Below are 53,450 nucleotides of genomic sequence, written 5' to 3'. Positions count from 1 at the left end.
GAATTCGTAAAAAAATTAGTCAATTCAAGTGTCTTCGGGATGCCATAGAAGATGTGCTTCGCACAGTGTCCTAACCGCCTTGGCGGTTGCTATATGTCTTCTCCCACAAGGAAACCTGCTGCCTCTTCCGGGCTACCTGAAGCAATACTGGTTACAGAACCGATATTATCTACCTGAACGGATATGATGGCGGCCTGGGTAGCATCATTAAACCCTATCCCGGCGGATAATGTTAAGGCTGCCACTAAATATTGGACGAAGCTAAGTCTTGTTTTCACGTTTTTACTCTTTTTAACTGAATAATGGCAAAATCAGGGTATAAATAAGATAATCAACCCATATTAACCGTTATTTATCTTTTAATGAAGATAAACGCCCATATTATACCCCCGCCCGCCTATTTTGTCAAGTAAATAATGATTTTTGATGTAATATAATTAGTTTTGTTCTCTATTGTAGGGATGAACACCCGTTGACCCCTACGTAAATTTATACATAGTAGGGTAGGCAAAAATTTCAAATTGTTGAATCTTTTGCCCACCTTAAAGTTTATTTTTATTCAGGAAATTAATTTTTAACTTCTACCATTTCAATAATTCTTTCATCGATATCTTTAACCAAAAAATTGAGTGGTTTTCTGCGACGAACTTTGTATTTTAAACGTCTAGACTCAATTCTTAATAAAATATCTTCTAAACATTCATTATCAAAACAAACATGACGCTGACGTTTTTTCTCCCCGTAACTTGCACCCCCAATAATATGAAGTTGAGTATTTTTTTTCAGTTGATACCAAAGACCATCTCTATTACCATAGTTACTGGTAGCCGTTGCTGTAGCATCTGAAGTCATATAAAAAGGATCAATTCCTGAGGTTCCTAAACTTTGTTCATAATTGTAATAATAGTGAAGAGGAACATCAGCTACATTTAACTGTAGTAAACCCTCATAGAATTGCCTTGCAACCTCTAGATCGGATACCATAATTGTGTAAACTTTCGGTGCGCTAGTGAGAAACATCCACATAGCTAAGCCGTAAGCCGCTAATAACATCACCATGATGCCTTGGGTGGATAAAACGCTGTCAATGGGGAGAAATGCTCCTAAATAATTGAATGTTAGGGGAAGTTGTGTCACTATAGTCATAGATTATAATTTAAGGATTAAAAACGATCCTATTTTGTTTTACTTTACTACAAATTTTGCTTTTTTCAAGGTAGGATAACCGAGCAAAAGTGAGATGTCAAGCTTTATCTCTCAATTTTATCTAATTTTTATCCCAAAAGACAACTAGAAACTATCTTAAAAGTTTAACAATTATTATGGCATCAGATCCTAACCGAATTTTACGATTAATTCCTCTTTTTGCCGGTGCTTTAGGAGGTATACTCTTATTACTAAATCGCTTAACCACAGTACAATTAACTGAGTCTCAAGCAAGATCCGATGTTGTGGGTGTAATTTTAAGTGGTGTCTTAATTTTAGTGGGATTAATTTGGCAACAAATTCAACCGCGATCGCCTGATGCTGTTACTTTGATAGGAGAGGAAGGTATAGAGTTTAATCCTAACTTATCTGATTCTATCAAAACTGAATTGGCTTGGGCTTCTGTGATGCTTTTAAAGAATACTGTAACTCAATCTTTGGTTGTTTATTATCAGGATCAAGTTTTATTGCGTCGAGGTATTTTAGGAGAAAATTCTCAAGTAACTCCTGGTAAAATCTTAAAAAGAGTTTTAGAAACCCAAAAACCTGTTTATTTAGTTAATTTAACTTTGTATCCAGGGAAAATTGAGTTTGATTATTTACCTCTCAACACACAAGGGGTAATTTGTCAACCTTTAGGGAGTAATGGAGCGATAATTTTAGGTGCAAATATTCCTCGTAGTTATACAAAACAAGATGAAAATTGGCTCGAAGGAATTGCCGATAAATTAACTTTAACATTAGAAAGTGAATTAAACCCAACTAAATTACAATAGAAATATCTATCAAAAAAATAGTAAATACAGACAAAAAACAAAGATTTTTAAGAGAAATTATAAAAAATTCAGAAGATAATATATACTTTTTTTTGATAAAAATATCTAACAGTTTAGAAAAAATATACTCAAGGATTGATTATAATCATTCTCAGCAACAAGATATATTATATTATTATATAAAGAAAATAGATGACTTTTTAAGAATTAAAAAAGACACAGATTATTATGTTTCTTGTTTTACTCATAATTGTGACCAACTGAGTCAATGGAGAGGATATGGGAGTTATGCTGTTGTTGGTTTTGATACTCAAAAACTAATTGAAAGTCTTGTTCCTTACCAATGACAATTAAAGAGATAAAAAAATACCGCCCATTAAGAATAATAGGCGGTTATTGAGAAATCATGCTGAAATTTGATAATTTACTTCTACATAGAAGAACCTAAACCAGCATAAGCACCGTAGAAGAAAAGGCCGAGAACGGAAATAGCTCCCATTCCAGCGATTAAACCTACTAACCAAAGGGGAATTTTACCATCTGCAAACATGATTTTACCTCCTAGATATTGCCAAATAAAAATGAATTAGTTAAAGAAATAGCTGGAAAAAAGAATGCCGAGAACTGCGATTAAAAGTAATCCTAAATAAAGGGATGTACGGTTTAATTCGACGGGTTGACGGTTAGGGTTTTGATTTCTATCCATGAATAAACTCCTAGCGTTGAATAAACTGCATAGCTGCGATCGCACCGACAAAGAAAACAGAAGGAACGGCTAAAGTATGAACCGCTAACCATCTAACGGTGAAAATAGGATAAGTAATGGGTTGATTTGGACTGCTGTTTGCCATTGTTTTAAACCTCTTGTAAAATCGAACTACTTATTAAATTCTGTGATCTGGTCTTTTGCTTCAAAACGGTCTTGAATAATGGGTAATTCTTGACGTTCTTGAGTAAAATATTGATCAGGACGGGGCGTCCCAAAAGCATCATAAGCTAACCCAGTGCTAACAAACAACCAACCGGCGATGAATAACATGGGGATGGTGATGCTATGAATAACCCAGTAACGAATACTGGTAACAATATCTGAAAACGGACGTTCTCCGGTAACACCTGACATTTTAACTTTCTCCTCTGAAAATTAATTACGAATGGTAAAGTCTAGTCTACTACGATTTGTGAAACAGTACGATACACTTCTTTAAAAAAAGAAGGTTCTAAGCTGTTTCTGATGTGGGTTCATATTTGAGTAAGACACCATCTTGTCCCAAAATAAAACCTTTTTCGGCATTAACAAAAACGATTTTATAAAGGTTAGAAGGTACGCTTTCGATCGCCCGATCTTTCTCCCAGGTTTCCCCATTATCAAAGCTTACCAATAAGTTACCGCTACCGCCAGCCACCCAAAGCTCTTCGGGGGTACGATAGGCTAAGTCTAGTAAACCCCAACTGGTGGAAGGTTCGGGATAAACCACGTCTTGCCAGTCTTCTAAGTCTTCTGGGGAAGTAAATTGAAGTTGTCCACCTCTGGCAAGTAACCAGAGACCCCCCTCTTCACTGTAACCCATCGATTGCAATCTTCGGGATGAGTTGCGGTTATGGGGAGTCCATTCGCTTTGTCCGGGTTCCCAGGTTGAATAAAAGTTACCCCGCGCAGAAACAGCGACGTAACGACCATCAGGCGATCGCTCAATATTACGGGCAACACCTACAGCACCTTCAACTAGGGCGTTCCAGGTTTTCCCTCCGTTGTCGGTTTTGTAAATAGCACCTAAGTTGGTGACCATTTCGGCGGTTTCGGGAGCGAGAGCAATAACGCCATCTGGTGCGCCGGGAAGTTTCTCACTCAGGGGAATGCGTGACCAGTTTTCGCCACCATCTTCTGTATGTAGCAGGATAGCAGGTTTTCCTGTGATCCAGCCTTCTTCGTCGTTGAAACTAACTCCGGTGAAGCTTACTCTTTCGTCACCAAGTTCTAGTTTCCGTTCTTCCCAGGAGTCTCCTCCATCCTTGGTTTCAAACAAAGCTGCTTTGGTTCCGACTAACCAACCGTGATCGGGATCATCGGTGAAAGCAATGTCTGCAAATGTGACATCGGTTTCCAAGGAAAGGCTTTTCCAAGGGTTATTGAGGGTGGATGGGACTTGACTGCAACTAATGCAAAATAAGGAAATGGCTATTAATATTACAAATTGTTTCAGTTTTCTCATAAATACAAGGTAAATGGACTGATAAAAGTTCGATCTTGTTGGTCAACTCTGTTTCATGCAGTATCCAGGCCAAGGGGTTAACCCAACCCGTATAAACTGAGGAAAAACAGGAAACCTAATGCCAGTCCCCCAAAAATTAGGAGATTTTTTTGATTTGGGGTCAGGTTATTGACACCAAAGCCATAGCTTAGGTTTTCTTGGAAACCGGAGGGGGCGTTGGTTGCGCCAATACTGACGAACTGGTTGGTTTTTGCTCCACAGACTGGGCATTTCCAGTCACTAGGGAGTTCAGAAAAAACTGTTCCAGGGGGAACGTTTCCTTTAGCATCGCCTTTGTTTGGCTCATAAACATAGCCACAGAGACGACATTCGTGGTTAGCTGGTGCGAGTTCAGCTAGGGTCTTTTCTTGGGGTTTTTCAGTCATTGCTCTACTTTAAGCAAATCTTAATATCTATGTTACAAATTATCCCATAAACTTAACAATCTGCACAAATATTGCTATGGCAGGTTATGGTGTGAGCTTGAAAAATTTATGAAATAGCGCGTGTGAGGAGTGTGGGAGGTGTGGGGAGTGTGGGGAGAATTTAGTATATAAATGGCTTGAATTGAATTTAAGATAGTTATTAAATAAACTAACTATTAAAACTGAACTTTTCTCCCTACACTTCTATTTCTTAAGTTTGCAAAGTCTTTATCTATAAACTCAATCTCTTCCTTTTCCATCTGTTCACGGAATCGAAGAGTCATATCCTAAAAAGTATCATTATCATTTATCATTTGTTGCTTATTTTCTGTGTGTACATCTGATAACTTTAAGCTTAGTATTTTAAATAAAGTAGTCATATCTTCCTGAGATAAATAATCAAGGGAGTTAATCATGTCTTGTAATGTCATAGATATATTTCCTTCAAATATAAAATTAGTGAACAGATAAATAATTTTTCATGATTGATGACGTTGTTGTTTATATTCATAATCATCTTAATATTCAAGAGATTATTGTAACACACTTACCAGCGCATATTAAATATGCTCTTATTACTCGCTCTGCTGAAATTAATTATCCTGTTGAAGCATTTATTGAAATGGCGATCGCTAATTTTCTAGACACGGAATAATTGAGTTTTATGGATTGTAAACTAGGGCGAAATTATTAAGTAAAACAAAAGATTTATAGATTGAGTTTCAATTAAATCAATTTCTTCTAAAATGAGAACTAGAATTAATTTTCAGTGGTAGAAAATCTAAATTTTGTTTTTAATGATCTATGAGTGAATTATTAAAGGAAAGATATCGGAAAATTAAACTTATTGGACAAGGGGGTTTTGGTAAAACATTTTTAGCGGTTGATTGCGATAAACCCTCTAAACCACCTTGTGTAATTAAACAGTTTTCTCCGTCTTCTCAAGGGACAAATAGTCTTGAAAAAGCAGAAGAATTATTTAATAAAGAAGCAGCGAGATTAGAAAATTTAGGAAAACATCCTCAAATTCCTGAATTGTTGGCGCATTTTGAACAGGAGCAACAATTATATTTAATTCAAGAATATATTGATGGGCAAAATTTAGCGGAAGACTTAGCAGAGAATGGGGTATGGGATGAAACAGCTATTAAAGAGTTATTAATTGGATTATTACCTGTTTTACAATTTGTTCATGATAATAATCTCATTCATCGGGATATTAAACCAGAAAATATTATTCAAAAATCCGAGGATAAAACTTTTGTTTTAGTTGATTTTGGGGCAGCGAGATATGTAACAGGAACAGCTTTATTAAAAACAGGTACAATTATTGGTGATCCTCGTTATATGTCCGATGAACAATTAAGAGGAAAGACCGTTTTTAGCAGTGATTTATATAGTCTAGGTTTAACCTGTCTGCATTTATTAACTAATATTTATCCTTGGGATTTATATGATGGTCATGAAGGAGAATTTATCTGGAGAAATTATTTAAGAGAACCCATTGATGAGGCGTTAGGTGAAATTTTAGATAAGATGATTGAAAAACCTATTAAAAACCGCTTTCAAAATGCACAAGAAATTTTATCTATTTTACAACCATCTCAGACACAAATTAACCCTTCATTAGATTTATCTAAACCTGCTGAAAGTGTTTCTTTAGAGGAAGAAAATAAAGAAACTGAAACAGATATTACAGTAGATGAAATGCCTATTACTAAAACTGATCCAGTTATTGATATTGATCTAACACCGATTAAATTAGGCGATCTTTGGGGTTATATTGATGCAAAAGGCAAGGTAGTTATTGAACCTCGATTTGAAGAAGCAGAAACTTTTATTGATGGGTTGGCAAAGGTAAGAATTGATAGAAAATATGGCTATATAGATAAGTATGGAAAGATAATTATTCAGCCTAAATTTGATGAAATAGGACATTTTATTGATGGGTTAGCAAAGGTAAGAATTGATAGAAAATATGGCTATATGGATCAATCAAAAACCATAGTTATCCAGCCTAATTATGATGAAACAGGACATTTTATTGATGGATTGGCTAAAGTCAAGATAAATGGAAAGTATGGGTATATTGATAAAAAAGGTAATATAGTTATTAAGCCTAGATTTGATGAAATTGAACGTTTTATTGATGGATTAGCTAAAGTTAAGATAAATAGAAAATATGGATATATTGACAAAAAAGATAATGTAATTATTGAAGCTTGGTTTGATAGTATAGAAACATTTTTAGATGATTTAGCTATAATTTGTATTGATGGAGAATATGGGTATATTGATAAAAAAAGTAATATAGTTATTCAACCTAAGTTTGATGAGATCGGCAATTTTTCTAAAGGTTTAGCTAAGATAAAACTATACGGAAAGTATGGTTATATTGATAAAAAAGGAACAATAGTTATTGAACCTAAGTTTGATGAAATAGGCACATTTTCTGAAGGTTTAGCTAAGATCAGAATAGGTAGGTCTCATGATGGAAAGTATGGGTATGTTGATAAAAAAGGAACAATAGTTATTGACCCTAAGTTTGATGAAATAGGCACATTTTCTGAAGGTTTAGCTAAGATCAGAATAGGTAGTTTGCATGAAGGAAAGTATGGCTATATTGATAAAAAAGGAACAATAGTTATTGAACCTAAGTTTGACCAAATAGGCACATTTTCTAATAATTTAGCTATTATTCGTGTTGGCGAACAATATGGATTGATTAATAAAAAAGGAACAATAGTTATTGAACGTAAGTTTAATAAAATTAGAAATTTTTCAGGTGATTTAGCTATTGTTTATGTTCATAACAAGTGTGGATTAATTGATCAAAAAGGAACAATAATTATTGAACCTAAGTTTCATGAAATAGGCAATTTTTCTGAAGGATTAGCTAGGATCGAAATACGTGAATATCTTGACTTTCCTTCATACAGAAGCAAGTATGGTTTTATTGATCAAAAAGGGAAGATAGTAATTAAACCCAAATTTAATAAAGCCGAAGACTTTAAAAATGGACAAGCTTATGTTGAGAAAGAAGGATTTTTCGGATTACGCAAAGGTTATATTGATAAAAAAGGAAAATGGATTAAATTGACTGAAGAAGAATTGAAGATTGAAATTGCAATTATGCTTTATCAAAAAGAAGAAATAACATTAGGAAAAGCGAGTGAATTAGCAAAAGTTAATCAATTACAATTTCAACATTTATTAGCAAGTAGAGAAATCCCTATTAATTATGATATTGATGACTTAGAAACCGATCTTAAAAATTTAGCTTCTTTAGAAGAATGATCATTCTTAGTAACACATCACCACTAAATAATTTAGCAGCTATTGACCAACTTCACCTATTAAAAGAACTATATTCTAGTATAATTATTCCCTCAGAAGTTTATCAAGAATTAATGGCAGTTGAAACACCAATTCATGTGTCTAACCAAATCAAAAAAGCTCAATGGATTAAAGTTGAGCAGGTGATATCATTAACAACAATTAAACTCCTAGAACAACAATTAGATCGAGGAGAAGCAGAAGCTATTGCTTTAGCACTTCAACTCAAAGCGGATCTTTTAGTTATTGATGAAAAAAAGGGAAGAACAGTAACAAATGGATTTAATATTCCTTTTACGGGAATTTTAGGTATTTTGATACAAGCTAAACAAAAAGGTTTAATTTCAGAAGTAAAACCCTTACTTGATAACTTAAAAACTAAAGCTGGATTTTGGATTAAACCTAATCTATATCAAAATATTTTGCAAAGAGTGAGAGAATAGAAAAACATTATCTCGTATTAGCATCTTCTCGATTAAACTTAAATCCTTTTGTATTTAAAGAGATAGCTTTCAACATCTTTTTTTCTGACTCATCTCCTGATTCTGATAAAGAGTCTGACTCATCCAAAACAATGACACGAATCTTTTTTCCTTCCCATTGAGATGAATATTCTACAGGAAGATTAACTATCCCATCATGTATTACTGTTTCAAATTCAATTGCTTCCATATTCACATAAACCTATTTTAATAGTGTTCAAATTATCAATCAGTATAACGCACTTTTACTTAAAATTCAGAAATTTCTTCTATAAATTCTGCTTCAATAATGAGAGGACTTTTAGTCAGTCCTTGATTAACAAACTTTTCTAGTATTTCAGATGTTAAATTGGATAAAGATTTACTATGAGTAATTTCTGTATATCCTTCGCTTTGTAATTCATAAAAAGTGATTTTATTATTTTTCCAAAACCAAACTTCTTTAACTCCTATAGCTTTATATTTGTTAAGATCATCAATGCTACCACTAGAAAATATAACCTCAATAACTAAATCAGGAATATCTTTATCAGTATTAAAAGCAAAACTAACATCAGGTTCTTTTCCTGCTAATGGTTTATTTTCCAAGCGAGTAGAACCCATAGGAAAATAAAGTAAATTAAACTTTCTACAATAAGCGCATATTAAAATAGCAATAGTTTGGGCGATTCGTTCATGATTTTTACTAGGGGACACTAAAGTAATGACTCTATTAAAATAAGAAATTCTGTAACCTGAATATTCTTCTGAATTGAATTTTTCATAGTCTGTCCAAGTCATTCCTGATAAACTAAAGGTTTGATCTTGTTTTTGAAGATAGTCAATATTTAGGGGAAGTTTTGTATTAATTAACATAATCTAAATCTAGACACTTTACATCTTTTCAAGTAACTAAAAAATATTTTTGAGATACAATAATTATATCATTCCGTCCCAATCATAGATGAAGCAAAAATGAGCTATCAATATACAGCAAAATATACTAAAATACCCTCCGGATATATGGGACAAATTATTGAATGGGAAGAAGTCATTACAGAAGGAAAAGACTTAGAAAACTGTCGCTTAATGTTAGAAGATGCGCTTAAAGAGATGATTCTTGCTTATCAAAAACAAAATAAACCCATTCCAAATTTTAACTATTCTGTATAAACGATCGCATTTTGAGGATGATTACTTAAGATTGTATTTAAAAAACCGAGGTCATATAGAAACAGGGTCTAAACTTATCAGTGGTGTTCCCTAGACACTTCAACAGTCAAACAAGATCAAAGTCCTCTTGATCGTACAACCCGTAGAGTTGGTAGGAATTATATGACAAAGCGAACCTTTGGTGTCATCGGCTTGGCGGTGATGGGAGAAAATCTCGCCCTCAATGTAGAAAGTCGCGGCTTTCCCATTGCTGTATATAACCGTACAGCAAGTAAAACAGAAGAATTCATGAAAACACGGGCCCAAGGCAAAGATGTCAAAGCGGCCTATTCCTTAGAAGAATTTGTACAAACCTTAGAACGTCCCCGTAAAATCTTAGTCATGGTTAAAGCAGGTGCGCCTGTTGACTATGTTATCGAAGATTTGAAACCGCTTCTAGAAGAAGGGGATATGATTATCGATGGCGGTAACTCCTTATACGAAGATACCGAAAGACGTACCAGAGACCTCGAATCAACCGGTCTAGGTTTCGTCGGAATGGGTGTCAGTGGTGGTGAAGAAGGTGCCTTAAACGGTCCTAGCTTAATGCCTGGCGGTACCAAAGCAGCCTACGAAGAATTAGAACCTATTTTAACCAAAATTGCTGCACAGGTAGATGATGGTCCCTGTGTTACCTTTGTTGGCCCCGGTGGTGCCGGACACTATGTAAAAATGGTCCACAATGGTATTGAGTACGGCGATATGCAGTTAATTGCAGAAGCCTACGATATCATGAAAAATGCTCTTGGCCTGAGCAACGAAGAATTACACGAAGTATTCAAAGATTGGAATACCACCGATGAACTTAATTCTTTCTTAATTGAAATTACGGCCGATATCTTCAAGTATGTTGACCCCGATAGCAAAAAGCATCTGGTTGACCTCATTTTAGACTCTGCTGGACAAAAAGGAACCGGTCGCTGGACTGTAGTAAGTTCCTTAGAGTTAGGGGTTCCCATTCCCACCATGTACGCTGCTGTGAATGCACGGGTGATGTCTTCCTACAAAGAAGAAAGAAAGTCCGCTTCTCAACAGTTAACTGGCCCTGCCATTAGCTTTGATGGAGACAAAAAAGCCTTTATTAGTAAAGTAAGAGACGCTCTCTACTGTTCTAAAATGTGTTCCTATGCTCAAGGAATGGCTTTAATTGCTAAAGCTTCTGCTGAGTATTATGGTAATCAAGTTAGCTTACCCGAATCTGCCCGTATTTGGAAAGGCGGTTGTATTATTCGTGCCGGTTTCTTAGACAAGATTAAGAAGGCATTTGTAGACAATCCTGATCTACCTAACTTACTCTTAGCTCCTGAGTTTAAACAAAGTATCTTAGATCGTCAAGAAGCTTGGCGCGAAGTGTTAGTATTAGCCAATCAAGTGGGTATTCCTGTTCCTGCTTTTAGTGCTTCTTTAGACTACTTCGATAGCTATCGTCGTGCTGACCTACCTCAGAACTTAACCCAGGCACAAAGAGACTACTTTGGTGCGCACACTTATGAGCGTGTTGATAAACCCAAAGGTGAAGCTTTCCACACCGAATGGGCTGCTTAATTTCTCAGATTAATCATAACAGAATTGTTGACCCTTCCCGTTATCGGGAGGGGTTTTATTGCGATCTTGAAAGTAGTATTGAACACCCCCTAGACTTACTCGTATCTCGAGACTTATGATCAGAAAATAGGTCTTTCTTGAAGAAAGAATCAAACCATTAAGGAAAAAGATTATGAGTGAGTCAGGATTCGATTATGATTTAATCATTATCGGTGCAGGGGTTGGAGGACACGGTGCAGCCCTACACGCCGTCAAATGTGGGTTAAAAACAGCCATTATCGAAGCAAAAGACATGGGAGGAACCTGTGTTAACCGTGGTTGTATCCCATCAAAAGCCCTCTTAGCAGCATCCGGGAAAGTTCGGGAACTCCAAGATACTAAGCATCTCCACAACTTAGGTATTGAGATCGATGGAGTAGACTTTCAAAGACAAGCGATCGCCGATCATGCGACAAATTTAGTTAATAAAATACGTGGCGATCTCACCAACAGTTTAAAACGCCTCAAAGTCGATACTATCCACGGTTGGGGAAAAATAGTCGATACCCAAAAAGTCAGCGTTTTAAGCGATGATGGGGAAAAAATTATCACCGCCAAAGACATTATGTTATGTCCGGGATCCGTTCCCTTTGTTCCCCGTGGCATCGAAGTTGACCATAAAACCGTCTTTACCAGCGACGAAGCCGTAAAATTAGAAGTTTTACCCCAATGGATCGCTATCATTGGTAGTGGTTATATCGGTCTAGAATTTTCCGATATTTACACCGCATTAGGGTGCGAAGTGACCATGATCGAAGCCTTAGACACCTTAATGCCAGGGTTTGACCCCGAAATTTCCAAACTAGCCGAAAGAAGCCTAATTAAAGCCCGTGACATCGAAACCTACTCCGGTGTATTTGCCACAAAAATAACCCCAGGCGCACCGGTTACTATCGAATTAACGGATGCTCAAAGCAAAGAAGTGATCGATGTTTTAGAAGTAGACGCTTGTTTAGTCGCTACCGGACGAGTGCCGGCTACCAAAAACCTTGGCTTAGAAAACATCGGCGTTGAAACCAACCGAGGTTTTATCCCCGTCAACGATAAAATGGAAGTTCTACGGGACGGTGAGCCAGTTCCCCATCTCTGGGCAGTGGGAGACGCAAACGGCAAAATGATGTTAGCCCACGCAGCTTCCGGACAAGGGGAGATCGCAGTTGAAAATATGTGTGGACGGCAGAAAACCATCGACTATCGCAGTATTCCAGCCGCAGCCTTTACCCATCCCGAAATTAGTTACGTTGGCTTAAACGAACCTCAAGCCCGTGAATTAGGGGAAAAAGAAGGGTTTGAGGTTTCAAGCGTCAAAACTTACTTTAAAGGCAATTCTAAAGCCCTTGCTGAAGGGGAAACCGATGGTATTGCTAAGGTGGTGTACCGTAAAGATAACGGGGAATTATTAGGGGTGCATATCATGGGTATTCACGCCTCCGACTTGATCCAAGAGGCCGCTAATGCGATCGCTCAACGTCAAAGCGTCAAAAATCTCTCGTTTAATATCCATACTCATCCCACTTTATCAGAAGTCTTGGATGAAGCCTTTAAACGCGCCGAGGCGACGGTTTAGAAGAGAGATGGGAGACTGGGAGACTGGGAGACTGGGAGATGGGGGGGCAGCATATTAATATTTTTTCTAGTCTTCCCACCCTTCCCACACTTCCCACACTTCCCACACAATCTCTCTCTCAAAATTAATTGACGCAATAGGCAAAAAACCCCGTAAAATAAGTAACGTTAGGTATCAAATTGAAAAAAAGGGTAACAAATATATGACACCATCTTTAGCTAATTTCTTATGGAGCCTCGTTTTGGGAACCGTTATCGTAGTTGTTCCCGCTACCATTGGACTGATCGTCATCAGTCAAAGCGATAAAATCAAGCGCAACTTCTAAGCTTGTTCAAATTGACCCCATTCTTAAGGAGGTGGGGTCGATTTAATAGTTTAGTTATATTCGTGATGGGATAATGGTCTACGTAATTGGGTATGCTTAGAATGGAAAATAAAGAAAATTCGCTACCATAGGAAAGGAAAACGGAGAGGGATAATGGTTAATTTTGGGCTGAACTCAGCCAGTGTCTTAGGAATTTTTTTAGCTGTTGCCGGTGCTGGTTTATACTTCCTACGAAGCGTACGACCAGAACTATCGAGAGATCATGACATCTTTTTTGCAGCAGTCGGTTTGTTGTGCGGATTAATTTTACTCTTTCAAGGATGGCGACTCGATCCAATTTTACAATTTGGACAGTTTTTGTTAACGGGATCGGCAGTATTTTTTGCAGTAGAAAGTATTCGCTTGAGGGGAGCAACCACAGAACAAGCTAAACGTAGCTCCTCTTACGTCGATGATGATCGTCGCGTCAGTAAAACCCGTGTTTATACAGAAGCAGAACTTGATCGCTTAGAACCCTACGAAGATGAAGAACCCACCTATCGCAATAACCCTCGTTTAGAAGGATACGCCGATCCTCGCAGTAATCGTAGTTATAATCAGGAAGAATCTCGGACTAGGAAACCCCGTCGTCGGCCTTCCTCTAGTAACGATCCTTACGGCGATCGCCCTTCTCCAAGACGCAAAACCCCTCCAAATCGTCCCACAAACGATAACTATGATGCTTGGGATACTCGGGATGATATGTGGGAAGATCGCCCCAAAAAAGGTCGCCCCAGTCGTCCTCGTCCAGAAACTTCCTCCCCAGAAACGTCATCTAGTTCCCCTCGGAAACGTCGTCCTCGTCCCAGCAACCCAGAAAGACGTTATTCCTCTTCTCCCGAAGAAACTGCGACCCCTACGGACTATGTTGATTATCAACCCATTGATCCACCTGAAAGTCCTAGAAAACGCGGATCTCGACCTTCAAAACCGGAAAATGATTATGACAGCGATCGCTAATCAAATACCTCCAATTTTGATTATCGAAAAATAATGGGTCTAAAACCCCGCCCTAACAGGCGTAATTGTGTTAGGATGAAGTCGTAGCGTTAACGGCTACCTACTGGGGGTCCCCCAGGAAGTGACGACTAACCCTGAATCGGCAGGGTGTCTGGAAACAGATGGATGTATGACCTAGCAAGGTAAGTACCAGTCAGCCTAGTAAACCTCGAAAGAGAGTAGGTTTCAGTAAGTAATTACTGAATCAGAATCCACTCGCCTTTAGGCAGTGAAGTATGTCAATAAGGGAACTTGGGGAGTTTGACCAGAGGTAGCAAAAGGGGAACAATATTAATATATCTTCCCACACTTCTCACACTCCCCACACCCACATCATGACAGCGTTCCAATTGTTAAAAGCAGTCTTCGGGGTTAGTTTAATTAGCTTATTAGCAGCTTGTGATACCTTCAAACGTCCGGAACCCCCTGCTACTCTTAATAGTCGTTACAATGACCAACAACCGGCTCTCAGTGGAGATGGTCGCTGGTTAGCCTTAGTTTCTAACCGTAATAATAGTAATGAGATTTTACTGTATGATTTACGGGGTCAAAAATTTCTTGAATTGCCAGGGTTAAATCAAGGTAATATTATTCTAGAAAGCCCTAGTTTAAGCCGTACGGGAAGGTATTTAGTTTATATTTCCAGTGTCCAAGGACGGCCAGATGTTGCTATTTACGATCGCGCTACTCGACGAGCAGAAATCTTAACTCAAAATTATCGTAATTGGGTGAGAAATCCTCAAATTAGTGCTGATGGACGTTACATTGTTTTTGAAACAGCACGACGGGGACAATGGGATATTGAAGTTTTAGATCGCGGTCCCTTAATTGAGTTAGATATTCCTGATGGTACACCAGTTGCAAACCCCTAAATGAAGTCAGAAATCAGAAGTCAGAAGTCAGAAGTGGAATTTGAGGACTTGATCTTTGAAATATTGTCTTATTACTTGGATAGTTGTTATTAGTAGTATTGCGACGGGGTGTACTGGTTATCCTCGTTACCTCAATTTTCCTTTTGATGGAGGAGGAAGGGCGTTAAATAGTCGTTCTTCGGACTTAGAACCCCAAGTTACTTCTACTTATATTGTTTTTATTTCTGATAGAAATGGTTCTCAAGATGTTTATCTTTTTGATGCTCAACAACGACAATTAATTTCTTTACCAGGGTTAAATGCGTTGGATGAAGTAGCGTCCCATCCTTCTATTTCTGAAGATGGTCGTTATCTGGTTTTTGCCAGTAGTCGTCAAGGGAAATCTAATATTTATGTTTATGATCGAGAAACGGAGCAAAAACGCAATTTAACTGCTAATTTGGAAGCAGAAGTCCGTAATCCTATGATTAATGCGGATGGAACTCAAATTGCTTTTGAAGTTGCTAAAGATGGACAATGGGATATTATGATTTATGATTTATTTGGTAATCCTTTAGAGTTTTAAGATTAATTCTCAAAATTTTGACTATAGATATGGAAATAAGTGGAAATAAATGGAGTAATTTTACTCTTTCCCTCTATCTAGAGAGATTTTTTTCCCTTAAGTTTGGGACTGACATATCAAGTTTTGTGAACTTATACTAATACCAGCTTATTCCGTTATTACAAACGGAATCAAGATTGACCCTGTAAAGTCCCTTGATACCCCTCTTTGTCTCTTTTTTGTTCATTTACTTGTAATGCACCCTCCTCAAATTATGTCCTTAACTACCCTTACAAGGCCGAATATCACGCTTCAATCCTTACCTAATCACAAAAAAGCCAAAAAACTCAGAATTGCCTTTTATTCCCACGATACAATGGGTTTAGGTCATAAGCGTCGAAACCTCTTAATTGCCCAAAGTTTGGCCCATTCCCCTCTCAATACAGATATATTAGTTATTAGTGGCATGAGTGATATGACCAAGGTAGGGACTCATCCAAACATTGAATATTTAACCTTACCTGCCTTATATAAGACCAAAGAAGGGCAATATCAAGCCCGTCGCTTGGATATGTCCTTAGATGCTATCATTAAACTGCGATCGCAAGTCATTCAGGTAGCTATCAAGAATTTTCAGCCGGATGTCTTTATTGTGGATAATGTTCCCAGAGGGGCCCAAGGAGAATTAGATCGTACCCTCAAATATTTACGCAACCAGGGTAAAACTCTGTGTATCCTTGGGTTACGAGATATTTTGGATCAACCAGAAGTAATTATCCCAAGTTGGAAAAAGACCAAAAATGAAGAGACGATCTCTCGTTTCTATGATAAAGTTTGGATTTATGGTGATGCTACGGTTTACGATGCCATTAAAAAGTATCAATTTTCGGCTGGGGTTGCAGCGAAAACTCGCTACACAGGGTATTTAGACCAAAGATATCGCTTAAATTATACAAAATCTCCAGAAAAACAGCCCATAAACCACAAATATGAACGCTTAGCCCTTTGTTTGGTGGGTGGGGGACAGGACGGTTATCAATTAGCAAAAGGGTTTGCTCAAGCACAGTTACCCGATAATACCAAAGGAATCATCATAACAGGTCCTTTGATGCCGAGTCAACTGCGTCAACAGTTACACCATGAAGCAAAAAATAGACCTAATTTACAGGTATTAGATTATGTTTCTGAACCCACTTTATGGCTACAAAAGGCAGATTTTGTGGTGGGGATGGGGGGCTATAATACCACTTGTGAAATTTTATCTTTTGAGAAACGGGCGTTAATTGTTCCCCGTATTCAACCCAGAGAAGAACAGTTAATTAGAGCGAAACGTTTACAAGCATTAGGATTAGTTGATATGTTACACCCTAATGATATTACACCCACAGCTTTAAGTCAGTGGTTATGTCAAGATTTTGTTAAGTCTAACGCGCATGAAAATATTGACTTTAAAGGATTACAACGTATCCCTCAATATTTAGGAGAAATTTTAGCAGTATCTGACCCTAGACTTGTCAAAGTAAGCTAAAAACTAGAACACTTTTAAAATAGTAAACTTAGTGAGTGAGGACCTTAATTTATGCGTGTTGGTTATGTTGTTAAACGGTATCCCCGTTATTCAGAAACCTTTATAGTTAATGAAATTTTAGCCCATGAAAAAGCGGGATTAAACATTGATATTTTTGCCCTGCGTCCCCCTTGTGACACCCATTTTCAAAACTGTATTTCTCAGGTTAGAGCTAGTGTGACTTATATTCGTAAACCTATCCAGGGACGGGTTAGTGAGTCTCTTAATAGTTTATCTCCAACGGCTGCTAGTTATTTTTGGGCAGAATTACAAGAATTAAGTAAATTAATTCCTGATTTCTGGAGTAAACTATCTATAGCACAAGGAGAAACAGCGAGTACAGTGTATCAAGCTGCTTGGTTGGCCAGGGAAGTTAAGTTAAGAGGAATTACCCATTTACACGCCCATTTTGGATCAGTTTCTACCAGTGTAACTCGCTTAGCGTCTTACTTTGCAAATGTTTCTTATACGTTTACAACTCATGCTAAAGATATTTTTCATGAAAGTGTAGATATTGATGATATGAAACGAAAACTTAGGGATGCTTCGACTGTTATTACTGTGAGTGATTATAATCAAAAATACTTACAACAAAGTTACGGGAAAGTAGCTGATAATGTGCAAAGAATTTATAATGGATTGAATTTATCTCAACTTCATTATCAGTCTCCCAGAAAACGTCCTACTCGGATAATTTCAGTAGGTCGTTTGGTAGAAAAAAAAGGAACTTCGATTTTAATTGATGCTTGTTTTTGATTAAAACAGTGGGGTTGTGAGTTTCATTGTCACATTGTCGGGACAGGTGACTTAGAAAGCAAGTTAAAGCAGCAAATTGAAGTATTAAAGTTAGATGACTGCGTTGAAATTATTGGCCCACGTCCTCAGAATGAAGTTTTTAAATTGATTCAAGAGAGTGCAGTTTTTGCAGCCCCTTATATTATTGGAAAAGATGGAAATAGGGACGGTTTACCAACTGTATTATTAGAAGCGATGGCTTTAGGAACGCCTTGTATTGGAACGGATGTTACGGGTATTCCTGAAATGATTAAACATGAAGAAACAGGGTTAATTATTCCTCAAAATAATCCCGAGGTTTTGGCTATAGCATTGCGGACCTTATTGACAAGTGAAAATATGAGAGTTCAGTTAGCAGAAAATGCTAGAAAGTTAATGGAAACTGAATTCAATATTGAGCAAAATGCAGCTAGTTTAAGACAGTTATTTTATTATCATTCATCAGTTAACAATTAGTTTATTTTAAGAGGTGATTAATGATGCGTATTGCTTATATTTGTGCTGATTCAGGTATTCCTATCTTTGGAGAAAAAGGATGTTCAATTCATGTGCAAGAAATTCTGAGAGGGTTGTTAAAACGAAATCATCAAGTCCATTTATTTAGTCCTCGGTTAGGTGAGAATAAACCAGATGATTTACAAACCATAAAATTACATAAATTATTACCCATTCCGAAAGTTGCCCAAGGTTTAAGAGAAAAAATTGCTTTATCTATGAACTCAGAAATAGACGCGGTGTTAGAGGTGTTAGACTTTAAAAAACCCTTTGATCTCGTGTATGAAAGGTATTCTTTATGGAGTTATGGTGCAATGGAATACGCTAGAAAAAAAAGCATTCCTGGTATTTTAGAAGTTAATGCACCTTTAATTTTAGAACAGCAAAAATACCGAGGTTTAGTCAATTTACAAGAAGCTGAAACCGTTTCCATAAAAGTATTTAACGCAGCTACAACTATTATTGCTGTGTCTGATGAAGTAAAAAATTATGTCAGCCAATATGTTAAAAATCCTAACAAAATAAAAGTCATTCCCAATGGGGTCAATGCTGATCGATTTAATCCCAAAAAGATAACCTCTAATGGTTATTTTACCCTTGGTTTTGTGGGATCATTAAAACCTTGGCACGGCTTACCTATTTTATTAGATGCTTTTGAAAAATTTCATCATCATTATCCCCAAAGTAGACTATTAATTATTGGAAAAGGACCCGAAAGCGATCGCTTGCAAACCGAAATTAATCAGAAAAATCTCAACTCAGCAGTAAAGTTAACTGGGTCAGTTCCTCCCGATGCCATTCCTTTTTTATTAGAACAAATGGACGTGGCAGTTGCCCCTTATCCACCTCTGGATAAGTTCTATTTTTCCCCTCTAAAAGTCTATGAATACATGGCCGCAGGGTTGCCGGTTGTGGCCAGCCATATTGGGCAAATAAAAGACGTTATTAAACATGGAAACAACGGTTTATTGTGTCTCCCTGGAGATAGTAACGCCTTATCAGAAGCTTTTATCAGGTTAATGCGATCGCCCCAACTGCGTCACCAGTTAGGTACATCTGCCCGTCAAACCATTCTCGGTCATTATACCTGGGATCACGTGGTAAAGAAGATTTTACGGTTAGCAAAAGAAGCGGAACAAACTTATTTAAAAGTGGCGTGATGAGAGGTTAAAACAAATCATGACAACAACAAAATCATTAAAAAGTACAATTCCCAGTTTAGGACGGATATTAGCCCGTTTTTGGCCTTATTTGCGCCAAGAAAAGTCATGTTTAGGGTTTGCCATGTTAGCGGTGATGGGGGATGTAATATTACGCATTCTCGAACCCTGGCCCCTGAAATTTATTTTTGATCATGTTCTCATCCAAAATCAGTCCTCATTGCCAGTTTTTGAGGCAATAAGCCCCCTTGGAGTCTTAACCCTTTGCGCACTAGGAATTATCGCTATTACCTGTTTAAGGGCATTTTCAGCATACTGGAGTACGGTTTCTTTAGCTACTGTGGGCAGTCGGGTGATGGTTCAAGTGAGAGAACAGGTGTATCGTCATTTGCAGAGATTGTCTCTGACTTATCATAACCAAGCTAAAAGTGGGGATCTCATTGTTCGGGTGAGTAGTGATGCGAGTCGTTTGCAAGAAATTTTGATCACGGCAACGCTTCCCCTAGTTATCAGTATTATGACGTTATTGGGGACAGTGGGGGTTATGTTTTGGTTAGATGCCCATTTAACCCTATTATCGCTGTTAACCTTTCCTTTATTTATTTTTGCGTCTGCCCGCCTTAGTCAACGCATTCGGGCCGCGTCTGTCAGACAACGACAACAGGAGGGAGAAGTTGCTGCTACTGCTTCGGAGTCGTTAGCTGCTATTAAACTCATTCAAGCGTTATCCTTAGAAAGTGCCTTTGCTGATAACTTTGCTAGCCAAAATCAACGAAGTTTAAGCCAAAGTGTACAAACAAAACAATTATCTGCTTATTTAGAACGGGTAGTAGATGGAATTATTGCGTTAGGAATGGCGATCATCATATGGTATGGCTCATGGTTAGTGTTACGAGATGCGTTGACACCAGGGGATGTGATCGTCTTTTTAACCTATCTTAAAAATAGTTTCAAACCTATTCAAAATTTCGCCAAATATACGGGACGTTTAGCCAAAGCTGCGGCCTCTGGAGAACGTATTTTAAACATATTAGATGAAACCCCAGAGATTCAAGATTCACCTAACGCAATGATCGCCCCTTCTTTTCAAGGAAATATTACGTTTCAGGATGTTAGTTTTGCTTATAATAATTCCCATTGTATCCTTAATAAGATCAATTTAGATGTAAAAGCAGGTCAATTTATTGCCATTGTAGGACAGTCTGGTAGTGGAAAATCAACCTTAATGAGTTTATTACTGAGATTGTATGATCCCTTATCAGGAAATATTCTAATTGATGGGCAAGATATTTGTAATTATACTTTAAACTCTTTACGTTCTCAGATGAGTGTGGTTTTACAAGAAAGCCTTTTATTTGCAGCTACCATTAAGGAAAATATTGCTTATGGAATGAACAATATTAGTGATGAAGAAATTATCCAAGCTGCTAAGTTAGCAAATGCCCATGATTTTATCAAAAAACTACCCCAAAAATACAATACTTTTGTGGGAGAAAGAGGAGCAACTTTATCAGGAGGACAACGGCAAAGAATTTCTATTGCTAGGGCTGCTATTCGTAAAACTCCTATCTTAATTTTAGATGAACCGACAACAGGATTGGATAAAAAAAGTGAAAAAGCTGTTATCGAAGCTTTACAAAGATTAGCTAAGAATAGAACCACATTTTTAATTACTCATGACCTTTCTTTAGCTACGCAAGCAGACATGATTTTATACATCGAAAAAGGAGAAGTTTTAGAACAAGGAACCCATTGGGAATTATTGCAGCAGAAAGGTTTATATTCTCAATTATATAAAATTCAATGTAATAAAAGTAACCAGTATTTTGAACCATTACCTATTGCTAAATAACCTCAAGGTGGGTGATAATTACCTAAAAATAAGGAAAATTAAACTATGAACATTCAAGTAAAAGACTCATTTAATCTACTTTCTAATCCTAATTTATTATTTCTAAAAGATGCTTTATTACCTAATAAAGTTGAACAAACTTTTAAACACTATTTTCCAAGCATCATCAAAAAAAATTGCTTATCTGGAATTAAGGTCGTTCGTTATAAAGCACAAAAACGCTGTCTAATTGAATACCAATTTACAGGTAAAGAAAAATTTAGTTTACTGGGAAAAGTAAGATTTAAAGAAACCGATACCAAAAGTTATTATTTACAAAAATATCTCTGGGAAAATGGCTTTGATGATCAGAGTTTAGATCAGGTTTCTGTCCCTGAACCTATTGGGGTTATTCCTCAGTGGAAAATGTGGTTACAGCGAAAAGTTCCAGGATATACCACCACTCTTTTATTAGGGAAACCAGATGGAGTTAATATTGCTGAAAAAATTGCTTACGCTGCTTATAAATTACATCAATTTCCTGCCAAAACAGATCGCTATCATACCATTGATGATGAACTGCATATATTACATAAAAAATTACCATTAGTTATTAAATTATATCCCCATTGGAAGAGTCGAATTAGGGAGATTTTAAAACAATGTAATAAGTTAGGTAACCGTTTATCTTATATTCCGTGTGTCGGTATTCATAGAGACTTTTATGCAGACCAAATTATAATTAATAGTTCTCGTCTTTATTTACTGGATTTAGATTTATATTGCTATGGTGATCCAAGTCTTGATATTGGTAATTTTATCGCCCACATTACAGAATATAGTTTAAGAGTTTTGGGTGATTTTCAAGCCTTAAAATATCAAGAAATAGCCCTGGAACAAGCCTTTATTAAACTAATAGGAGAAGAAAGCAGAAAAAGGATTATAATTTATAAGTTTCTCACTTTAGTCAGACATATTTATATTAGTACGCAAATAAAAGAACGTAATGCTTATACAGAAGATTTAATCAGGTTATGCGAAAGTTATTTAGAAAAAGAAATAATTTAATTGTTATGTTTATATTTATTGTACAGTGTAAAGGAGAAAGAGAATGGTAGCACTAAGATAAATAATGTTGATAAAAATTAATCAAACTTGTTAAACTTATAGAGATAAAAAATTAAATTTAGATACTAAAAGTATGCCTACTTGGTCACAAGCGATCGCAAAACCAGCAGAAGAATTTCCTCTAAAACCCTTACCTATCTTATCAGGAGAAATTCCTGATGGACTGAGGGGAAGTTTATACCGTAATGGTCCAGGAAGACTGGAAAGAGGTTCCCAAAAAGTCGGCCATTGGTTTGATGGAGATGGAGCTATTTTAGCTATTCATTTAAGAGAAGAAGGTGCAGAAGCAACCTATCGTTATGTACAAACTGAAGGATATAAAAAAGAAGCAGAAGCTAATGAATTTTTATACCCTAATTATGGCATGACTGTCCCTGGACCTTTTTGGAAAACTTGGGGAAAGGAGGTTAAAAATGCTGCTAATACATCGGTTTTGGCACTACCTGATAAATTATTAGCTTTATGGGAAGGTGGCAACCCTCATGCCTTAGACTTAGATAATTTAGCAACCAAAGGATTAGATTATCTTGATAATTTAAGCGAAAAACAACCTTTTTCTGCACACCCAAAAATTGATCATAACACTGGTAATATCTATAATTTTGGTATTAGTTTAGGAGCAAAAGTAACGTTAAATCTTTATCAAAGTGATGCTACAGGAAAAGTAATCCAAAAATCAGATTATCCTTTAGAAGGTTTACGCATAGTTCATGATTTTGTTTTAGCTGGATCATACATAATATTTTTTGTTCCTCCTATTCGTGTGAAATTATTACCAACAGCATTAGGGTTAGCTAGTTTAAGTGAGGCAATGGAATGGAAACCAGAACTAGGGACAGAAATTTTAATTTTTGATCGAGATAGTTTATCCTTTATTAGTAAAGCAAAAGCTGACCCTTGGTTTCAATGGCATTATAGTAATGGTTGTGTTAATGAAGATGGTAATATTATTGTTGAATTTGTCCGTTATTCTGACTTTTCAACCAATCAAAACTTAAAAGAAGTAGCTACTGGAAAGACAAAAACTCCAGCAAAAGGAACCCTTTGGGAAGTAGAAATAGATCCCAAGAAAGCTACAGTTATACATCAGGAACAGTTATTAGATAAAGGTTCAGATTTTCCTATTGTTCCCAGTCATCAAACGGGACAAAATTGGCGTTATACTTATCTATCAGTTCATCGAGATAATGTCGATTTATCCCAAGAAATTTTTGGAGCGATCGCACGTTATGATCGACAATTAAAGCAGCTAACTGTAGCAGATATGGGAGAGAATAGATATCCCTCAGAACCGATTTTTGTTCCTCATACTCTTAACTCAGAAAAAGGATGGGTTTTAACAGTTGTTTATGATGGAAATCCCCATAGTTCTGAATTAAGAATTTATGATAGTGAGGAGTTAGAAAATAGTCCTTTATGTCGTTTAGGACTACCCAATGTTATTCCTATGGGATTTCATGGTACTTGGAAACAAGGTTGAAATTGATAATGGATAATGGATAATGAGTAATTATCTATTATCCATCCACAGTTAATCATTAAACTGTTGTGCATTTAAACCGCATATGATGAAGTTAAGCAACAAATTTGCAAACTCTCTCCCCGTCTCCCTTTCCCCCCGTTTCTCCCTAAGTCTAGTATAGTAATTTAGATGCTTAACAGCTTAATATGGTAGTAAACTTTCTCCTGTTTTTCCTGTGAGTAACCAAAGAAAAGATCGCCCTCCATCCCTAATAATTTTTTCCATGGGTTCGGGGGAATCTTTAGAAGGAACTGACATAGGTTTAAGGATAATTCCTTGCGTACCAAAGACAATTTCTCCAATAATTCTAGCGCGATTCATGTGATTATCAGAAGTGATCAAATAAACACTATCGATCCCTTGCTCTTTCAATTCCTTGACTAAACTGGTAAAATTGGTCACAGTATCCTTTGCTCGATAATCAAGGTGAAGACGATCGTTGTTGATACCTGCATTGGTGAATATTTGGGTAACATAGTGTTTGGGACTCCCCGAAGAAACCCAAATTGGTAAGTTAGGGTGTTTTAGGGCCAGTTGAGCAGCAAACCTTTCTCTATCTTCGTGTCCCCCTAAGACAAAGATTGCTTCGGGTTGCACAAAATAACTTTGTAACTGTTTATAACCGAACCATAACCCCAGAGTAGCTAGACAAAGAACTGGAAACAGGTGTTTCTTACGTTTTCGATGGGTAACACCTTTAACTTCTGATTTAGGAGAACGAATTTTGAGGAACATAGATTATAATACTTATACCAACTTCTTGATCAATCTGTGCTAAAGTTCCATCACAGGGTTAAATCGATCATTTTAAGTATCTATAGCAGTAAGAAAATTAGTTAAGACATTTTTGCTATTACTGACTCTTATTTCGAGGCAGCAGAGAATGTACTCCATGTCTTAATGATAATGGGTGGTGCTATAAATCTTAGACATCAAAAATTAGGTTTAGCTTACCTGACAATGATATTAAGGATAGAGTTAATTGCTCAAGGTTTAGCACATATCCTTTATAAAGGACGCATCTAAGATAATTATGCTCCCAGATCAAAGCAAAGATTATGATCTTTTGTTAATATTATCTTGACATATTGACTTACTGATCATCTTCTAGGGTTGGTTGGGGCGATCGTTACATTAACCGAGGATATTCTTTCACTTCATAACCATAATGTCTATTAATGTAGCATTAAAATTGAAAAAAGCTCATTTTTGATAGATACTTTTTTAGTTTAATATCTAGGTTTAGGTTAATTATCACTATCTTCTAATTCTCGATCAAATTCTTCTCTGAAAGCTTTAACATCATCAGGATATTTGTCAATATTATCTATCCTATCAAGAAAATTATACGCTATATTTTTAATTTTCAAAGCTTTTAAAACTTTTTTATAATCATTGAAATATAAAGATTTAGTATGAATAATTACTGAAGACCCATAATTTTCATAAATTTCATTTAATTTTCCATTGTTATAATACTCTCCGTATATATAGCAGTCGCCAAAGCTATTAGGACATTTTTCTGTTCCCTGTTCCCTGTTCCCTGTTCCCTTAAAATATAATTTATGTGTCCTAACTAGCCTGTCTATTGCTATATGACAAATATCGAAACCTCTTTGAACCAATTTATCTAATTCATCCCATGTCAAAGATTGAATACCTTCTTCTGACTGAAAAAATTGACGTTTATTTTTATGAGCAATTATATTATCTCTAATTTCGTTTAGTTTCTCAACTAAATCATCTGTTTTAGTGTAAATCTGCTTTTTATTTAAATTAATTATATTTTGTAATCTATCACAAGGTTTTAAATTCTTTTCAACAAAGTAAATTAAACTATGGAGTGTTATTACTTCTTTTACTCGTTTAGTATAGTCTGGAATTTCATAGTCATCAGAATTTTTAACACCATGATTATCATAAACTTTGGATAATAATAAAGTAATATGGTTACCAACTGACAGAAGATGTAACCACCAAAAGTCATCAGTTTTTTCTATTTCGGATTGATATTTTGATTGAGCAGCTTTTATAATTTCTCTATGTTCTTCTGATTGATATTTTATCATTATCAAATCTGTTTCAATTGATTTGATTAGTTTGTTAAGTTTTTCCAATTTTTCAGGTGAAATTTTATTCATAATATTTTTAATATATATTCTAAATTTAGGTATTTATTCAAAACAGGAGAGAGATAAATTAAATCCTGGTAATACATTTTCTCCGTTTAAATCCGTTGGTAACTTTTTAATTTCTACGGGTTGATTTTGACGGTAAATTTCAACTTGTTGTTGTTGAGGATTAATTAACCAACCTAACTGTAAAGCACTATCAAGATACTCTTGCATTTTCTCTTGAAGTTTTTCTAAAGAATCAGTACGAGAACGAAGTTCAATCACAAAATCAGGACAAATAGGGGGAAACTTTTCTTGTTCTTGTCGACTCAAAGATTGCCAACGTGTTAAACTAATCCAAGCAGCATCGGGGGATCGATCTCCTCCATTTGGTAAACGAAAAATTGTTGAAGAACTAAACACTTTTCCCAGTCCAGTTTGACGGTTCCATATTCCTAAATCAATTATAAAATCTGCTTCTCGGTTTCCACTAATTCCTCCAACCGGTGGCATAACAATTAATTCTCCTTTAGCGTTTCTTTCCAGTTGCCAATCTTGGTTAACTTGACAAAGACGGTAAAATTGTTCATCAGTTAAGTTAACCGTATCTAAGTTTAAAATTAATGCTGTCATAGATTAATTTCCTCCTAACAATTACCCTAATCTTAATTATCGATAAATTAATTAAAAAACTTCTAATTTCTGCCAATATTCTTTTAATAAAGTTGCGACTTTTCCTGATAACAACAGACAACCCAAAAGATTAGGAATAGCTAAAGTTAATAACATCATATCGCTAAAATCAACCACCGCTCCCAAACTGACCACAGAACCGATAAAAATACAAACTAAAAATATAAATTTAAAGATAATAGAACTAGGTTGACCAAACACATAAGCCCAACATTGTTCACCATAATAACACCAAGTAATCATAGTAGAAAAACCAAATAAACAGATAATTCCTACTAAGACAAAAGGAAACCAATCAATCACTTGAGCAAACGCCATTGCTGCTAAAGTGGACCCACTAATATTATCCCCTACAGACTCCCCATACATTCCCGTAGTAATAATAACTAAAGCAGTGACATTACAAATAACAATTGTGTCAATAAACGGCTCTAAAATAGAAACAATTCCCTCTTGTACGGGTTCCTTGGTCTTCGCCACCGCATGAGCGATCGCAGCCGATCCCAAACCAGCCCCATTAGAAAAAGCACTACGTCTGATCCCTTGTACCAAAATACCGATCAATCCCCCTTCCATGCCAGATGGGGAAAAAGCATTGCTGAACATCAATCCAAATGCAGCAGGAATGGCGGTAAAATTCACCATTAAGACCCATGAACAGCCCAAAAGGTAAAAAAAGATCATCACCGGCACTAACTTGCTGGTAAGCACTCCAATGCGACTGATACCCCCGATAATCACCAATCCCACCAACAAAGCCACAATTAAACCATAGAGCCAATCGTAATCTTTAACCGCCGGAACCACCACCGTCAAAGCAGCAAAAGATTGATTGGCCTGGAACATATTACCACCACCAATGGCCGCCCCTAAACCTACGATCCCGTAAAAAATAGCCAGTGCCTTGCCCAAAGTTTCTTGGCCCATTTCCTTTAACCCTTGGGACAGATAATACATGGGGCCGCCGATAATAGTCCCGTCGGGGTTGACAAGGCGATATTTTACCCCTAACGTACATTCCACGAACTTATTAGACATTCCCAAGAAACCAGCCAACGTCATCCAAAAGACAGCCCCCGGACCTCCCATTTGGATCGCAATAGCCACCCCGGCAATGTTTCCCAGGCCAATACTAGCGGATAAAGCGGTGGCTAATGCCTGAAAAGAAGACACTTCCCCTTTTGCCTCATGGTTTTGCTTGTAGAAACCTAAAGCAATTTTAACCGCGTGTAGGAAGCCAATAATACTAATAAAGCCCATGCGTAAGGTAAAAAAAATCCCCCCTATGAGTAACCAGAGGATAATCACGGGAAAATGGGCAATTTCCAAAAAAAGTACCTGTTCAATAAGACTTACTAGACTTGAAAACAGGCGATCGATATTATCTAAAAATTGATTCACAAAAATTAACGTAAAAAGCTACTACTTAGCCAAAAGATAAAAAAGATGGCCATACCGATAAAAGATTGACTCGTTTCGACGGAAATATTTGCCCCTTGTAATATTTGGGCGATACCCCATCCTAAACCAACCCCGATAAATAATCCTGCTAAGGTGATTAATAAGGCGCGGCCGAATTTATTTGACTTACGATTGAGAAAATAAGTATTAGCTAAAACCCCGAAGGCCAAGAATAGAGAAATTGAGGAAGAATCAGCACTAGAAAAGGCTACAAATAAGGCTAAAGCTAGGAAAATACCTGTTGGCCAGAGAAGATCCTGAGAAGATGGGGTATCAATCAACTGCTGTAACCAGGAAGGAGAATTATCCAACGATAAGGGGGGAGGGGTTGGGGGGGTTTCTCGCTGACGTTCCGCAAAACGAATGCGATCAGGAACTTTAATTCTACCTTCTTGACGCAGTTTCAACCGTTCCATAATAATAGAATCGTAGGCAGCTTCGATATCTTCAACGGTTTTCACGTCGTTACTATATTCTTGTGTTAAACGGGTTTTAGCTGCTTGGATCTCCTCAAAAGAGGCTGTTTCGCTGACACCAAGCTTTTCATAGGGTGTTTGTTGACTCATCTAGAACCTCCTTCGATCTTTCCTTCATCAAACCACTAAAAACATTAAAATTATCATTTTGTTTGTCAAAATAGTTAGCCCTTAAGGCTTGTTAACTATCGACTGATATTTTGAACTCGATTATATCGTTTTTAAACAGAGTTGGGTTACACAACCATCAAAAGATTTTATAATTTCTCTGAGGTTTGGGTGTTCATCTTAGCCTGATTGTTGTCTATTGGGGTCGGATTGGCCATTTTGTTTTCTTCTAGTTCTGCATTCATAGTGACAGATTCTTGAAGTTGTTGGGCCTCTCGTTTAAATTCATTTTCAAATTCTTTAGACGCATCTTGAAAACCACGAACAGCTTTACCAAGACTTCGCCCTATTTCAGGGAGTTTTTTCGGTCCAAATACTAATAAGGCAATCACTAAAATTAAGCCCATTTCCGGCAGTCCAATGCCAAAGACATTCATAAGTTACTCCTAATCCTTCATCCTTCCTTATCAGTGTATCGTATAGCAGTCAAGTGTGGAATGTGTGAGGAGTGTGAGCATCCTGCTCACTAAGCTCAACAGAAAGCGTGGGAATTGAATCATTGATAAAAAAACCCCGAAAAATCGGGGAACAGATAACTGAGGATAACGGTGATATATTTCCTGCAATTTTGGGAAACTTTTACCACCGTTAATTATTGATAAGCAAATTAGGGCTTAACCTCCCCAGGTTACTGTAAATCCATCTAGAATGAGCGAAGAGTTGTAAATTTGCAGGATAATTAATAGGAAGACGAAGAATAAGCCCATGAAAACTCCCATTAAAGGGGTAGTTCCCCATCCGGGGACAACTTTTCCATATTCGGAATTAAGGGGTCTAAGTAAATCTCCTAATCGAGTACGTTGTGCCATAATTTTTTAATCAGTATCTATCTAAGATTTACAGTTTATCAGAAAATTGCTTGCAAATGTTAACCCCTACAATATAAACGTCTGTAGTCTGATTTAACAGCGAGCGCAAAATATACTTGGCTTCTTGATCAAATAATAACCAGTAACATTCATTTTGAGATATTTGAAGATTGCAGAGGTCCGTTAATCCTTACTTTTATTTGTATTATATTTTTGTCACCATTCGCACCTAATTTTCTCAAAATTATAGATGGATGACAACATTAGAATAAGAATTAATCATGCAAAGGAAAAACACTCAGAAAACTTTCTAGTTCAAACCAATACTTTACAAAACATTCATTGGTTAAAGTCGTAACAATTTCAGAAAAAGTGATGTATTGATCCCAAATTTCTTCTGTTTTGGAGATTTCTGCGGTAATTTCCAAAATGGTTTCATGATATTCTTGTATAGAAATTTCTCCGGTATTTCTATACAAATTTAGTAATGTGTAATCAACAGCAATGGTTTCTTCTACCTTATAGATAACTGCTTGTAATTTGATATGGGTCAAAAGAATTTCGATGGCTTGAGGATTTTTCATAACTTAAATGGTTGAGCGCATCAATAAGTAAATATGGATTTAATAACCTAGAAAGTGAAGCTTAAATATAGGGATACTGATATTAATTTAAAAAACAATTAGAGAACTTTCCTGAGTATTTTTTGGGTATTTTACAAAATTTAGCCAATTAATTCAGTAATTGTTCTGTAAATCAGTAACAAAAATATTAATACTTCCGCAAAAATTCTTTAGCTTGGCTCAGTCATGGCACAATAGAGTTTAATATTGAACTTCAGGATCAAATTTTTTCTTGTCTCTGCCAAACCACCATCCATTGTATGTGAAATTTTCTTGTAGATTGGATAGAAACAATTGCTCAAATCTAGATGCTTTGAACGATAAAAAATTCCCATAAGAGATAGAGACACTGCTTGATTGTAAGCAGAAATATAATACTAATGTGATAGTAGCAGCTTCAAAAAATTTTCCAACAAACATCTCACACCACCTCGTGATTCTGATAATAACTATTAAACTAGACTTAAGTAATCTAAGTAATCTAATTACTCTTCTACTCTATTACTTCGTGATTGCTGATGACTATGACGGGGTGAAACTCCGCAAAGTGTCACACGGTTCGTTTAACTTAATAAAAATTTTAGCATTGTACTGGTAATTATTCATAACAATGGTATGAAAATCTTATTTATCTCAAAATCAAGTAAAAAGAAGGCTAAAAACGATGATTATGGTCTTGCTATCTGGCAAATACTTCTTATTATCGTTTTTTCTGGATTAATTTCTTATTTAATCTTATTTACCCAACAAAATAATTTGCCTACCGTTGACTGTAAGGGAAAGAAGAAAAATAATCAGGGATGGGTTAGATGTAGTAATGAAAACATCAATCACGAAAAGAAATAAGTTTAAATGTTCTGATGAGCAAACATACTAAACCCGACCAATTTTGGGCAATTTCAGAAAATAAAAATCAGCGTTTATAATTAAGTTAGTTGGATTATGGTTGATTCAACAAGGAAAATGGTTAGATAATAAAAGTTATTTGACTGAAAGAAAACAAAAATAATCCAAAATATAACAATCAGGTTCTAGTTGTGAGAATTTGCTATACTAAGAATAGATTTATCAATTAGATTAATGATAATGAAAAAAATTAATTTTTCCTATCTCCCTTTTGTTGTTGTTCTACTTAGTTATCCAATTGTTAATATACCTTTGATTCCTTCGGCAATGGCACAAGAACAAGTGATGAGAACTTTAACCGTTACGGGACAAGGAACCATGAGAATTCCTACTACCTTAACCAATGTTAACTTAGGAGTAGAAATACAAGGAAAAACAGCAACAGAAGTTCAAAATAATGTAGCTCAACAGACATCATCCCTAGTGGATTTTTTGCGATCGCGTCCTATAGAAAGATTACAAACAACAGGAATTCGTTTACAACCTAATTATAAATACGATAATAATCAACGGCGTTTAATCGGTTATACAGGGACAAATACGGTTAGTTTTCGTGTCAAAACTGAAGAGGTTGGTAGTTTACTGGATGATGCAGTTAAAGCTGGTGCAACTCGTATTGATCGCATAAGTTTTACAGCAGAAGAAACGGCGATTTCAGACGCTCAAAAAGAAGCATTAAAGTTAGCAACCGTCGATGCACAAAGACAAGCTGAAGCGGTTTTGTCTAGCTTAAATTTTCAATCTCAAGAAATCATTAATATTTCCATTAATGGTGCTAATGCGCCTCAACCTCAAATCATGCGGTCACCGGAAATAGTGGTAAATTCCAGCGCGGCCGAAAGAACTCCCGTAATTGGAGGGGAACAAACTATCAAAGCAATGGTAAGTCTACAAATTCGATACTAATCTAGTTAACACTATTTATGGTTTATTTTCTGTATTTATTAATACAAAATGTACTTATTTAATATATTTTTTAACAAGTTTAACAAATGTTAATTTAGCTAGTCATGAACAAAAATAAGTGTTATTTCTATAGTAGTTTAATACAATGACTTGGTTAAGGAATAATTATTACAATCTTAACAATAGGGGAGACTTTAAATGTACGAGGATTTTAATTACATTACTGATGATAATTTTTTGAGAAATTATTGGCGGCAAGAAAAAGTTATTTGTCAAAAGTGTCGAGGTAAAGGGAAATTAAGGGTAAAAGGAAACGAAAATATGTTTTCTTGTTCTTTATGCGAAAACACTGGAAAAGTCCATCGATATAAGCAAAATAAAGTATCTGCTGCTTAGTTTATCCTAATGTTGCCAGAATACCCCCGTCTTTTGACAGAAAAATTAGGGGTTCAACTTCCCCACCCGTCTTGGTGCAGTCGCTCATTGATGGAAACCACCAATACCTCGCTGCATCCCTTTACGGTGCAGTAAGTCATCATGCTATAGTACAGGTAGGATTCTTAAGTACTACCATTGAAACTAAGACGTAAAGCGATACTGGTAACGGAGGAGCGAACAATCTCCCTAAAAACGTATATGTTCTACAGATATTTGGTTTAAGTATGGCTATAAGGATAGGTGGTTTAAAGGTGTGTCGCTGAACCAAGAATCTCCGTCCGTTTATGGCCCGAAGCATAAAAGTTAGGGATGAATATTGTAGGGGTCAACGGCCGTTGACCCCTACTCTAATGTGTAACCAGATTTTAAGAAATTGTATTAGTTTTTAACAAAAATGCTCAACATAACTCGTCCCAATAAATAATAATGGCCTTGAGTTGTTAACCCAACGTTATCAGCAAAATCTTCTCGTTGCTTAGAAGAGTAGAAATTAATTCCTCCAGGAGAAAAAGGAATAGAATCAATAGAGTAAAGTCGGGCAAAATCAACTAAATAAAATTGTCCCTTGGGTTTTAAAACACGAAAAACTTCATTAAAAACTTGTTGTGGATTTGGATAATGCAGAAAACTAATAGTATTAAATATTGCATCAAATTGATTATCAGCAAAAGGCAAACATTCTGCATTACCTTGGGTGTAAATTAAACGAGGATGATGTTGATTAGTTGCTCGCGCTTCTTTCAGCATTTGAGGAGATAAGTCTACTCCCGTTCCTCGTAAGTCAGGGAAATTTTTGGCTAAACGGTTCAATAAGCGACCAGTTCCACAGCCTAAATCTAACACATAAGAAGGATGAGGTAAGCTTAGATAAGATAACAATCTTTTGTGTAGAGATTGATAGAAAATGGTGGTAAAAATCAGATCATAGTTGGGGGCCCATTTATCAAAAAAAGAGGCTTTTTTCTCAAAAGTTTCTTCGCTCATTGCCTTATCTAATAATACTGATTGGTCATTTCTTGCAATCCATTAATCATCAAACCTTTACCAACTGCTGCCATTTTCCATTCTCCTTGGTCACGGTAAACTTCTGCTAAAATCATCGCTGTTTTTCCACCATATTCTTCTCCTAAAAGACTGTAACGGGCAATTTCTTTATTGTTATTGAGATTGACTAAGCGAACGAAAGCATTTTTAATCTGTCCAAAACTTTGTTGTCTTTGTCTAGCTTTGTAGATATTAACAACAAAAACTAATTTCAGAATATCATCGGGAACTTTGGTTAAATCTACCAATATTTCTTCATCGTCTCCGTCTCCTTCTCCTGTTAAGTTGTCTCCTAAATGAGTAATTGCTCCTGACGAATGGCTTAAGTTTCCATAGTAAACAACATCAGATTTACTCTTTAGTTTATCTTTCTTCGTCAGACATAAAACAGAAGCATCGAGATCAAAATCATTGCCTTTAAATAGGCCAAAAAGTCCCTTAGTTTCGGATACATCCCACCCTAAACCACACATGACTTTAGTGAGTCCTGGGGCTTCTTTTTTGAGAGAAATTCGTTGTCCTTTTGTAAGATTAATTGCCATTATTTTCTCCTAGTTGTAGTAACGATTGAGGATAGCTTGTAACCCCCCTTGGTAACCAGAACCTACAGCACTCATGCGCCATTCTCCATCTTTTTTGTAGATTTCTGCAACAATTAAGGCAGTTTCTATGGAATATTGTTCACTTAAATCGTAGCGTAAAACTTCATTTTTTGTTTGTACATCAACTAATCTCACAAAAGCATTATCAATCTGTCCAAAGTTTTGACTTCTTTTATCTGCTTCATGAATAGTGACAACAAAAACTAATTTTTTAATATCATCAGGAATCTTGGTAAAGTTAACTAGAACAACTTCGTCGTCTCCTTCTCCTTCCCCTGTTAAATTATCTCCCATATGTTCCACAGAATGATCTGCATCAGGACTTTTCAAGTTGTTATAAAATACGAGATGATTGTCAGAAATTAACTTTTCGTTTTCTCCTAGTAAAAAGACAGAAACATCGAGGTCGTAGTCATTACCAGTATTGACTTTTTTGACATCCCATCCTAATCCAACAAAGGCAGCTTTTAACCCGGGACTTGCTTTTTCCAGTGAAATTCTTTGACCTTTACTGAGTGAAATTCCCATAACTTTTTCTTGATTTTTTGTTACTTTCTTGGTGACAATTTTAGTTAGAATAGCGGTTAAGAATGGCTTGTAAACCTCCTTGATATCCGGAACCTACAGCAGTCATGCGCCATTCCCCGTCTTTGTTGTAGATTTCTGCGGTAATTAAGGCGGTTTCTATTGAATAGTCTTCTGTTAAATCATAACGTAAAATTTCTTCCTTGGTTTGCACATCAACTAATCTGACAAAAGCATTATCAATTTGTCCAAAGTTTTGACTTCTTCTGTCTGCTTCGTGGATGGTGACAACAAAAACTAATTTTTTTACTTCGTTAGGAATCTTGGTAAAGTTGACTAAAACAACTTCGTCGTCTCCTTCTCCTTCCCCTGTTAAATTATCTCCCATGTGTTCGATGGAATGATCGGGATCGGGACTTTTTAGGTTATTATAAAAGATGAGATGGTTATCAGACAGTAATTTTTCATTTTCTCCTAATAAGAAAACAGAACAATCGATATCAAAATCTGTTCCTGTATCGACTTTTTTAACGTCCCATCCTAAGCCAACGAAGGCTGCTTTTAATCCAGGACTTGCTTTTTCTAAGGAAATTCTTTGACCTTTACTGAGTGAAATTGCCATAATAATTAGTGAATTTCTGATAGTAATTGAAACTTGACTAAGAGGAAGCATTAAGAACAGCTAAATACTCTATAGCAGCGTCTAACCGAGAGGAATAACCACGGGAGAATGATTCAAACCATAGTCCTTCATCAGAGTATTCGTCCAAATTCTCTAGCCATTGTTTGGCTTTACGAATCAACAATTTTTGCTGTTGTTGCTTTCTTTGTTCAGTATAGCGTATTTCTTCCTGATTTTGATGAGTTATAGTTTCTCTTTGTTCTTCTTGTTTCTGTTCAAATTGCTGTTTGAATTGATGTAAATTTTCGTTAACTTTTGGTCTGTTTTGACTAACATTATGCTGCTGTCGCTTCTCTTTTTCTTTTTGAAATCTAGACTTGAACTGCTCTAAATTTTCTTTTATTTCTGGTTTATTTTGAGTAATGTTATGTTCCTTTCTTTTATTGTTTTGCTGTTTAAACTGGGACTTTAAATAGTTCAAATCATTGTTAATTTCTGGTTTATCTTTACTAATATTATGTTGTGTCTTTTTGTTATTTTGCTGTTCAAAATGAAACTTAAATTGCTCTAATTTTTTATTTACTTTTGGTACATTTTGATTTAAGGTGTCTTGTTTATTTTTTTCTTTATGTTGTTTTAAGTTGGACTTAAACTGTTCAAGTAGATTATCGGTTGAGTTCAGTTGATGATTAGATTTATCCATTGATTCTTTCTTGTTATTAGTGTGTTGATGTTTAATTTTGTTAATTAAGTCGTCAATAGAAGATTCTTGTTGAGGTTTATTCATAATTTTTTCTGACAGTTATAGTATCAAATAAATCCTACTACAATTATATCAATTAGACTCTTAAGTTATCCATGTCTGGAAACCAAAGGCGATCGCTGACAATCTTTAAACTTATATCAATCAAAGATTAAGGTTGATCACCCTTATTATAATTCCGTGTTAAGTTTAATGGTAGTCGATGTAATAGAACGTTGCAAAGTATATGTCTATGTCTTCTGGAAGTTTGTTAGTAGCCGAACCAAGATCCTTATATATTGTAGAACCTTCTTCCCCTCAATGGATTGAAGTTTTGGTTGATTGTCCAAACATACAAGAATCAGATGGGAAGGAAGACAAATTATATAATTTATATACTTATAGTATTCCCTCTGATTTAAAAGTAACACCTGGAGATATTGTTAGTGTTCCTTTTGGTACACAAATTTTGGGAGGAGTTGTGATTAGATATACTGATTCTCTTCCAGACCATATTGATTATAATCAAGTGAAAAATATTTATGATGTGATTGCATCTGGATTTTTTACAAGAACTTATTTTACACTATTAGAAAAAGTTTCTAGCTATTATTGTACTAACCTAATAACAGTAATTAAAACAGCCCTACCTCCAGGATTATTAACCAAATCTCAACGGAGAATTCGTCTAGAAAAAGATAATATTCCTCCTGGTGCAGAGACATTTTGTCGTACTGCTGCTGCAAAAATTTTAAGCTTATTAAAGCAACAAAAAGACGGAGATTATAGTGTTAAATACATACAGCGTAAAGTGAAAAGTTCGCGTCAAGGAATTCGAGAATTAACTCAAAGGGGATGGATTAAAAGTTATTTAGAAACTACTAGAAAAACTCAAATTAAAAAACAAAAGATTGTAACCTTAATTATTGAGCAGTTTCCTCCTAATTTAACCAAGAAACAATTAGAGTTTTTACAAGTTTTACGACGGAAAGGAGGAGAATTATGGCTCACTGATTTATTGGCTTTGTTGGAAACAAAAAGTGATTCAGTTGTTAAAGCATTAGCGGATAAACAATGCGTCACTATTGAGTATCGAGAGAAATTAAGATTATTACAAGATTCAGAAAAAGATAGGGATAAAAATAAAATGTTAACCTTGGAACAAAAAGAAGCATTAAAAGTTATTGATAATCTAGAAAATTATAGTGAAATTTTGTTACACGGAGTCACTGGATCTGGGAAAACTGAAGTTTATTTGCAAGCTATTTATCCTTTATTAAAACAGGGAAAATCCGCTTTAATTTTAGTTCCTGAAATTGGATTAACCCCTCAATTAACAGATAGATTTAGGGCAAGATTTGGAGATAAGGTTTATGTCTATCATAGTAGTTTATCAAAAGGAGAAAGATATGATACTTGGCGACAAATGTTACCTGGAGAACCTCAAGTTATTATTGGTACTAGATCCGCAATTTTTGCTCCTTTACCCAATTTAGGTTTAATTATTTTAGATGAAGAACATGATTCTAGTTTCAAACAAACCCAACTATCCCCAAATTATCATGCACGAACAGTTGCTAAATGGCGAGGAGAATTAGAAAATTGTCCAGTTATTTTGGGTTCAGCTACGCCGTCTTTAGAAACCTGGATATCTGTTAATCATTCTCAATTTTCTTCTGATAATTCTCACTATTTATCATTATCTGAAAGGATAGGAGAGCGTCCTTTACCTCCTGTAAAAATTGTTGATATGAGAGAGGAATTAAAACAAGGAAATCGATCTATTTTTAGTCGTACTTTACAAGAAGCACTGAAAAGTTTAAAAGATAAAAATCAACAGGGAATCTTATTTGTTAATCGTCGGGGACACAGCACTTTTGTATCTTGTCGTAGTTGTGGTTATGTAATGGAATGTCCTGATTGTGATGTATCTTTATCCTATCATTATACCCACGAAGGAGCGACACAATTATTAAGGTGTCATTATTGCAACTATACCCAAATTCAACCCCCAAAATGTCCTGAGTGTAACTCACCTTATTTCAAATTTTTTGGTAGTGGAACACAAAAAGTTACCCAAGCATTAGAAAACGAATTTCCCGAATTAAAGTCCTTAAGATTCGATAGTGATACCACCCGTAATAAAGGTTCTCATCGTCGCTTATTAGAGCAATTTTCACGGGGTGAGGCTGATCTTTTAGTGGGGACACAAATGCTAACCAAAGGCTTAGATTTAGCCCGAGTTACCTTAGTAGGTGTTGTCTCTGCCGATGGGTTATTATATTTATCAGATTATCGGGCAGCAGAAAGGGCTTTTCAAACCTTAACACAGGTAGCAGGAAGGGCAGGAAGAGGGGACGAACCTGGACAGGTTATTATACAAACTTATTCCCCCGAAAATTCTGTTATTCAAGCAGTGAAAAACCACAATTATCATCGTTTTATTGATGAAGAATTACCCCGAAGAGAAGAGTTAGATTTTCCACCTTATGGACGTTTGATTTTAGTACAATTAAGTGGATTAGATGCTATAGAAGTAGAAAATACAGCGGAAAAATTAGGGGATCATTTTCATGAAACTATAGGCTTAGATTGTGAAATATTGGGACCTGCACCGGCTGGTATTATGAAGATAGCAAAACGTTATCGCTGGCAAATTTTATTAAAATTTTTACCCGAAGCTAGAGTAATTATTCCTGATATGAAAAATTGGCATAAATTATGTCCTAATACTGTTAGTTTAAAAATTGATATTGATCCCTTACATATTAAGTGAAGTACCCCAACTTGCTTCGCTGAAGTTGGGGCTTCCCAACCACAACTCAACTCAAGGACGGTTTTATTCTTCTCCGAGGTTTCCCGTCTCATTGGCCGTTGCCTCAATAAGACAAGTCTTATTTTGGTCTAACACAGCCTCCACAGGCAGACTCTCGCCTTCCGCAAGAGTTATTTCTTCTTCGACAAATCACTGTTTGGTCTTACGCTCTTGCTGCCTACTTTTTTATTCTTCAGTAATTTCTTTCCCCGATCTGACAGTGTTTCTGCGCCGAAAGTATTACTACTTTGCTTTGATGTTAGGCTGTCTGTAATTCCAACGTTCGGGTGGGTCGCAACCACAAGTAATTGTAACATAAGATTCTAGAATATGGATGCTTCGCAGTTTGTTTATTGGTCGGTCATTCATCCCTAACCTAAGCGTGGATAAGGGAATTCTGCCCGACATTAGGTTAAACTGTCATAATATCCGTTTCTTTCGATTTTAATAAGCCATCAATTTTGTTAGTGAACTGATCCGTTGCTTTTTGGATATCATCTTGTAGATCACGAGATTCATCCTCAGAAAGTTCACTCTTTTTCTCTTGTTTGCGAACATGATCAACAGCATCCCGACGAATATTTCTGATAGCTACTTTACCTTCTTCTGCCATTTTACTGGCCAATTTTACTAAATCTTTGCGTCGTTCCTCTGTCAAAGGAGGAATATTGAGACGAATGACATTGCCATCATTATTGGGAGTCAATCCCACATCAGACATCTGGATCGCCTTTTCAATTTGCCCCATACTGCCCTTATCATAGGGCTGAATCATAATCATTGTCGCTTCCGGGGTCGTAATATTAGCCAACTGGTTTAAAGGGGTTTCCGTACCATAATATTCCACTGTCACCCGATCCAGGATAGAAGCATTTGCCCTTCCTGTGCGAATAGTATTAAAAGATCGCTGAGTTGCCTCAACGGATTTTTGCATATTGTTTTTAAGATCATCTAACATCACACAAACCTCTTACAATGGTTCCAACTTTTTCACCTTTAATTGCTCGAACAATATTTCCCTGGACCGAGAGATCGAAGACAATTATTGGTATATCGTTTTCTTTGCAAAGGGCAATGGCTGTCCCATCCATCACCCGTAAATCATGGGTCAAAACATGGCTATAGGTTAGGCTTTCGTAGCGATGGGCGTTAGGATTAACCTTAGGATCGCAGTCATAGATTCCATCCACCTTTGTCGCTTTAAAAACCACCTCTGCTTCAATTTCTGCTGCCCTCAAGGCTGCCGTGGTATCCGTGGTAAAAAAAGGATTCCCCGAACCCGCCCCAAAAACAATCACCCGCCCCTTTTCTAGGTGACGGATGGCGCGACGACGGATATAGGGTTCAGCCACTTCCTGCATGGCGATGGCCGTTAATACCCTGGTGGGAATACCCATTTGTTCCAGAGCATCTTGTAGGGTCATAGCGTTCATGACAGTGGCGATCATGCCCACATAGTCAGCAGTTGCCCTATCCATGCCGGCCGAGGCTGCTTTCACCCCCCGAAAAATGTTGCCTCCCCCGACAACGATCGCTAGTTGGATGCCATGATTAGTGACATCTTTGATTTCTTGAGCAATGTCGGCCACGACTTTGGGGTCAATGCCATAGCCCAGGTTTCCCATTAAGGCTTCACCGCTAAGTTTGAGTAATACGCGCTGGTAAGTCATCCCTCTGCCGTAACTGTTTAATTGAGCCTATTGTATCTGGGTAATAAGCATCAGGTATCTTGTCCTTTTTGTCAAACCTGTCGTTAACTTTGCTAGTTTAAAGATTATGCCAAAGCATTAAATGACAGCAAATGCCATGTTCTAATTTTTTTGTAATCCCCTGACATAATTTATTTATAAAAATTATGATTCAAGTTTTTGACTACTTTTTTAGGCTTGTTATATATAATAGGCTTGTTATATATAATACGTAGACTATAAGCTTTTTCACTCTTATGACTTTATATAATTTTCCAGAATCTTTACAAGATATTCCTGATGATATTCGCAAGGCATTTGTTGAAAAATGGCAAGAACCATTTGGAACTGGTAGAACTAATGATAATTTCGCTGAAGGTTCATTTAAGTATGTTTGTTCCGATTGTAAATCTTTTCAGAAAGCCATAGAACCTAAATATAAGATTATTATAGGAAGACGGGGGAGCGGTAAAACTGCTTTAGTGAAATTCATTAAAATTTTTAGTAATTATGACTTTAAAATTATCTGTCAAAAAGATGAATTAGTTAGATGGATAAAAAATAAAATAAGGAACGTTTCTGATGATATCCCAGTAGAAACCTATAAGCGTGAATGTGAAAACTTTTTTTGGAATTTAATTTTTCAAGAAATATCAAAAGATGATGAGTATGAAGCTATAAATATTTTTTTAAGAAGAGGAAAAAAGATAATTGAAAAAATATGGTTTGGAATAATTAATTGGGCTGAAAAAAATCAAGCATCAAAATCTTGGGTTCAAGGCATAATAGCAAATATTTTTGTACAATTTACAGTTGAAGATAACGAAAAGTTTGAGAAAGCAAAAGATGAAGCAAAACAAACTTTGAAAAACAAGAGGGTTATTATTCTTATTGACAACATCGAAGAATATGAATTTGAAAGTGAAAATCTAAAAAAAATATTTTCAGCTATTTTATTAGCAACGGTTGCATTTGATAATCAAGGTCCTTTTACCGTTAAGTGTTTTTTTCCATCAGAGTATTATTCTAATCTTAAAAAATATGCAGTAAATTGGGGAAAAATTAGTGGTTCTATCACTTTTTTACGTTGGACAAAAGAAGAATTGTTAGTAATGTTATGTAAAAGACTAGCTTTTTTTCTTTATTGTAATAATCAACTTAACATTCAAACATTAGATATCTTTAATGATTATAGTTATTCTTATAATTTCTGGAAAAAATATTTTCCAGAAACCGTTACCAACAAAGTTTTTAACGTTGATGAGTCTTCTATTATATATGTTCTCAGACATACACAAATGTCTCCGAGACAAGCTATTAGAATTTGTAACAAAATTTCGAGTGATGCTCAAGATTTTTTTAAAAGTCCAAATTCGACCGAAAAAACAATTGGCAAGAGCATTGAAGAAGAAGAGAAAAACTTAAGTATTGAAGTTTTCACTGCATTTAAAGACATTTATCCGAATGCTGAATATTTTTGTGATGAATATTTAAAAGAGTTGACAATGGGATTTAAGATAGATGAACTTAAAAAACTTCACAATCAAATTGCCTCTAGCGTCAAGAGTAATGAACAAACTCAATATGATAGATATAGGGATTTTAGAACTTTTTTGAGAATGTTATGTGAACTAGGGATTGTCGGGAAAAGAGATGTTGACAATTTAAACCACCCAAAATACTGTGTCGCAATCTTTGAACCTAATGAAGATTATGAAATGAGTGTTGGTGCAGATGAATATGTTTATGTACATCCCATGTTTATTCGTAAAGTTAGATTTCCCTTTAGACGAAACAAATGTCGAAAACCAATTTGTTCAAATCTATTAATAAATAATAATTAAGACGAATTCTAATAAGTCTGTTAAAATCGGTTCATTATCAAGATATAACTCATGAAAGTTCTACAAATTGTACCATCCATATCTTTGATTTATGGTGGCCCTTCTCAAATGGTTTTGGGTCTTTCTGCTGCTTTAGCTAAGGCAGGGATTGATGTTACTATTTTAACTACTAATTCTAATGGAGATACAGGACAAGAACCTTTAGATGTACCTTTAGGGGTTCCTGTTGAACAAGACGGCTACAAAATTATCTATTTTCCTTGTTCTCCCTTTCGTCGTTATAAGTTTTCTCTTCCTCTATTGCAATGGTTAAATAAACACGCAAAAGAGTATGATATTGCTCATTGTCACGCTTTATTTTCCCCTGTGATAACGGCAGCAGCAACTATTGCTAGGTATCAGAAATTACCGTACATTCTACGACCATTAGGAACCCTAGATCCAGCCGATTTGAAGAAAAAACGACGTTTGAAGCAAATTTATGGCAACCTTCTGGAACGCCCTAATATTGCTGGTTCTGCCGCCATCCATTTTACAACGGAAGAAGAGGCAAATATTTCCTATCGTTATGGAGTAAAAAGCCAAGATTTAATTATTCCTTTGGGTGTTAATTTTCCTGATAGTTTACCGAAAAAAGGTGAAACTAGAAATAGTTTAGGTATTCCTCAAGATGTACCTTTATTATTATTTATGTCTCGCATTGCTCCCAAAAAAGGTTTAATTTTTTTAATCGAAGCAACAGAAAAATTGATTGAGAAAGGGATTAAGTTTCATTTAGTTTTAGCTGGTTCCAATCCTCAAGATCCTGTTTATGAGGACAATATAAAACAACAAATTAATGATTCTTCTTTAGCTAAATATACAACTATTACAGGTTTTGTTAAAGGAGATTTTAAACTCGGTTTACTACAAGATGCAGATATGTTTATTTTGCCTTCTTATTACGAAAACTTTGGTATTGCTGTAGCTGAAGCCATGGCCACAGGAACTCCTGTGATTATTTCTGAAGGGGTTTATATTTGGCCCGATGTGAAACATTATGACGCTGGTTGGGTGACAACTTTAGAAGTTGATGCTTTAAACCAAGCCATAGAAAAGGCTATTCTCTCCCCTAAAATAAGAGCAGAAAAGGGGGAAAATGCTTATCAATTAGTCAAAGATAAGTATAGTTGGTCTGCGATTGCACAACAAGTGATTGCAGCTTATCAGAACATCAAGAATTAAGATTAATCAAAAGAAGAACAAAATTTTTTGAAGATGGGGGTACAATAGGAAAGGTAGGAAAATTAGTTTAATCGGCGAGAAGCCCCACAGTTTGTTTTAGATAAAAATAATTAACAAGTGTGGAATGAATCGCCAGTAATGCTACAATACCTCCCAGTGGGGCTGGGCGTGTACCTCACTATAAAACGCCGTAGTGGGAAAGAAGGAGTACCACGATGGAAGTTCAAGAAGGATAATTTCCGCTTGAAGCCTACACTCTACGAATGTGAGTGTATGGAACGTCACCAACGTCAGAGGAGGTGCGGGATGACAACCTTAAGTTTGACAGGGCAAGATGTTTCTGGATTTACAGAGCAGGATGTGGCGGATCTGGCTAAACGACTGGAACAAGATGATTATACCAATCCTTTTGAAGCTCTCAAAGATTGGCATATCTTGCGGGCCGTCGCTTTTCAGCGTCAAGATCTCGCAGAACCGTATTTATACTTGCTCGATATCGAAGCTTATGATGAAGCATAATTATGCTCAAGTGTAAATCGATCCTCATAGGCGTTAGTGGTGGTATTGCTGCTTATAAGGTCTGTGAGGTTATTTCTTCTTTATTCCAGGAAGGGGCAAAAGTTCGCGTCATCCTCACCGAAACGGCGCAAAGCTTCATTACACCTTTAACCGTTGCCACCCTCAGCCGTCATCAGGCATATACTGATCAAGATTTTTGGCAAGCAACCCATTCACGTCCTCTCCATATTGCTTTGGGAGAAGAAGCTGATTTATTGCTCATCGCGCCTCTAACAGCGAATATGTTGGCTAAGTTAACCTACGGATTAGCAGATAACTTGCTAACTAATACGGTTTTGGCTTCTCGTTGTCCCATTTTGCTCGCCCCAGCAATGAATACAGAAATGTGGGAACAACCTGTTATCCAAAGAAACTGGCAACAATTAAAGTTAGACAGTCGTTATCATACTATCGGCCCAGGTTCAGGTTTATTGGCCTGCGATCGCCTGGGAGCAGGACGTATGGCAGAACCGAAAGAAATTATAGCCGAAATACAATCTCTAGCATACACTAAAGGACAACAAGATTTCCAGGGTAAACGAATTTTAATCAGTGGAGGAGGCACTAGAGAATATCTTGATCCAGTGCGATTTTTGGGTAATCCTTCCACGGGAAAAATGGGTTTAGCCTTAGCTCAGGCTGCCAGCGATCGCGGTGCTGTTGTCACCTTAATTCACGGAGCGATCGCCCCAGAATTACTGCCCAAATCACCCAATTATAACCTAATCTCTATGGTTACTGCTGAAGAAATGGAAACAGCAATGATCAGCCATTTAGAAGAGTCTGAAATTGTTATTATGTCCGCTGCGGTAGCTGACGTTAAACCGGCCAATTACACTAATTATAAATTGCCCAAAAAAGAGCTATCCCTTAACTTAAAATTAGAGCCTGTTGTTGATATTTTAGCCAAGTTAGGAACCCTTAAAAAAGACCATCAAACCTTAATTGGTTTTGCAGCACAAACAGGGGATATTGTCAAGCCAGCCTTAGATAAATTAAAACGCAAAAATTTAGATATTATTGTTGCTAACCCTATTGATACACCAGAAGCAGGGTTTGGAACTAATACAAATCAAGCAATTTTTATTGACAATAAAGGGGAACAAAAAAACATAGATTCTTGTTCTAAATTAGAACTAGCTCATCGATTATTAGACTTTGTTAAGATTAGGGCATTAAATAAAGTTTAAGGACTTAGTTTAGCCAAGTCAATTAATGATGCTAGTTGGTATCAATTTAGAAAATGGTTAGAGTATTTTGGTGTGAAAATGGGTAGGGTAACTGTTGCAGTTAATCCTGCTTATACTTCTCAAAATTGCTCTAATTGTGGTGCTGTTGTTAAAAAATCCTTGTCTACAAGGACTCATGTTTGTGCTTGTAGACAAGCACCCGCACGAATGCTTCCTGTTCGCTCAACACGCTGTAAAATCGGTTCGGCGACCGATTTTAATGGCACTGCGACTAAGGTTAGAGAAAGCATCATTCCTAGAATTTTTTTCATCTTTTTTGTTCCAGTTAGAATTATGCTGAAATATCCAATAGCAGTTTTTATATGAATAGACCAAAAATCAACAAAATCCTCTCAATAATACCACAAAGCATTTTTGCAAGAAGTCTATACGTTTTATGCATTACGGCTCTTTTTTTAAAAAAAATAACACAATAATAAGTTTTTAATAACAATTGTAAATAGAGTTTACTATTGCTTAAGATGTCTTCACATAGAGGTCTTAAGATTATTTTTATTGGAATTAGAGATATAATCGGGTTAATAATTAAACAGTGATACACAAAAGAATAGTCAAAATTAATCCTTAGCCAATATAGTTCTCAGTTATATGGGAGTTTAAGGATAATCTTGATTAAAAGCCCCTTAATTTAAATGACTTCAGAAACAACAAAGCCTAAAAAATTTGCTTTAACCACGCCCTTATATTATGTTAACGGGGTTCCCCACATTGGTAGTGCCTATACCACCATGATCGCCGATGTTATTGCTCGTCATAAACGATTAATGGGAGAAGAGGTTCTTTTAATTACAGGAACCGATGAACATGGGCAGAAAATACAGAGAACCGCCGAAGAAAAAGGACTACCACCCCAAAAACACTGTGATGAGATCGTTGCTAGTTTTGAGGAACTATGGCATAAACTAGAGATTAAATACGATCGCTTCAGTCGTACCACTGCTAGTAAACATGGGGAAATTGTTAAAGAATTTTTTGCGAGAGTTTGGGATAATGGAGATATTTATTTAGCCCAACAACAAGGATGGTATTGTGTTTCTTGCGAAGAATTTAAAGAAGAAAGAGAATTATTAGAAGATGGGTCTTGTCCCATTCATACTAATAAAAAAGCAGAATGGAGAGACGAAGAAAACTATTTCTTTAAATTGTCTAAATATCAAACAGAAATAGAGGAACTCTACGCAAAAAATCCTCAATTTATCCAACCAGATAGCCGCCGCAACGAAATTCTTAACTTTGTTAAACAAGGTCTACAAGACTTTTCCATATCTCGCGTGAATCTCGAGTGGGGTTTTCCCATTCCCAACGATCCCAATCATACCATTTATGTTTGGTTTGATGCCCTTTTAGGCTATGTAACGGCCTTACTCGAACCAGAGGACGAACCTACTCTAAATAATGCTTTATCTACTTGGTGGCCGATTAATTTACATTTAATTGGTAAAGATATTTTACGCTTCCATGCTATCTATTGGCCAGCTATGTTAATGTCAGCCAAACTGCCTTTGCCAGAGAAAATTTTTGGTCATGGTTTTTTAACAAAAGATGGGCAAAAAATGGGCAAAACCCTGGGAAACACATTAGATCCCTTTGCATTAGTGGATAAATATGGTGCTGATGCAGTGCGCTACTATTTCTTAAAAGAGATAGAATGTGGAAAAGATGGAGACTTTAACGAGACTCGTTTTGTTAATATTCTTAACGCCGATCTCGCTAACGATTTAGGGAATTTGCTCAACCGAACCTTAGGAATGACCAACAAATATTGTCAAGGGTCATTACCTTCGATTACGGCAACAGAATTACCCAAAGAACATCCCCTAAAAATTATAGGCTTAACTCTAGGGGAGAAGGTAATAAAAGCCTATGAAAACCTCAAATTTAATGAGGGATGTGAGGAGATTTTAAGCTTGATCCGAGCAGGGAATAAATTCATCGATGAACAGGCCCCTTGGCGTTTGTTTAAAGAAGGAAAACAGGCTGAAGTAGAAAAGATTTTGTATGGAGTGTTAGAATCGGTGCGTCTAGCTGCTTATTTGTTAGCTCCTATTATTCCTAATCTGAGTAGCAAAATCTATCAACAACTTGGTTTTTCTGTGGACTTTAATCAAAGCGATGGTCTAAATCAAGTTATTCCTTTTACTCACCATAGCCAATGGGGGAAGTTAGCGGTTAATCAAAACCTAACGAAACCACAACCTATCTTTGCTAAACTCGATCTTCCCTCAGAGGAAAATGCTTAACAATTGAAAAAATTAACATTTTTTCTATTTTTGTATTGAAAACAACCACTATTTTACGATGAAATACAAACCTGAACTCACTAATAATTTTCATAGTCCGTCCTTTTTTGACGAACAACGAGGCATAACAACAATGTATGATGATTTTGATGATGATTCGATTTTCTCCCCAGAACAAGTTTTAGAAAATAGGGGTAGGGTGGCCATTTTTATCGATGGTTCTAATCTCTTCTACGCTGCATTACAACTGGGCATAGAAATTGATTATACTAAGCTACTTTATCGTTTAACGGAAGGATCTCGCCTGTTACGAGCCTTTTTCTATACAGGAGTTGATCGTACCAACGAAAAGCAACAAGGGTTTTTATTGTGGATGAGACGGAATGGTTATCGTGTCATTGCTAAAGACTTAGTACAATTGCCAGATGGCTCAAAAAAAGCTAATTTAGACGTAGAAATAGCTGTGGACTTGATGGCCTTGGTTGGTTCTTATGATACAGCAATTATTGTCAGTGGAGATGGTGACTTAGCTTATGCTGCGGACTCGGTAAGTTATCGCGGAGCCCGCATCGAAGTCGTTAGTTTGCGCTCTATGACCAGCGATAGTTTAATTAATGTTGCCGATCGCTACATCGATCTCGATCAAATCAAAGAGGATATTCAAAAAACCCGAAAGCCTAACTTGTCCTATAACAGTTACTCTGGTGTGGGAATGTTAGAACAAAATAAACCTTAATTGTCGGGGACGAGGGGTGAAGTCAGTGAACAGTGAGCAGTTGTTCATCCTGCTTCCTCTCTAGAAGATAAGATGAAGATATTGGGCAAGAGTTCCTGCATCAACTCCTAACTCGCTGCGCTCTTTGGCTGCTAAAATAGCTGCTTGAGCGTGCCACCAGGCTGCCGTTGCCACCATAGCTTCTAGAGGGTGTTTGGTGGTCTTATTTTGGGCTAATAGTCCCCCGATCAAACCAGTCAAGACATCCCCACTGCCCCCTCTAGCTAAAGCAGGGGTACTTTCAGGAATTATCCAAATTTTGCCTTGAGGGTTAGCAATAATGGTTCTTGCTCCTTTTAATAAAATAATCGCCCCGCTTTGACTAGCGGCCTCTTTGGCTGCGGTTATTCTATCCTTTTCGGGGTTATGAATATCAGGGAAGAGACGTTTAAACTCCCCTAAATGGGGAGTCAAAACCGTTGCATTTTTCCGTTTAGATAAACGGTTTAAGGTTCCCAGTTGCGCGAGAATGTTGAGTGCATCGGCATCTAAAACGAGGGGACATTTTGCATTTAATACCCTAGTGACTACCTCCGTTGCGTCTCGCGTTAACCCTGGACCACAGGCAATGATATCATAGGAGGCGAAGTCTGTTGCAAGTGGGGGTAATGAGGCAATCACCCCCTTTTCTGATACAGGACAGTCAATGACTAAGCCATCAGGAATATGACTGATGAGTAGAGATTTAAGGGACTCAGGGACCGCAACAGATAACATCCCCACACCGCTTGCTTTAGCCCCATTACTGCTCAAAATACTTGCCCCTGCGTAGCGATGGGAACCGGCAATGAGTAGTAAATGGCCTTGTTGATATTTATGGGTGAGTTGGGGACGGGGTAAGGGTAAAAACCCTAGTGCTAGGGTTTTGTTTAAAAGTTGTAGGGGTATCTGTTGCGCAATAATTGAAAAGACATCTTTTAAGGGAATACCAAAATCGATTTTTTCGGCAATACCAGTGTAAACTAAAGCTTGATCCTGAAAATAAACTGGTTTCCACAAACCTAAGCAGAGACTATGAGTTGCTTTAACTGCTGTTCCTAATACTTCCCCTGTGTCGGTGTGTAACCCTGAAGGAATATCAACACTCACCACAGGGATAGACCATTCATTGAGACGATCTATATCTATTGCGAGATTACCAGATAGCGATCGCTTGAGTCCAAAACCAAATAAACCATCAATAATTAATTGACAATGGTTTAAAGATTGGAGATCCTTATGATAAGGAATGCCCAAACTATGAGCATAGTTAGCGTGTTTTTGGGTTAATTCTTTTAGTTTGGTAAAGGGACAATAGACACAGACATCATAACCTTGTAGATGTAATTCCCTGGCAATAACTAAAGCATCTCCCCCATTATGACCCGGGCCGACTAATACTCCAATTTTTGAGACAGTATGGAGAGGATAAAGCTGTTGAATACGTTGAGACATCATCAGTGCTGCTTTTTCCATTAAAGCTGCTACTGGCATACCTGCTTCAAAAATTTTCCCCTCAATGTTAGCCATTTGTTCGGCAGTAACAACAATGGAATTAAGTTCTTGTCTAGAAATATAAATCTACTAAGTCTCCTGTACGAATCAGGTTAAGCCTCGCCATTTTACCACTTGATTTTCAAGTCTTCAAAAAAGAAATGTTCAAAAATAAAGCTTTGCTGACAATTAAGCACTAAACTCGAAACCTTAACCCCAGTTTTTCGTCTCATGGAGTTGATGAGTAAGACGGTTCCTATTACCCTGTATCAGTGATAGAACCGTTATTCTCCATAGGAGCAATTATTGTGAGATTTCACTGGCTACTATTAACTATCCTCAGCACGCTTTTATTTGCCCTGCCAGCACAGGCCGGCAGACTTCTCTTTTGGCGATACGAAAACAATCAAAATCGCCTAATTTTTACCACAGATTCACGGGTTCAACCTCGGGCCCAGTTGATCCCTAACCCGACTCGCATCGTCCTCGACTTACCAGGAATCACCCTCAACCGTTCCACAGTGGATCAAACCATTGGGGGAAACATTAGAAGTGTTCGTGTGGGTCAATTTAATTCCCAAACGACCCGTTTAGTGATTGAATTAGCCCCTGGATATACTGTTGATCCTGCTAAAGTTAAGGTTCGAGGTCTATCTCCGACTCAGTGGACTGTAGAATTACCCGATCCCCAACCGATCAGGACTTCTACTCCCCGTCCCAACCTCCGTCCTAACCCTCCCCGTCCCAACCCTCCGACCCCGGCTCCTCAACTTCCCCTTAATACTGGCCCGTCTTCTTTCCAAGACAATAATAGTTTTGAAGTCACCCGTAATGGTTTATTCATTCGTTTGGATAAACAAGGGGAAAATCGGGATATTAAGGTGGAAGATCGCCAGGAAAGAGAGGCGAAAACCATTGAATTTACTTTACCTGGGACATCTTTTCCTAAATCCTTAATTGGTCGAACCCTCCCAGTCAATGAATATGGGGTTAGTGACATTAAGTTTGAACAACCCGAACCCTCTCAAGGCCGTCTCACCCTACGGGTGTCTAAGGACAGTCCCGGATGGCAAGCTTATTATTCTCGTTTGGGTGGGCTAGTTTTATTACCCCAAGGAGGTATCCCTAAGGTACGAAATTTAACCCCTCCTGAACCTTCTCCGGAGACGACGGTTAACCCCGTACAAAATGAAAATCCCACCATTTCTGCCATTGAGTTAATCAATAACAACGGTCAACTATTGATTCGGGCCGATGGACCGATCAGGGGTCAGGGAAGCATCGATCGCCGTACTGGTGTCTTTCAAATTCGTATTCCTAACGCTCAACTGGCCGAACCTGTGCAAGGACCCCAACTAGGGCGCAATAGTCCTATTTTTCAGTTGAAGGTCAGGCAGGTTAATACGGATACGGTAGTGGTTGAAGTACAACCTTCTTTGGGGGTACGTTTGGGGGGTTTACGTCAACCCAATCAGGAAACTTTATCTCTGGAAGTGATTTCTTTGCGGGCCACAACTCCACCACCGAGAAACCCCATAGACTCGGGAAATCCCACTCCAATCACGGTTCCTCCTCCTGCGAATAATCCGCCCTCTCAAAACCCATCCTTGCCACCTGGAACCCAAACTCCTAGGGGCAGGGTACTGGTGGTTATCGACCCTGGCCACGGGGGAAAAGATCCAGGGGCTGTTGGGTTAGGGGGACTGAGGGAAGTAGATGTGATTCTGCCCATTTCCCTAGAAGTGAGTCAGCTTCTCAAGCAGCAAGGGGTTGAGGTGATGATGACTCGCAATGCTGATTATTTTGTTAGTCTTCAAGGCCGTACTGCGATGGCTAACCGGGCGCGGGCTAATATTTTTGTCAGTATCCACGCTAATGCAGTGGGGGGTGGCCGGTCTAATGTGAGTGGTATGGAAACTTTTTATGCTGGCAACAGACAGTTGGCCGATGCCATCCATCGCAGTATTTTACGAAACGTTACAGTAGCTAGGGATCGGGGGGTCAAACGGGCCCGTTTCTATGTTCTAAGAACCTCAAGAATGCCCTCTGCGCTGGTGGAGGTGGGTTTTGTGACGGGGACTGTGGATAATGCTAGACTGCGTGATCCGGCTTATCGCAGTCAAATGGCCAGGGCGATCGCTTTGGGAATCTTGGATTATATTCGGCAAAAAAGACTCTAAATCGGTTTCTGTCTCTACAATATAGTTACTCACCTAAATATCCGTGTTTCAATTGTTAACTTTTTCTTTATTGACTTAATCACGACATGAGAGAGATTCAAAACAGTCCTATTGGTGTGTTTGATAGTGGTGTGGGAGGATTGACTGTTTTACGGGAACTTCACCGACAGTTGCCCCAAGAATCCATCCTATATTTTGCTGATACGGCACGACTTCCCTACGGCGATCGCTCTGCTAAGGAAATCCTACAGTTTGTTCGAGAAATTTTGGTCTGGATGACGCAAAAAAGGGTAAAAATGGTCATCATGGCTTGTAATACCAGTTCTGCTTTAGCCCTGGAGGCTGTTCGTGAAGAGTTTGACGTTCCTATTTTAGGGGTTATTTTACCTGGGGCTAAGGCGGCGGTTAAACAAGGTCAACGCATCGGGGTGATTTCTACACCAGCAACGGCTAAAAGTCAGGCATACCGTCAAGCGATTCAAGAAATTAATCCTGATGCTAAAGTCTGGCAAGTGGGATGTCCTCGCTTTGTTCCTCTGATTGAAAAAAATTGCCTCTGGGATGTCCATACTAAAGAAGTTGCCCAAGAATATCTTACCCCTTTATTGGCCCATGATATTGATACTCTGGTTTATGGTTGTACCCATTACCGCCATTTAGAGGCTGTCATTAAAACTATTATCCCAACCACGGTAAAATTGGTTGATCCGGCTAGTTATGTGGTACAGGCAGCTAAAAAAGAATTAGAGTTGATGGGACTGAGCAAAACTTCTCCTGCTTTGCCCACTCGCTTTGCTGTTAGTGGTTGCTCTGCCACTTTCTCCCAACTGTCTCGACAATGGTTGGGTTATTGTCCCTCGGTTGAATCAGTTTCATTACCCATCAGTCAGACTTCTACTGTGGCCTGGGAGCAAGTAGAAGTGCTTGAATAGATTTAAGGATTGGTTGTTTGATCTGCTCTCCTCACACTACTACCAATCCTTTCTCTTTCTACTAGTGAACTACCCCAACTAATTGCAAGCAATATAGTTGGGGCTTCTAACTTCATTGGGAGTTGCGTCTAGAAGGCAAGAAATCTTACCTCCTAGCCGTCTTACATTCCCTCCATTAGCAGTATCGCTAGTCCCTAACGACAATATCCGTAAGGCTTCATTTCTAATATTTATTGATGCGTTTAT

The 53,450-nt window shown here is 37.0% G+C and carries 55 protein-coding genes and 3 pseudogenes; 31 read left to right on the top strand and 27 right to left on the bottom strand.

What is annotated here, in order from left to right; all coding sequences use genetic code 11:
- Window positions 1–89 precede the first annotated feature (89 nt).
- Entirely contained in the window at window positions 90–245 is a 156-nt protein-coding gene (locus QNJ66_RS13040; RefSeq protein WP_300507512.1) for a hypothetical protein, read from the bottom strand.
- A gap of 322 nt (window positions 246–567) precedes the next feature.
- Window positions 568–1,146 carry a glyoxalase-like domain protein gene (locus QNJ66_RS13035; protein ID WP_300507510.1) on the bottom strand — a complete coding sequence of 193 codons (579 nt, stop codon included), beginning with the start codon at window positions 1,144–1,146 and terminating at the stop codon, window positions 568–570.
- A gap of 173 nt (window positions 1,147–1,319) precedes the next feature.
- Here QNJ66_RS13035 and QNJ66_RS13030 point away from each other — a divergent pair, with 173 nt between their 5' ends.
- Window positions 1,320–1,982, top strand: a complete 663-nt coding sequence (locus tag QNJ66_RS13030) for a cofactor assembly of complex C subunit B (protein ID WP_300507521.1) — start codon at window positions 1,320–1,322, stop codon at window positions 1,980–1,982.
- 430 nt (window positions 1,983–2,412) lie between these two features.
- On the opposite strand, the gene QNJ66_RS13025 is transcribed toward QNJ66_RS13030, so the two are convergent.
- From QNJ66_RS13025 to QNJ66_RS13000, 6 genes are all read right to left on the bottom strand, one after another.
- On the bottom strand, window positions 2,413–2,532 hold the full coding sequence (locus tag QNJ66_RS13025) for a photosystem II reaction center protein J (protein ID WP_300507507.1): 120 nt from the start codon (window positions 2,530–2,532) through the stop codon (window positions 2,413–2,415).
- 36 nt (window positions 2,533–2,568) lie between these two features.
- Window positions 2,569–2,688, bottom strand: coding sequence for a photosystem II reaction center protein L (locus QNJ66_RS13020; protein WP_009544126.1), 120 nt, complete (start codon window positions 2,686–2,688; stop codon window positions 2,569–2,571).
- Between the two features lie 10 nt (window positions 2,689–2,698).
- On the bottom strand, window positions 2,699–2,833 hold the full coding sequence (psbF, locus tag QNJ66_RS13015) for a cytochrome b559 subunit beta (RefSeq protein WP_300507501.1): 135 nt from the start codon (window positions 2,831–2,833) through the stop codon (window positions 2,699–2,701).
- A 26-nt stretch (window positions 2,834–2,859) separates the two neighbouring features.
- Window positions 2,860–3,105: a cytochrome b559 subunit alpha gene (gene psbE, locus QNJ66_RS13010; RefSeq protein ID WP_300507498.1), complete on the bottom strand. Its 246-nt coding sequence runs from the start codon at window positions 3,103–3,105 to the stop codon at window positions 2,860–2,862.
- A 97-nt stretch (window positions 3,106–3,202) separates the two neighbouring features.
- On the bottom strand, window positions 3,203–4,195 hold the full coding sequence (locus tag QNJ66_RS13005; RefSeq protein ID WP_300507496.1) for a photosynthesis system II assembly factor Ycf48: 993 nt from the start codon (window positions 4,193–4,195) through the stop codon (window positions 3,203–3,205).
- Window positions 4,196–4,272: 77 nt separating this feature from the next.
- Window positions 4,273–4,620, bottom strand: coding sequence for a rubredoxin (locus QNJ66_RS13000; protein WP_300507494.1), 348 nt, complete (start codon window positions 4,618–4,620; stop codon window positions 4,273–4,275).
- Between the two features lie 520 nt (window positions 4,621–5,140).
- Between QNJ66_RS13000 and QNJ66_RS12995 the strand changes: the two genes are divergently transcribed.
- From QNJ66_RS12995 to QNJ66_RS12985, 3 genes are all read left to right on the top strand, one after another.
- Window positions 5,141–5,314: a hypothetical protein gene (locus tag QNJ66_RS12995; protein WP_300507491.1), complete on the top strand. Its 174-nt coding sequence runs from the start codon at window positions 5,141–5,143 to the stop codon at window positions 5,312–5,314.
- A 149-nt stretch (window positions 5,315–5,463) separates the two neighbouring features.
- Entirely contained in the window at window positions 5,464–7,956 is a 2,493-nt protein-coding gene (locus tag QNJ66_RS12990) for a WG repeat-containing protein (protein WP_300507489.1), read from the top strand.
- A complete protein-coding gene (locus tag QNJ66_RS12985) occupies window positions 7,953–8,438 on the top strand; it encodes a DUF3368 domain-containing protein (RefSeq protein WP_300507486.1) in 486 nt (161 codons plus the stop codon). Before QNJ66_RS12990 ends, QNJ66_RS12985 begins: the two co-directional genes overlap by 4 nt.
- A 7-nt stretch (window positions 8,439–8,445) precedes the next feature.
- Here QNJ66_RS12985 and QNJ66_RS12980 read toward each other — a convergent pair whose 3' ends face one another.
- Window positions 8,446–8,667, bottom strand: coding sequence for a hypothetical protein (locus tag QNJ66_RS12980; protein WP_300507483.1), 222 nt, complete (start codon window positions 8,665–8,667; stop codon window positions 8,446–8,448).
- A 59-nt stretch (window positions 8,668–8,726) separates the two neighbouring features.
- The gene (locus QNJ66_RS12975; protein ID WP_300507480.1) at window positions 8,727–9,332 is read right to left on the bottom strand and encodes a Uma2 family endonuclease; all 606 of its coding nucleotides are present in this window, start codon (window positions 9,330–9,332) and stop codon (window positions 8,727–8,729) included.
- A 99-nt stretch (window positions 9,333–9,431) separates the two neighbouring features.
- On the opposite strand from QNJ66_RS12975, the gene QNJ66_RS12970 reads away from it, so the two are divergent.
- The 13 genes and pseudogenes from QNJ66_RS12970 (at window position 9,432) to QNJ66_RS12905 (ending at window position 24,054) form a co-directional block, all read left to right on the top strand.
- Entirely contained in the window at window positions 9,432–9,629 is a 198-nt protein-coding gene (locus tag QNJ66_RS12970; protein ID WP_300507477.1) for a type II toxin-antitoxin system HicB family antitoxin, read from the top strand.
- 162 nt (window positions 9,630–9,791) lie between these two features.
- Window positions 9,792–11,213, top strand: a complete 1,422-nt coding sequence (gene gnd, locus QNJ66_RS12965) for a decarboxylating NADP(+)-dependent phosphogluconate dehydrogenase (RefSeq protein WP_300507475.1) — start codon at window positions 9,792–9,794, stop codon at window positions 11,211–11,213.
- 172 nt (window positions 11,214–11,385) lie between these two features.
- Window positions 11,386–12,819: a dihydrolipoyl dehydrogenase gene (lpdA, locus tag QNJ66_RS12960; protein ID WP_300507472.1), complete on the top strand. Its 1,434-nt coding sequence runs from the start codon at window positions 11,386–11,388 to the stop codon at window positions 12,817–12,819.
- A gap of 202 nt (window positions 12,820–13,021) precedes the next feature.
- A complete protein-coding gene (locus tag QNJ66_RS12955; protein WP_300507470.1) occupies window positions 13,022–13,144 on the top strand; it encodes a photosystem II reaction center X protein in 123 nt (40 codons plus the stop codon).
- A 153-nt stretch (window positions 13,145–13,297) separates the two neighbouring features.
- The gene (locus QNJ66_RS12950) at window positions 13,298–14,143 is read left to right on the top strand and encodes a Ycf66 family protein (RefSeq protein ID WP_300507468.1); all 846 of its coding nucleotides are present in this window, start codon (window positions 13,298–13,300) and stop codon (window positions 14,141–14,143) included.
- A gap of 374 nt (window positions 14,144–14,517) precedes the next feature.
- Window positions 14,518–15,054, top strand: coding sequence for a biopolymer transporter Tol (locus tag QNJ66_RS12945; protein WP_300507465.1), 537 nt, complete (start codon window positions 14,518–14,520; stop codon window positions 15,052–15,054).
- 55 nt (window positions 15,055–15,109) lie between these two features.
- Window positions 15,110–15,619 carry a Tol biopolymer transporter periplasmic protein gene (locus QNJ66_RS12940; RefSeq protein WP_300507462.1) on the top strand — a complete coding sequence of 170 codons (510 nt, stop codon included), beginning with the start codon at window positions 15,110–15,112 and terminating at the stop codon, window positions 15,617–15,619.
- Between the two features lie 235 nt (window positions 15,620–15,854).
- Window positions 15,855–17,126, top strand: coding sequence for a glycosyltransferase (locus QNJ66_RS12935; RefSeq protein ID WP_300507460.1), 1,272 nt, complete (start codon window positions 15,855–15,857; stop codon window positions 17,124–17,126).
- Window positions 17,127–17,177: 51 nt separating this feature from the next.
- Window positions 17,178–18,416 (top strand): annotated as a pseudogene (locus QNJ66_RS26195) (glycosyltransferase).
- A 23-nt stretch (window positions 18,417–18,439) separates the two neighbouring features.
- Window positions 18,440–19,615 carry a glycosyltransferase family 4 protein gene (locus tag QNJ66_RS12920; RefSeq protein ID WP_366146284.1) on the top strand — a complete coding sequence of 392 codons (1,176 nt, stop codon included), beginning with the start codon at window positions 18,440–18,442 and terminating at the stop codon, window positions 19,613–19,615.
- 19 nt (window positions 19,616–19,634) lie between these two features.
- Complete coding sequence (locus QNJ66_RS12915; protein WP_300507451.1) at window positions 19,635–21,467, top strand: ABC transporter ATP-binding protein; 1,833 nt, start codon at window positions 19,635–19,637, stop codon at window positions 21,465–21,467.
- A 45-nt stretch (window positions 21,468–21,512) separates the two neighbouring features.
- Entirely contained in the window at window positions 21,513–22,514 is a 1,002-nt protein-coding gene (locus tag QNJ66_RS12910) for a phosphotransferase (RefSeq protein WP_300507449.1), read from the top strand.
- A gap of 133 nt (window positions 22,515–22,647) precedes the next feature.
- A complete protein-coding gene (locus QNJ66_RS12905; RefSeq protein WP_300507446.1) occupies window positions 22,648–24,054 on the top strand; it encodes a carotenoid oxygenase family protein in 1,407 nt (468 codons plus the stop codon).
- A gap of 183 nt (window positions 24,055–24,237) precedes the next feature.
- Here QNJ66_RS12905 and QNJ66_RS12900 read toward each other — a convergent pair whose 3' ends face one another.
- The 8 genes from QNJ66_RS12900 to QNJ66_RS12865 all read right to left on the bottom strand — a co-directional run bounded on the left by QNJ66_RS12900 (window position 24,238) and on the right by QNJ66_RS12865 (window position 30,401).
- Complete coding sequence (locus QNJ66_RS12900) at window positions 24,238–24,831, bottom strand: YdcF family protein (RefSeq protein WP_300507443.1); 594 nt, start codon at window positions 24,829–24,831, stop codon at window positions 24,238–24,240.
- 512 nt (window positions 24,832–25,343) lie between these two features.
- Window positions 25,344–26,237 (bottom strand): hypothetical protein, encoded by an 894-nt coding sequence (locus QNJ66_RS12895; protein WP_300507440.1) that lies wholly within the window; start codon window positions 26,235–26,237, stop codon window positions 25,344–25,346.
- A 33-nt stretch (window positions 26,238–26,270) separates the two neighbouring features.
- Window positions 26,271–26,843 carry a Uma2 family endonuclease gene (locus QNJ66_RS12890; RefSeq protein ID WP_300507436.1) on the bottom strand — a complete coding sequence of 191 codons (573 nt, stop codon included), beginning with the start codon at window positions 26,841–26,843 and terminating at the stop codon, window positions 26,271–26,273.
- Between the two features lie 51 nt (window positions 26,844–26,894).
- On the bottom strand, window positions 26,895–28,304 hold the full coding sequence (locus QNJ66_RS12885) for an alanine/glycine:cation symporter family protein (protein ID WP_300507433.1): 1,410 nt from the start codon (window positions 28,302–28,304) through the stop codon (window positions 26,895–26,897).
- Window positions 28,305–28,309: 5 nt separating this feature from the next.
- Window positions 28,310–28,930 (bottom strand): CPP1-like family protein, encoded by a 621-nt coding sequence (locus QNJ66_RS12880; protein ID WP_300507431.1) that lies wholly within the window; start codon window positions 28,928–28,930, stop codon window positions 28,310–28,312.
- Between the two features lie 167 nt (window positions 28,931–29,097).
- The gene (locus QNJ66_RS12875) at window positions 29,098–29,385 is read right to left on the bottom strand and encodes a TatA/E family twin arginine-targeting protein translocase (protein WP_300507428.1); all 288 of its coding nucleotides are present in this window, start codon (window positions 29,383–29,385) and stop codon (window positions 29,098–29,100) included.
- Between the two features lie 237 nt (window positions 29,386–29,622).
- Window positions 29,623–29,817 (bottom strand): photosystem II reaction center protein PsbH, encoded by a 195-nt coding sequence (gene psbH, locus QNJ66_RS12870; protein WP_300507425.1) that lies wholly within the window; start codon window positions 29,815–29,817, stop codon window positions 29,623–29,625.
- Between the two features lie 275 nt (window positions 29,818–30,092).
- Window positions 30,093–30,401 carry a hypothetical protein gene (locus QNJ66_RS12865; RefSeq protein WP_300507423.1) on the bottom strand — a complete coding sequence of 103 codons (309 nt, stop codon included), beginning with the start codon at window positions 30,399–30,401 and terminating at the stop codon, window positions 30,093–30,095.
- A 654-nt stretch (window positions 30,402–31,055) separates the two neighbouring features.
- On the opposite strand from QNJ66_RS12865, the gene QNJ66_RS12860 reads away from it, so the two are divergent.
- From QNJ66_RS12860 to QNJ66_RS12845, 4 genes are all read left to right on the top strand, one after another.
- A complete protein-coding gene (locus QNJ66_RS12860) occupies window positions 31,056–31,286 on the top strand; it encodes a hypothetical protein (RefSeq protein ID WP_300507421.1) in 231 nt (76 codons plus the stop codon).
- A gap of 240 nt (window positions 31,287–31,526) precedes the next feature.
- Window positions 31,527–32,252 (top strand): SIMPL domain-containing protein, encoded by a 726-nt coding sequence (locus QNJ66_RS12855; protein ID WP_300507418.1) that lies wholly within the window; start codon window positions 31,527–31,529, stop codon window positions 32,250–32,252.
- A 198-nt stretch (window positions 32,253–32,450) separates the two neighbouring features.
- A complete protein-coding gene (locus QNJ66_RS12850; protein ID WP_300507415.1) occupies window positions 32,451–32,648 on the top strand; it encodes a hypothetical protein in 198 nt (65 codons plus the stop codon).
- Window positions 32,649–32,657: 9 nt separating this feature from the next.
- Window positions 32,658–32,783 carry a hypothetical protein gene (locus QNJ66_RS12845; RefSeq protein WP_300507412.1) on the top strand — a complete coding sequence of 42 codons (126 nt, stop codon included), beginning with the start codon at window positions 32,658–32,660 and terminating at the stop codon, window positions 32,781–32,783.
- Between the two features lie 285 nt (window positions 32,784–33,068).
- On the opposite strand, the gene QNJ66_RS12840 is transcribed toward QNJ66_RS12845, so the two are convergent.
- Genes QNJ66_RS12840 through QNJ66_RS12820 form a run of 5 tightly spaced genes read right to left on the bottom strand, consistent with a single transcriptional unit; the run spans window position 33,069 to window position 36,270 of the window.
- Window positions 33,069–33,674: a class I SAM-dependent methyltransferase gene (locus QNJ66_RS12840; RefSeq protein WP_300507409.1), complete on the bottom strand. Its 606-nt coding sequence runs from the start codon at window positions 33,672–33,674 to the stop codon at window positions 33,069–33,071.
- Window positions 33,675–33,682: 8 nt separating this feature from the next.
- Entirely contained in the window at window positions 33,683–34,276 is a 594-nt protein-coding gene (locus tag QNJ66_RS12835; RefSeq protein ID WP_300507406.1) for a TerD family protein, read from the bottom strand.
- A gap of 9 nt (window positions 34,277–34,285) precedes the next feature.
- Window positions 34,286–34,864 (bottom strand): TerD family protein, encoded by a 579-nt coding sequence (locus QNJ66_RS12830; RefSeq protein ID WP_300507403.1) that lies wholly within the window; start codon window positions 34,862–34,864, stop codon window positions 34,286–34,288.
- Window positions 34,865–34,904: 40 nt separating this feature from the next.
- Window positions 34,905–35,483, bottom strand: a complete 579-nt coding sequence (locus QNJ66_RS12825) for a TerD family protein (RefSeq protein ID WP_300507400.1) — start codon at window positions 35,481–35,483, stop codon at window positions 34,905–34,907.
- 37 nt (window positions 35,484–35,520) lie between these two features.
- A complete protein-coding gene (locus tag QNJ66_RS12820; RefSeq protein WP_300507398.1) occupies window positions 35,521–36,270 on the bottom strand; it encodes a hypothetical protein in 750 nt (249 codons plus the stop codon).
- Window positions 36,271–36,472: 202 nt separating this feature from the next.
- Between QNJ66_RS12820 and priA the strand changes: the two genes are divergently transcribed.
- Window positions 36,473–39,001, top strand: a complete 2,529-nt coding sequence (gene priA / locus QNJ66_RS12815; RefSeq protein ID WP_300507395.1) for a primosomal protein N' — start codon at window positions 36,473–36,475, stop codon at window positions 38,999–39,001.
- 451 nt (window positions 39,002–39,452) lie between these two features.
- Here priA and frr read toward each other — a convergent pair whose 3' ends face one another.
- Both frr and pyrH read right to left on the bottom strand, forming a co-directional pair.
- Window positions 39,453–40,001: a ribosome recycling factor gene (frr, locus tag QNJ66_RS12810; protein ID WP_366146283.1), complete on the bottom strand. Its 549-nt coding sequence runs from the start codon at window positions 39,999–40,001 to the stop codon at window positions 39,453–39,455.
- A complete protein-coding gene (gene pyrH, locus QNJ66_RS12805) occupies window positions 39,988–40,710 on the bottom strand; it encodes a UMP kinase (RefSeq protein WP_300507361.1) in 723 nt (240 codons plus the stop codon). Before pyrH ends, frr begins: the two co-directional genes overlap by 14 nt.
- A gap of 275 nt (window positions 40,711–40,985) precedes the next feature.
- Between pyrH and QNJ66_RS12800 the strand changes: the two genes are divergently transcribed.
- The 7 genes and pseudogenes from QNJ66_RS12800 (at window position 40,986) to QNJ66_RS12770 (ending at window position 48,580) form a co-directional block, all read left to right on the top strand.
- Window positions 40,986–42,572, top strand: a complete 1,587-nt coding sequence (locus tag QNJ66_RS12800) for a hypothetical protein (RefSeq protein ID WP_300507358.1) — start codon at window positions 40,986–40,988, stop codon at window positions 42,570–42,572.
- A 51-nt stretch (window positions 42,573–42,623) separates the two neighbouring features.
- Window positions 42,624–43,796: a hormogonium polysaccharide biosynthesis glycosyltransferase HpsP gene (gene hpsP / locus QNJ66_RS12795; RefSeq protein ID WP_300507355.1), complete on the top strand. Its 1,173-nt coding sequence runs from the start codon at window positions 42,624–42,626 to the stop codon at window positions 43,794–43,796.
- Window positions 43,797–44,102: 306 nt separating this feature from the next.
- Window positions 44,103–44,315, top strand: a complete 213-nt coding sequence (locus QNJ66_RS12790; protein WP_300507353.1) for a DUF2555 domain-containing protein — start codon at window positions 44,103–44,105, stop codon at window positions 44,313–44,315.
- 2 nt (window positions 44,316–44,317) lie between these two features.
- Window positions 44,318–45,544 (top strand): bifunctional phosphopantothenoylcysteine decarboxylase/phosphopantothenate--cysteine ligase CoaBC, encoded by a 1,227-nt coding sequence (gene coaBC, locus QNJ66_RS12785; RefSeq protein WP_300507351.1) that lies wholly within the window; start codon window positions 44,318–44,320, stop codon window positions 45,542–45,544.
- A 9-nt stretch (window positions 45,545–45,553) separates the two neighbouring features.
- Window positions 45,554–45,910 (top strand): annotated as a pseudogene (locus QNJ66_RS12780) (zinc ribbon domain-containing protein); the annotation flags it as partial.
- A 326-nt stretch (window positions 45,911–46,236) separates the two neighbouring features.
- Complete coding sequence (gene metG / locus QNJ66_RS12775; protein WP_300507348.1) at window positions 46,237–47,844, top strand: methionine--tRNA ligase; 1,608 nt, start codon at window positions 46,237–46,239, stop codon at window positions 47,842–47,844.
- Between the two features lie 133 nt (window positions 47,845–47,977).
- Entirely contained in the window at window positions 47,978–48,580 is a 603-nt protein-coding gene (locus tag QNJ66_RS12770; protein WP_300507518.1) for an NYN domain-containing protein, read from the top strand.
- 60 nt (window positions 48,581–48,640) lie between these two features.
- Here QNJ66_RS12770 and QNJ66_RS12765 read toward each other — a convergent pair whose 3' ends face one another.
- Window positions 48,641–50,179: an NAD(P)H-hydrate dehydratase gene (locus QNJ66_RS12765; RefSeq protein WP_300507515.1), complete on the bottom strand. Its 1,539-nt coding sequence runs from the start codon at window positions 50,177–50,179 to the stop codon at window positions 48,641–48,643.
- A 221-nt stretch (window positions 50,180–50,400) separates the two neighbouring features.
- On the opposite strand from QNJ66_RS12765, the gene QNJ66_RS12760 reads away from it, so the two are divergent.
- Together QNJ66_RS12760 and murI are read left to right on the top strand one after the other, a co-directional pair.
- Window positions 50,401–52,272, top strand: coding sequence for an N-acetylmuramoyl-L-alanine amidase (locus QNJ66_RS12760; RefSeq protein WP_300507345.1), 1,872 nt, complete (start codon window positions 50,401–50,403; stop codon window positions 52,270–52,272).
- A gap of 86 nt (window positions 52,273–52,358) precedes the next feature.
- A complete protein-coding gene (gene murI / locus QNJ66_RS12755) occupies window positions 52,359–53,204 on the top strand; it encodes a glutamate racemase (protein ID WP_300507342.1) in 846 nt (281 codons plus the stop codon).
- A 78-nt stretch (window positions 53,205–53,282) separates the two neighbouring features.
- Here the strand turns inward: murI and QNJ66_RS26190 are convergent.
- Window positions 53,283–53,450 (bottom strand): annotated as a pseudogene (locus QNJ66_RS26190) (RNA-guided endonuclease TnpB family protein); the annotation flags it as partial.

This window comes from Crocosphaera sp. (assembly GCF_030064895.1).
GTDB lineage: Bacteria > Cyanobacteriota > Cyanobacteriia > Cyanobacteriales > Microcystaceae > Crocosphaera.
This window is presented reverse-complemented; position numbering and strand designations above follow the sequence as displayed.

Bases quoted from the DNA above. Each gene is read 5' to 3' on its own strand.
- metG (WP_300507348.1), top strand. From the start codon at position 46,237: ATGACTTCAGAAACAACAAAGCCTAAAAAATTTGCTTTAACCACGCCC.
- QNJ66_RS12820 (WP_300507398.1), bottom strand. From the start codon at position 36,270: ATGAATAAACCTCAACAAGAATCTTCTATTGACGACTTAATTAACAAA.
- QNJ66_RS12915 (WP_300507451.1), top strand. From the start codon at position 19,635: ATGACAACAACAAAATCATTAAAAAGTACAATTCCCAGTTTAGGACGG.
- QNJ66_RS12865 (WP_300507423.1), bottom strand. From the start codon at position 30,401: ATGAAAAATCCTCAAGCCATCGAAATTCTTTTGACCCATATCAAATTA.
- QNJ66_RS12905 (WP_300507446.1), top strand. From the start codon at position 22,648: ATGCCTACTTGGTCACAAGCGATCGCAAAACCAGCAGAAGAATTTCCT.
- QNJ66_RS12950 (WP_300507468.1), top strand. From the start codon at position 13,298: ATGGTTAATTTTGGGCTGAACTCAGCCAGTGTCTTAGGAATTTTTTTA.
- lpdA (WP_300507472.1), top strand. From the start codon at position 11,386: ATGAGTGAGTCAGGATTCGATTATGATTTAATCATTATCGGTGCAGGG.
- QNJ66_RS12970 (WP_300507477.1), top strand. From the start codon at position 9,432: ATGAGCTATCAATATACAGCAAAATATACTAAAATACCCTCCGGATAT.
- QNJ66_RS12855 (WP_300507418.1), top strand. From the start codon at position 31,527: ATGAAAAAAATTAATTTTTCCTATCTCCCTTTTGTTGTTGTTCTACTT.
- QNJ66_RS12790 (WP_300507353.1), top strand. From the start codon at position 44,103: ATGACAACCTTAAGTTTGACAGGGCAAGATGTTTCTGGATTTACAGAG.
- QNJ66_RS12860 (WP_300507421.1), top strand. From the start codon at position 31,056: ATGAAAATCTTATTTATCTCAAAATCAAGTAAAAAGAAGGCTAAAAAC.
- priA (WP_300507395.1), top strand. From the start codon at position 36,473: ATGTCTATGTCTTCTGGAAGTTTGTTAGTAGCCGAACCAAGATCCTTA.
- QNJ66_RS12985 (WP_300507486.1), top strand. From the start codon at position 7,953: ATGATCATTCTTAGTAACACATCACCACTAAATAATTTAGCAGCTATT.
- QNJ66_RS13020 (WP_009544126.1), bottom strand. From the start codon at position 2,688: ATGGATAGAAATCAAAACCCTAACCGTCAACCCGTCGAATTAAACCGT.
- QNJ66_RS12875 (WP_300507428.1), bottom strand. From the start codon at position 29,385: ATGAATGTCTTTGGCATTGGACTGCCGGAAATGGGCTTAATTTTAGTG.
- QNJ66_RS12770 (WP_300507518.1), top strand. From the start codon at position 47,978: ATGTATGATGATTTTGATGATGATTCGATTTTCTCCCCAGAACAAGTT.
- QNJ66_RS12800 (WP_300507358.1), top strand. From the start codon at position 40,986: ATGACTTTATATAATTTTCCAGAATCTTTACAAGATATTCCTGATGAT.
- psbH (WP_300507425.1), bottom strand. From the start codon at position 29,817: ATGGCACAACGTACTCGATTAGGAGATTTACTTAGACCCCTTAATTCC.
- coaBC (WP_300507351.1), top strand. From the start codon at position 44,318: ATGCTCAAGTGTAAATCGATCCTCATAGGCGTTAGTGGTGGTATTGCT.
- QNJ66_RS12995 (WP_300507491.1), top strand. From the start codon at position 5,141: ATGATTGATGACGTTGTTGTTTATATTCATAATCATCTTAATATTCAA.
- QNJ66_RS12920 (WP_366146284.1), top strand. From the start codon at position 18,440: ATGCGTATTGCTTATATTTGTGCTGATTCAGGTATTCCTATCTTTGGA.
- QNJ66_RS13035 (WP_300507510.1), bottom strand. From the start codon at position 1,146: ATGACTATAGTGACACAACTTCCCCTAACATTCAATTATTTAGGAGCA.
- QNJ66_RS12900 (WP_300507443.1), bottom strand. From the start codon at position 24,831: ATGTTCCTCAAAATTCGTTCTCCTAAATCAGAAGTTAAAGGTGTTACC.
- QNJ66_RS12895 (WP_300507440.1), bottom strand. From the start codon at position 26,237: ATGAATAAAATTTCACCTGAAAAATTGGAAAAACTTAACAAACTAATC.
- QNJ66_RS12890 (WP_300507436.1), bottom strand. From the start codon at position 26,843: ATGACAGCATTAATTTTAAACTTAGATACGGTTAACTTAACTGATGAA.
- QNJ66_RS12980 (WP_300507483.1), bottom strand. From the start codon at position 8,667: ATGGAAGCAATTGAATTTGAAACAGTAATACATGATGGGATAGTTAAT.
- QNJ66_RS12880 (WP_300507431.1), bottom strand. From the start codon at position 28,930: ATGAGTCAACAAACACCCTATGAAAAGCTTGGTGTCAGCGAAACAGCC.
- QNJ66_RS12850 (WP_300507415.1), top strand. From the start codon at position 32,451: ATGTACGAGGATTTTAATTACATTACTGATGATAATTTTTTGAGAAAT.
- psbF (WP_300507501.1), bottom strand. From the start codon at position 2,833: ATGGCAAACAGCAGTCCAAATCAACCCATTACTTATCCTATTTTCACC.
- psbE (WP_300507498.1), bottom strand. From the start codon at position 3,105: ATGTCAGGTGTTACCGGAGAACGTCCGTTTTCAGATATTGTTACCAGT.
- QNJ66_RS12840 (WP_300507409.1), bottom strand. From the start codon at position 33,674: ATGAGCGAAGAAACTTTTGAGAAAAAAGCCTCTTTTTTTGATAAATGG.
- QNJ66_RS12910 (WP_300507449.1), top strand. From the start codon at position 21,513: ATGAACATTCAAGTAAAAGACTCATTTAATCTACTTTCTAATCCTAAT.
- QNJ66_RS12825 (WP_300507400.1), bottom strand. From the start codon at position 35,483: ATGGCAATTTCACTCAGTAAAGGTCAAAGAATTTCCTTAGAAAAAGCA.
- QNJ66_RS12955 (WP_300507470.1), top strand. From the start codon at position 13,022: ATGACACCATCTTTAGCTAATTTCTTATGGAGCCTCGTTTTGGGAACC.
- murI (WP_300507342.1), top strand. From the start codon at position 52,359: ATGAGAGAGATTCAAAACAGTCCTATTGGTGTGTTTGATAGTGGTGTG.
- gnd (WP_300507475.1), top strand. From the start codon at position 9,792: ATGACAAAGCGAACCTTTGGTGTCATCGGCTTGGCGGTGATGGGAGAA.
- pyrH (WP_300507361.1), bottom strand. From the start codon at position 40,710: ATGACTTACCAGCGCGTATTACTCAAACTTAGCGGTGAAGCCTTAATG.
- QNJ66_RS12830 (WP_300507403.1), bottom strand. From the start codon at position 34,864: ATGGGAATTTCACTCAGTAAAGGTCAAAGAATTTCACTGGAAAAAGCA.
- QNJ66_RS12990 (WP_300507489.1), top strand. From the start codon at position 5,464: ATGAGTGAATTATTAAAGGAAAGATATCGGAAAATTAAACTTATTGGA.
- QNJ66_RS12835 (WP_300507406.1), bottom strand. From the start codon at position 34,276: ATGGCAATTAATCTTACAAAAGGACAACGAATTTCTCTCAAAAAAGAA.
- QNJ66_RS13005 (WP_300507496.1), bottom strand. From the start codon at position 4,195: ATGAGAAAACTGAAACAATTTGTAATATTAATAGCCATTTCCTTATTT.
- QNJ66_RS12975 (WP_300507480.1), bottom strand. From the start codon at position 9,332: ATGTTAATTAATACAAAACTTCCCCTAAATATTGACTATCTTCAAAAA.
- QNJ66_RS13000 (WP_300507494.1), bottom strand. From the start codon at position 4,620: ATGACTGAAAAACCCCAAGAAAAGACCCTAGCTGAACTCGCACCAGCT.
- QNJ66_RS12845 (WP_300507412.1), top strand. From the start codon at position 32,658: ATGTTGCCAGAATACCCCCGTCTTTTGACAGAAAAATTAGGGGTTCAA.
- hpsP (WP_300507355.1), top strand. From the start codon at position 42,624: ATGAAAGTTCTACAAATTGTACCATCCATATCTTTGATTTATGGTGGC.
- QNJ66_RS13025 (WP_300507507.1), bottom strand. From the start codon at position 2,532: ATGTTTGCAGATGGTAAAATTCCCCTTTGGTTAGTAGGTTTAATCGCT.
- QNJ66_RS12945 (WP_300507465.1), top strand. From the start codon at position 14,518: ATGACAGCGTTCCAATTGTTAAAAGCAGTCTTCGGGGTTAGTTTAATT.
- QNJ66_RS12935 (WP_300507460.1), top strand. From the start codon at position 15,855: ATGCACCCTCCTCAAATTATGTCCTTAACTACCCTTACAAGGCCGAAT.